We start from the raw sequence: 57,671 nt of genomic DNA, 5'->3' as shown, positions 1-57,671 counted from the left end.
GCCAAGCCGTAGGGAAGGCTGTTTGCCCGCTCGATGACATCGTCGACGGACGAGAATGGCATTATTGGCGCGAGCGGGCCGAACGGCTCTTCGCTTAAGATGCGAGCACTTGCAGGAACATCTGCAAGGACCGTGGGTTCGAAGAAGTAGCCGCAACCGCTGCTGCGCTTGCCGCCGGTCACGAGCCGAGCACCGGCGCTGACTGCATCCTGGACAAAGCCTTCCATCACCTCCAGGCGACGTTCGGCGATCATCGGTCCCATCTGGGTGGTCGGGTTCAGGCCATTGCCTAGAACCAGGGCGCTGGCGCGAGCGGCGAAAGCCTCAACGAATTCGTCATACAGGCTCTCGTGTATAAAGAAGCGCGTCGGCGACGTGCAAACCTGTCCGGCGTTGCGGAATTTGGCGGCGACGAGAGTTTTCAGCGTATGCTCGACGTTAGCATCGGCGTGTACAATCACGGGCGCATGTCCACCCAGTTCCAATGTGGATCGTTTCAACGTATCGGCCGCGCGTTTCTGGAGGAGTTTGCCCACGGGGGTTGAGCCGGTCAGGGTCAGCATCTTTGGAATTGGCGATGCCAGCAATTGGCTGGAAACGTCATCCGGCACACCGAACACGACATTAAGTACACCAGCCGGCAGCCCGGCTTCCTGAAAGCAGCGGGCCATGGCAACAGCAGTCCCCGGAGTTTCCTCTGCCGGCTTGACGATCACGGAACAGCCTGCGCCCATTGCGCCGGCGATCTTGCGGATCACGTTGCTCGCCGGGAAGTTCCAGGCCGCGAATGCTACCACTGGGCCAACCGGCTCCTTGAACACCATCTGACGTACGCCCGGCAAACGGGCGGGAACGATGCGGCCATACGCACGCTTGCCTTCCTCGGCATACCAGCGGGTTACATCAGCGGAAAAGCGGACTTCGGGAACAGACTCGGCCAGCGGTTTGCCGTTTTCCAGCGTGAGGATCCTGCCGATCTGCTGCTCGCGTTCCTGTATCAGGTCGGCAGCCTTCATCATGATCTGGTAGCGCTGCTGTGCCGTCATCGCCCGCCAGGACTTGAAGCCTGCGGCAGCGGCCGCGAGCGCATCTTCGATGTCAGCTTGGCTGGCCAAGGGTACTTTGGCCAGCACCTGCTCAGTTGCGGGGTTTATCAGATCCTGCTCTCGACCGTCGCTCGCAGGGCGCCAGACACCACCGATCAGCAGCTCGATTTTCTCATCATACATTTTGGTCTTCTTTCGGTGCTTCATTTCAGAGTGTCGCGGGAGCAATACGAGGAAGCGGGCACGGAACGTTAGACGTCATGCCTTTGAGCGTGCAGGGCGGATTTGACGCTTTTATTTTACGGAGGCGATGACGCCAGGCACGTCCGCTGAGGCCAATATTGAACGCACGATTTCCACCTGGGCCTCGGAATAGGGAAGCAAAGGCTCGCGCGGAGCTCCGACTGGCCGTCCCAAGAGTGCCATGACGGTCTTGATGCCAGCGTAGAAACTCCCCGCTTTGAAGCACCGATAGATCGCGAACAACGCGGGCTCGAGCCGATCGATTGTCAGTATGTCACCGGCAACGCACGCGTCATAGTAGCTGCGTACCAGCTTGCCTGATAGCTGGTGTGCCATGGCAACCACACCAACGCAGCCTACCGGCAGGGCCGCACGAATCATTGTTTCATACCCGACAAATACGGCCAGACGATCCTTCACCTTCGCGCACAACTCGGTCACCTGCTGGATGTCAGCGGAGGAGTCCTTGATGGCGACCACATTTTCGATATCGGCGAGCTTGCTGACCAGATCGGGGGTCATGTTCACCCCAACCCTCGCCGGGCTGTTGTACAGCATAACTGGCAATTTCGTTGCTGCTGCAACCCGCTTGTAGAAGAGCTCCGTCTCCCTCAAGTCTGGTTTTGCGTATATTGGGGGCAGAGCGAGAATACCGTCGCAGCCGGCAGCTTCGGCGGCTGCACACAATCCCATTACCACGTCGTTGCGAAGGTCCGACACACCGGCAATTACCGGAACCTTTCCTGCTGCGGCCTCAACGGTCGCTTTAAACAGAGCGACGCGTTCCTCGACGGTCATAGCGTAAAATTCGCCGGTACTTCCGCAAGCGATGAGGCCGTCGGCGCCGTTGGCCATATTTTCGAGTGTAAGTTCCTTAAAACGTTCGAAATCGATTCTTCCATCTGGCGTAAACGGCGTCACCAGGACGCTATGTATGCCTTTCCAGCTCGTCTTGCTCATTTGATTCATCTCATCTGAAGATTGAAATACTAAGATTTTTTGGCGCGCTGCGGAGAGCCGCAGAGGCGATTGTCCATACGGTTCCGCTATCAATGTTGCCGACTAGGGGGGCGCTTACACCTCTTGCGCCTCCAGCTCCGCTTCGTTCAGCTGATAGACATCGATGGCACGTTCCCTGCTCACCTTGCCGTCGAAGACGTCTTTGACGAGCAACTTTCGATCGCGTTGCTCCGGTTTTCCGAAGCCGCCCCCTCCCGCCGTCTGAAATACAAGTCGGTCACCCTTGTTCATCTTGGTGACTATTTTGGACTTGATGATTTCCTTCGACTGGTCAGCGCGGATTATATAGGCGAAGCTCTTCTCTCCCGGTAACCCTCCATCGGCACCTGCAGGCGCATGGAAGTGGCGTTCCCCGCGATAGGAGAGCGTCACCTCGCCTTCCAGAAGCTCAATATCTTCATAGCATCCGAGCCCGCCGCGTTGCTTGCCGGCACCACCACTGTCGGGCGCTATGCCTAGACGATGGATTCGGAGGGGTGACTCCATCTCCACCGATTCGACCGGGACATTGCCTGTGTTGGTGGCGTCAGTCTCGATCACGTCCACGCCATCGGCACCCATGCTTGCTCCCGAACCGCTGACGAGCACCTGCGTCATCACAAAACGACCATGGCTCGGCACTGAGCCGCCATAGTCAACATTGACGAGTTGGGCTGCCGAATCGGCCGGGATTTTCTTCGGAGCTGCCTGACGCACGGCCCCCAGAATCACTCCGGTCAGTCGCTTGATCGTTGCGGTGCGGCATCCGAGGGGTGCGGGTTCCAGCGGATTGACCAGCGAACCTGCCGGAAGCACCATCTGTATGGGACGGAAGCAACCGCCATTTGTAGGAATGTCGGATCCGCCGATGGCGCGGACTGCAAAACAGGCACCACACAGCGCGCCTGATGGCATACAGTTGAATGGACCGCGAACTTGTGCATTCGTGCCGGTGAAATCAAAGGTTATGCTGTCTCCCTTAATCACAGCCTTTACTTCGATACGGATCGGAACATCCAAGTCGATGCCGTCATTGTCCAGATAGTCGACGTACTTGTATTCTCCATCTGGGAGCGCGGAGATCGCTGCGCGTGTTAGGCGCTCGGAGCGGTCAAGAAGATCGGCGAAGATCGCCTTTGTCATCTTCGCGCCGAGCTTGTCGGCCAGTTCCTGAATTCGGCGCTGCCCAATTTTGCAAGCCGCCAGCTGGGCGTTCAGGTCTCCATTGAAGATATCTGGGAGACGTACATTGAGGCGAAGCGTACGAACTAGCCTGTGATCGTAGTTTCCAGCGTCAACAAGCTTCATGGGCGCGACGCGGATACCTTCCTGGTAAATCTCTGTTGCATTCGTTGGGGTCGATCCAGGCGTCATTCCGCCGACGTCCTGATGGTGCGCCAGCGCAGCCGCCAAAGCTATGACTTCGCCTTCGTGGAAAATAGGGGTCACCACCGCGAAGTCGGGCAGGTGCGTGCCCCCTGCCGTGTACGGGTCGTTCAATATGTAGGCGTCACCATCACGCATTTCCTCGCGCGGAAAGCTCTCCAGCACCGCCTTAACCATCGGTATCAGCGTGGTCAGATGAATTGGAATCGCAATCGCCTGCGCCAAGGTTTCGCCTTGAACCGTAAAGAGGCTCGCAGAGGCATCCCGCGCCTCCTTCACGATCGTCGAGAAGGCGCTGCGAAACAAAGTTGCCTCCATCTCATTGGCTATGCCATCCAATTTATGCCTCACGACCTCGACCGTGATCGGATCCAAGCTTTTTGATTCAGGCTGGTCCACGGATTGCCTCCATCAGTTCCTTGTAGCCCGCAACGTTAAGGCAAGCGTTCTCTCCATGCAAGAGGTTTGTAGCAGTACATTGTTTTCTTGCCTATGTTTTTCTAATCTATTGTTTTTGTTATGTTATTTATACGGCATGGATGATTTTGAAATGCTTTTGTTATTGATTATGGACAATCGGCCTAGTTCAATGTTAAGGATTGTTCATCCATGCCCTGGGCGCGCCATTGTGACGCGCGCCCTTGATCGAGCTAGGAGAATTCAGGAGTTATGGTGACCATGCCCCAGGCTACGGGATCGTCAGACGTTACAATCGGTGTCGACGTGGGCGGCACCTTCACTGATGTGGTCTGCTACGGACCGGGTAATGCAATCCGTGTGGTCAAAATTCCCACCACTAAGGCAGATCCTAGCCGAGCAATTCTCAGCGCCGTGGATTTCGCAAGGGAGAACTGGGATGTTCCCGCCGTGGCGATAAAGCGCTTCATGCACGGCACCACCACCGCCACCAACGCAGTTCTGGAACGCAAGGGCGCCCGCACAGGCCTACTGGTTACGAAGGGCTTCCGTGACATTCTTGAGATCGGTCGTCAGCTTCGAGAGGATATGTATAGCGTAATCCTCCACCCTGAGACGCCGGTCTTCCTTGCGAGCCGAGGCCTCCGCCTTGAGGTCGATGAGAGGCTTGATGCGGCAGGCAAAGTGGTTACCCCGCTCGACGGTCAGTCTGTGATTGATGCTGCCGAGCGCCTAGTGGCGGCGGGGGTCGAGGCCATCGGCATTTGCTTCCTTTTTTCCTTCCTAGATCCAGCTCACGAAATCGAGGCCCGTCGCATTATTGAAGAGCGTCATCCGCATATTGCAGTCTCGATTTCATCAGAGGTCGATCCGCTTTTCCGTGAATATGAGCGCACGGTGGTCACGGCTTTTGATGCCTACGTCAAGCCGGTCGTGAATACCTACCTCAAGCGATTGGAAGATAGCTTGAAGGCTGCCGGTGTTCCTGCGCCGTTGCAGATTATGCAGTCGCGGGGCGGCCTGGCCGCAGCGTCCGTCGTTCGTCAGCGGCCAGTACGTCTGTTTCTTTCCGGACCTGCGGCGGGAATGATCGGCGGTTGTGAGGTCGCCCGGGGGGCGGGCATCGGCAACATCATCACTGTGGACGTCGGCGGCACGAGCTGTGATATAGCCGTCGTCGAGAACGGGCAGCCTAAAATCCGGTCAGAAACCCAGATCGCCGGCTATCCTGTGCGCGTGTCCATGGTGGATGTGAGCACAATCGGCTCCGGCGGGGGTTCTGTAGCGTGGATCGATGGCGCTGGTACGCTGAAGATTGGCCCGGAGTCGGCGGGTTCCGAGCCTGGCCCAGCTTGTTATGGAAAGGGGGGCGATCGGCCCGCCGTAACGGACGCTTCGATAGTTCTGAATTACCTTGACCCCGAATATTTCGCGGGGGGGCGGTTGCGCTTGCATCCGTCACGGTCGCACGAAGCCATCGAGCGGCATCTTGCTGGTCCTCTAGGTGTCAGCGTAGAGGAAGCGGCGCTTGGAATGCACCGTGTAGTCAATGCTCAGATGGCCGAGGGAGTTCGTCGGGTTTCGACCCGTCAGGGCATTGACCCTCGAGGCTTCACCCTCGTACCTCTTGGCGGTGCGGGTGGTATCCACGCAACGGCCCTCGCCGAGGATCTCGGCATGACCAGGATATTGGTTCCGCGCTTCCCAGGCGTTCTGGCTGCTTCTGGTCTGCTGGCCGCCCCTGTCGAGCATGAAGCATCCAGCACCTTTATAACGAATATTTCTGGCGCAGACGCTTTCGCAATTCGCAATGTTCTCGATCGACTTGATGCTCAATGTCGGGCTCTTCTTGCGGCGGAACAAATTAGCGAAAGCAACGTCTCCGTCTCATACTACGCCGATGTGTGCTACGTGGGACAGTCGTTCTACGTCGAAATACCCTTCCATCTGAACGAGCAGGATCCCTCGGGCGACTTTATGACGACTTCGTGCGCGAACACGAGCGGTTGTACGGCTACAGCAATGACGGAGCTGCGCGCATCGTTAATCTGCGAAGCAGCCACAAGGCTGGCCAGCCTAAAGGCGCGTTGTCATTGGCCTATGAACCGTCTGGCGGGGATGTAGAGAGGCCGAAACGCACAGTGCGTTTTCCCGGCCATGAGCGTATGGAGGTGAGTATCTACCAGCGCGAGGCATTGCCCATCGGCTTTGCGTTCCGCGGTGGAGCGATCCTGGAGCAGGCCGATACGACCACGCTGCTAGGACCCGGCTGGACAGGTTCGGTGCTAGAAACTGGCGATATTCTGCTCGTCCGCACTGATACACGGTGAAAGTGCCGCAGCCGGATCGGCTGCTAACCCTCTCCCGGCCAATTCCGATCCTTTGGGGTCGCTATGTCCGCCGGCTGAAAGTGGGCCACACTGCTGAACGCGCGCGCAACTTTTCCAGAGTTTTCAGTTGGATGGATCTGCGCGATGGCCCAGCCGCACCATCGCCCGCAGAGCTATCAAAGCAGGGCTGCTGTCATCCAGTTGCGGATAAGTGCAGCGGTGACCGTGCCGTCCACGCGCACGACACTTGCGCTTTCCAGCTTTCTCATTCCTCGCGCATGAAAGCAGTACTTCGTTGATTTCTTCCCCGGCGCGCGCCCAGATCGTGCTGACCGTCTTGAGCCGGACTGATTTGTTTGGGCTCGTCTCATCGGAACCGGGCGAAAGCCCGGAACGAGGAGGATTTCTCTAGGCGACGCTGAGTTCAAGCATAAGGTTTACTTGGGCTCCTGCTTGGGTCAGCCCGCAGCTCTCCCGGCAGGCCCTCGCGGCCGGCTTCCTTAAGGCCCGCCTTGTTGGCGCATTCTCCACTCCAGCGGTGGCAGCGTCCATGGAGAGCCACCAGCTTGCGCTGTTAGGCGACCGAGAAGACGTTCAGAGGCGCCCGGGCGACGATATCCCGAAGAGTATACAGCGCGTTTGACAGCTCGCTAACCTCCTTGGGGCCGCCGAGGCAGACGCGGACTGCGCCAGGATCGGCGTCATCTACCATGGACGCGATGGGAGGGGTTACGAGTATGCCGTGACCGCGGGCGGCCGAGGCGAAGCCGACGGCCGACCATTCTGGGGGCAATGGCAGCCATCCAAAAAACGGGGGGAACTTCAGCCCCTCTGCCGCCGGAAAGATGGTGGTAAACATACGATAGCGCTCGAGCGCCTGCTGCCGGCGCTCGCGCAGCAGTTCGGCCATTTTGCCGCTCTCGATGAGCCGCACAGCGAGCGCGGAAAGCATGGGAGTTGCGAACCAAGAGGATGCGTGCAGAAGAAGTTCAGTCTGCTTGGTTAAGGCCGGCGGAACCGTAAGCGTGCCAAGGCGGAACCCGGGTGCGACGCATTTGGAATAGGAAGTGATGTAGAAGCTGCGTTCGGGGATTAACTCCGAGATGGGCGCCGGCTGCTCCGGTAGGAAGAAGCCATAAACGTCATCCTCAATGATCGTGAGGTCGAGATCTTCCGCCAGTTCGGCAATGCGTCGTCGGCGAGTAAGGCTCATGGTGCGAGCAGTAGGGCTCTGCAAGGTCGGCATGCAATAGAATACCTTAGCGCCTGATGTCCGGCTGGCTTTCTCTAAAGCGCCAGGATCGGCGCCTTCGTTGTCCATGGCTACCGGGATGAGGTTGAAATGGTTTGCCGCGGCGACAGCTTTGAACCCGGAATAAGTTAGGTTATCGACGAGGATGGCATCACCAGGTCGCGCCACTAGACGCACAGCGATATCAAGTGCATGCTGTGCTCCATTGCACAGAAACAGCCGCGCGGGATCGACATTGAATGAGCCACCGGAAACGGAGGCAGCAATGATTTCTCGATGCTGCCGGATACCGCCGTGGGGATGGTAGGCTAAAAGTGGCGCGAGCTCGCGGACGCGCGCTACCTCAGTGAGCAGTCCCGATAGAATCTCGGTTTCGCGGCCCTCGGCTGGCACGTTCAGCGCCATATTTACTGCGTCCTCGGAAGCGGACCCTTCAAGGGTCCGCCGGCGCACAAAGGTGCCTTGCCCTACATGCCCCGTGATGATGCCGCGCTGCTCGGCCTCCTGGTAAGCCTTGCTCACGGTACCGACGGATAGGCCCAGATGCTGGGCCAAATCCCGGTGAGGCGGCAGGCGAACACCATCAGCCAACAGCCCCTCGTTGACATCCTGTTCCAGCGCGTTCACCAGGGCTAGATAGCGCGGTCCTTCGGCTGACAACTGTCTTGGTAGCCATCCCGAAGGTTTCATCCTATCCAAACCCATCCGCAGACCCTACCTTTCCTACTCCGCTTCAATCCTGCAATCTAGCATAGGTCATTGCATTGGCTAGCGCGAGGGCTTGGTCCAAAACATCTAAAACTTGCACCAAGACAAGGCCGGACGGCTCGTAACTGGCAGCTCGCGCGCAAACATCAAACGTGAAAGCGAGCCAGCATAGGCAGTAAATTGGCATCGGTTCGCGGACTTCGGTCATCTTCCTTCGCCGGCGGTCTCATCAATGCATTCGCTGCCGATTGGGAGAAGAAACGTTTCGTACATGTTGTTCCGGTCGAATTACCCAATCTCATTCAGCATCAAGCATCTCACCTCAGCCGGTAAGGAGCGGACGGTACCCGGGGCTGTCGGTGCGCGATTAGATCGCTAACAAGGGCTGCAGTCATGGGCGCGCCGCTGATGCCCATGTGGCCATGCCCCGTGGCAAAAAAAACAGCTTCGTGACGCGGGTGGCGCGCGATGATCGGCAGACTGTCGGGCGTCGATGGCCGCACGCCCATCCAACGCTGAACTATGCCGACCGGCACATCCGGCAGCATCGTGCGTGCGCAGGCTAGCAGCTTTTCGCTTTGCCGCTGGTCGGGGGGCGCGTCGGGAGAATCAAATTCGGCGATACCCACGATGCGTAAACCCTCTGCCAAAGGTGTGGCAACGAAGGCCGATCCCGCGTCGGTTACAGGACGGCCGATTACGCCGGAAATGCCGGGCATGGTGACGTTGTACCCGCGTTCGCTGGCCAACGACAGGGAAATTCCGACCGTGCGCCCCAAGTCGCGACTGGCGATGCCGGCCGCAATGACAACCGCACTGAATGAACAGGAACCTGTGTTTGTATGCAACGTGACTGCATCATTACTGGGCTCAATAGCCTCGACTCGAGCCTCGCGCGCCACGACGCCCAATGCAATGGCTCTCTCCATCAAACCCTCCACCAGCGTCAGCGGTGAGGTCACGTAGCCGCTACCAGGGAAGAATATCCCGCGCCGATAACTATGGGACAAACGGGGCTCCAACTCTCGCAGCTGGTGCACACTGAGCCTTTCGAAAGCTACTCCATGACTAGCCCGCAGTCTGTCCACTATCTCATCCAAAGCGCCGGGCGACGCGTCACGCCAGACGTGCAGGGCACCGCTCGGCCGGAACACCCGGTTCCAGTCGACGTCGCCGAGCATATTGCGATAGAGAGCGGAGCACGGGGCGTTAAGAGCATGTAACGCCGTATAGGCTGCCTTCCACGGCTCTGGGCGCCCGGTTCGGAGGAAGCGGACGAGCCATGGAAGGATGCGGGGTAGCTCATGCGGGGCGAGGCGAACGGGACCGCTCGTGTCGGCGAGCCAGCGCAGCGCGCGCCATATGACACCGGGGTAAGCCATTGGGAAAGATGATCCCACGTTGTATTGAGCGCCGTTGCCCCAAGAGCAGCCATGGCCAATCTGGCCCTCCTCGATCAGGGTGACCCAGTGACCTTCCCGCGCGAGCACGAGGGCGCAACTCACGCCTATCAGTCCGCCGCCGATGATGGCAATGGTGCGGGGTTCAGTCACGGAAAACGATCTCCAGCCGATCAACTAGTGGGCGCCCTTGAGCCTCGCCAGCAATACCCCCACTTCCCAAGCACATCAAATCGGCCCTTTATCCAACAATGCAGTATGCCATTTGCGACTTATTGAACTATGGCAATATCGAAATGCACCATACCCATTTCAGGAGACCGCGCAAGCCACTTCCCTCCCAAGTTGGAGCTGGAAACCGATCGCCGCAGAGGACGTTCCCAAGCGGGCTTAAGTATGGTTTTGAACTGACTTGGGCGGCCTCGACGTTCGTTGCACTGTGGCGTCCAGAATTATCTGCCTCTCTCCGGAATTAAGCCGAGGTTAGAAGATCGTGTGCGGTATTGCGCGCGCCCGGTCAAACCGTGTCGATTTGCGGCGTGGCCGACGCGTCTCACGCTAGGCGGCGTCGCACGCTGGTCCCGATTGTCGCCCGGATATCTGCTTACTGGCGACAGTGAATGCCCAGAGCTGGACCTTCGTCGATAGGGCGGCTCCGGTTTACCAATCCTGTCGTCCTGGGTTTACCAATCCGTTGTCGACCGTGAGCGGGTTTACCAATAAGGGCGGCTATATTCTGCGCAAATCCAATCACTTAATGCCAATCCAGAATTAACTGTCATTAAGGCCATTGGTAAACTCGGTCTGAGGATCGGAAACCCCTACCCTCAGCCAGAAAACGCTCCTGTTTTCAATCGCATAGCCCGCCCGCCAGCAACCCACAATTCCGGACTGGTAAACCCCGTGAAATGCCCAATAATTCCGGACGTCACACCAGTGTGGCGTGCGGAATTATCTGTCGTTGTCCGGAATTAATCTGGACTCCGGGCCGGGCTCATTACGAAAACGATCAATGACCTAGGTGTCGAGCCGCCGCCGCGGCTGGGAATCTGCGGGCTTCAGCGTCCGCCGAGTGCGAGCGGTAGTCGTTCGTTGAGGGTTACCAAACCTGTCGCTGGTGGGTTACCAAAGCACGTGATGGGGTGACCTTGGGTTACCAATGGATGCCGCAATTATTTCAATGAATGCAGCGCGTTAGCACCACTTCGAAATTAATTGTCGTTGGGACACAATGGTAACCCTGTTGACCGAAGGGCATTGGTAACCCAATCGGGCGAAGTGGTGGGATATCAGCCACTTAGCAGTCCGGCTGACGACAAACAATTCTGGACGCCGACGACAGATAATTCTGGACGGCACACCACACTGCCATTTATGCGACTTGTTTAGCACAAATGGAGAACGTTTCCATTGGTTCTGAGGGGTGCTAAACCAGATACAGTAATGCGTCAGGATAACCGGAAGCCTGCGAAAAAATAGGACGCTGCCGCCCAGACGACGCTGCTGTCGATTTGCCCTCGACCGCGCGCGTCTGGATTGACGCATCCAGTTTTTTGATCTTGGCGCACTTCCGTCAAAACGCGAAAGGCAGCTGGAGATGGCGCCCTGCCGGTGGGGAGGCTACCGGCAGGGCGCGCCGCACATACGTCGCGGCCGTGTGGCAGCAGGACATCGGCGGCAAGCCGCGGGTGTGGGGTAGAGGGCCATTGCGAGGGCGTGGTGCTCAACTAGGCGACTTCGGACGTTACGCCTTGGGCGAGCGGGAGACTATGACCGTAATTGACCGTGCTGGCAGGGGGCCTCTGCCAGCTTCCTTTTCACCGCCAAACGCCCATTCGATTTCGGCCTCAGAGGGGCCGTTGGTTCTACTTCGCGATGCCGCAGTTTGGACCTCTCCGACAAAGAAGATGTCTCCGCCTCTCGCAGATTATTGGTGAAGATCGACGACGGCAGAGGCCATCGAGATCGGCATCCTACGTACGTCGTGGCGCAGGTTCTTATAGTCGAGAGTGTCATTCCGGCACCAATGCGCTCCAGGGGATTCCACCGTAAGAATCTCTTCGGCGATCGGTGCAAAGTCGGCACGGAAGTGAACTGCGCTTTTGACTGCCACAACAGACTGCTCGCTCGGCTCTATCCCAACCGCCCTCAACAGATCCTGATCGAGACACTGAAAGCGGACACTTGCTACGACGACCTGGACGCTCGATCCAGGGTCAAGGATGAGCAAGCGTGCCATGCGCCCAAGATCTACTTGCACACCGCCTAGGCATAGCCCATTAGCCGTGAACGCCCCCTCGGAAAGTGCTTCCACACGAACCCTGGCGAGATATGGTTCCGGATCATAGTCATAGCGCCCACCAAGTCGAACATTGAGTTCAGCGCCCAGACCTGCGGTATGGGCGTTCTCAGCCGTTTCTGAATCCCAAAGCAAGCCAAGCACACTATTTCGAAGGCCGCCCTCTACCATACCCTTTAGAAGCCCGATGGTATCGGACGTTCCTCCACAGCCAGGATTGTCCTGCACATCGGCAAGGACAATCGGTGAACCTTTGCGCCCTTTGCGAGCGGCTTGTTCGACAGCCTCCTTTACATCCAGAAGCGACATATGGAATCTTTCTTCAGCCTCTAGTAGATCGTTCAGTTGCATGTCTGCCGCCTTTGCGACCGCCGCCTCATCGACCCCATAAGCGACAACTGCCGGCCCGCACTCTCGAATATCAGCTAACGGAAAGCCCAGTGCGACGTCAACGTTGAGAACTGCTCCTCTGATCCGTTCCGGCAGCCCAGCATAGAGCGATAGGCATGGCTCTAAATCAGTACACTGGGCTGGCAGCGGGATCAGGAATGGCGTCTTCCGTAACGCTTTGATGATGGGCTTCCCGTGGCGAATGCGCTGCTCAAGTAGATTGAAGGCTCGCCTGCCAGTATCAGCCAGGTCTATGTGAGGATAGGTGCGGAAAATAGTAATGCCGTCGGATAGCTCGACCATGGCTTCGGTGACATTGGCATGAAAGTCCAGGCTGATCACAATTGGAATATTGTGGCCAACGATCTCTCGCACGCGCCTTAACAGTTCACCTTCCCCATCCTCATAAGATTCGACGACCATCGCCCCATGCAGGTCTAGATAGATGGCGTCGAGGTTACCGGCGCGGGCGATTCCATCACAAATCATTCCTGCAATACGGTCAAATGCGTCATCTGAAACGAAGTTGGCTGGTTCCGCCGCGGCCCAGACCAGCGGTATCAACTTATAAGTATCCCTCGCAGCGCCGATAAACCCCCCGATGGGAATTTCAATCGGAGGAAAGAGTTCGAGAATGGCCGCACCGATAGTCAGAGCCGGCCAGCCGCCGCCCCGAACGAAGTCGTCAAAGGGGGCACCGAACGGAGCAAACGTATTGGTTTCGTGTTGAAAACCAGCGATAGCTACACGTGGGCGGCTCGATTTGGAGCTGGCGAAGGCTGTCGGCGTTGAATGAACCATATCTTGACCTCTGAAACTCCAGTTGCTGTCTTCCGGACGAGCGGCCCTTGAGCGGACGTCATGATCCTCAAACTGTTGTGTTTTGGGTAGCGGCAGGCCGGACGAGACTTGCGCTCGTTTAACCACGGATGGCGGCTTGCTCGGCAACGCCCGCGAACACTATTTGCTGCGGACCCAGGCTCCCGAGAATCAATGCGCTGGTCTCGCGGACGGATAGTGTCACCCTAGGCGACTAGTTTCGTGGATCATTGCGAGGAACCGGTTTCTGCGATGCTAAATCAGGCAGCTTTCTTCACCCGCTTGGCCAAGGTCTCGATTGCTAGCTGAATCGTCGATATGACGAAGTCACGCTCTTCGCCGACGAGCGGCAAGCGCGGTGCACGGGTCCATTCCGGCGCGCCGTAGACCAAGCTCTCGGCGAGCTTGATGTACTGAACCAGCTTGACGTGAGTGTCGAGATGAAAGGACGGCGTCAGGATGCGGTAAAGCGCGCGCGCCTCCTCGTACTTGTTTTGCGCACAGAGGTTGAAGAGCTCGACACATTCTGACGGCCAGACGTTGGTCATGCCCGATACCCAGCCGGTGACGCCAAGCGCGGAACTTTCGACAATCAAATCATCGACACCGCAGAAGATGCTGAAGCGGTTGCCGAACTCGACATACATATCGGTGACGCGACGAATGTCACCGGTTTCCTCCTTGACGCATACGATTTCCGGAGTGTCGACAAGTTGCTTGAGAACGTTGATGGTGCAGTCTACGCCGTAGGCGATTGGATTGTTGTAAATCATTATCGGCAGCGACGAAGCGGTGGCGATAGCCTTGTACCACTCGACCGTCTCGCGATCGTCGGTTTTGTAGCCCAGGCTTGGGAACACCATCAGGCCTTGGGCGCCGAATGATTCGTAGAGCTTGGCGTTGGCCCTCGCACTTTCGAGTGTGATTTCAGCAAGCCCGGAGAGAACCGGAACACGACCGTCGACCACTTCGATCGCGCCGCGGATGATCTCCTCGCGATCCTTCAGCGACATCGAAGCGTTCTCACCAAGCATGGGAAGCACGATGACGCCGGAGACGCCTGCCTTGACGAGGCGGTCAAGACTGTTCTTGGTGGCACGAATGTCAACGTTGCCATCCCGCGTAAGCTTCGTCGTCACTGCGGGGAATACACCAGCCCAATTTGCCATGGTTCATAATCCATCTGCGATACAACTGGATCCAATCTACATGGCGACAACCAACATGTCTACCTTTGATGTCGCTCTTTTTTGGGGTACCTTCCTGGCAAGCTGGCCATTCCCCTTAAGCGAAAGGCGGCTTTCCAAATGGGTTTGGGATCCAAAAAACGATGGATAGTATGCTGGAACAGAAGAAGCAGCGCTCGAAATATCGCCTTCAGAGACAGAGCCTACCGGAGGCGCTCTCGGAGTCTTTGCGGGAACGCATCCTCAGTGGCGAGTTCAAGGAGGGCGACCCACTCATACAAGAAGCGATCGCAGCTGAATACGAATGCAGCCGAATGCCAGTGCGCGAGGCGTTTCGCCAGTTGGAAGCAGCCGGATTGATTGTTTCTCAGATTCACAAGGGTGCAATCGTTTCGACATTGCCATCCGAACAAATCATGGAATTGTTCGAACTTCGGGCAACGCTGGAGTGCGATATTCTGAGCCGATCTCTGGAGCATCTCTCGGACGAAGACTTGGCTCACTCCGCGCTAGTCCTCAAGCGACTCGAAGAGGCCTATCACAAGCGGGACATTGCCAGGGTAGGCGCATTAAACTGGGAGTTTCACCGCAGTCTCTATAACCCTGCGGGACGCGTTCAGACACTCGCCATCCTCCAAGGCATCAATGTCCAGATTGATCGATATATCAGGATTCAACTACTTTTGACTTCGGGCTTCGAAGAAGCAGAGCGCGAACATCGCCAAATTCTGAGCATGTGCAAAGAACGCGACCGTCAAGTCGTGGAGTTTATGCGAGAGCACATCATCCGCGCTGGTCATAACCTTCTGGAAGCGCTCAATAAACGCCGCGTCAGTGAAAGCGCTGCCTAGTCGACGTTCCCGGAAGAAGAATAAGCGCCAAGTGACAACTTGCTCCACAGACGCATGATTCAGCCCCGAAGCTCAATCAGGCAAGGCGAATCGCGGGTCGAGCATATCTCGTGCACCGTCGCCTATCAAATTGATCGCGAGCACGACAACCGCAATAAGTACGCTTGGATAGAGAATCATATGTGGGGCGATCAAGGCAAAGGACCGGCCCTCGGCAACGATGTTGCCCCAACTCGGGTGCTCGGGTGGAACGCCAACGCCTACAAAGCTGAGATAAGCCTCATAAAGGATCGCCACGCCGCAGATATAGGTGGCCTGCACTGCGATCGGCGCCAACGCGTTCGGCAGGATGTACTTGAACAGAATACGCAGCGGCCCAGCGCCGTAGGATCGAGCAGCCTCAACAAAAACCTGCTCACGCAGGGTCAGCGTCAGGCTTCGAGCCAGGCGCGCCACACCCGGCACTTCGGGGATCGCCAAAGCTACGATCACAGTCAAGATCCCGCCGCCAAAGATCGTCGCCAATGCAATCGCAAGCAGGATTCCGGGTATGGCCATCATGCCGTCCATGATCCGCATCAAGATCTTGTCCGAAAGTTGGCCGGCTCCGGCAACAAGACCCAGTATCGTCCCAATCGTTGTCGCTAGAGCCGCTGTAGCCACCCCGATGACAAGTGAAATCTGCCCGCCGTAAAGCATGCGCGCGAGAATGTCGCGACCGAACATGTCGGTGCCCAGCAAATGACTATAGCTAGGCGGCTTCAGCCTTGCATCTGGGCTCATGGACAAGGGGTTAACGCTCGTCAGGATTGGTGCTAAAAAAGAGACCAGCAAAATCACAAGCATGAAAATTAAAGCCGCCAGCAACGGTGTTGGCAGGCGCTTCTTCTGTCGCAACGAAAGAGACATCGCCATGGCCTAACCTCCTAGCTATATTTGATGCGTGGGTCGATAAAAAGGTACGACAGGTCTACCAGCAAATTTATCAGAACATACACAACAGAACTAATTAGCAAGACTCCCTGGATTAGGGGGACATCCTTGTGTTGAATGGCGTCAACCAGGAGACGTCCAACCCCTGGGATGGCAAATACTGTCTCGGTGATCACCACGCCACCAAGCATGTAGGCAAACGACATTCCAACTATGGTGACAAGAGGCACGGCGATGAGCCTAAGGCAATGCCGCATGATAATCGTAAGTTCATCCAGGCCTTTCGCTCGCGCGACCCGAATGAAGTCCTGGCCAAGGACCTCGATCGCACTCGCTCTCGTGATCCGAGTGATAAGTGCGGTCTGCGCGAATCCCAACATAGTCGCCGGCAGAAGCACATGCCTGAAGACTTCCCATGCTCCGCTTTCGAGCCCGGGAAACCCTGAGATGGGCATCGATCCGAAGTGCACCCCGAACGCAAATATCAGCAAATACCCAATCAGGAAGGCAGGTATTGCCGTTCCAGCGATACCAAAGAACGAAACCAGTTGATCAGCGACGCCGCCCCTCTTCCGGGCTGCCAGCAGTCCCAATGGCACAGCGATCATAACTGAGACCAGAGTTGCTGCGATTGCCAGAATGATTGTTGGTTCGACTCGCGAGAGAATGAGGCTCAATACCGGCTGTTGAGAAAAGATCGAATTTCCGAGATCACCCCGCAAAACGTTGCCCAGCCAATGAAAGTACTGCGACAAAATTGGGGCGTCCAAGTGAAGCCGCTCTCGAATAGCGTCGATCTGAGCGGGCGACGCGTAGTCGCCCGCCAGCACAACCGCGGCATCTCCAGGACTCAAATAAGTCAGCCCGAATACAACAGCGGTTACCACCCCCATCACCGGGATGATGGAAAGCATTCTGGTGATGAGATATCTGATCATAACAACCTCACGGCCACAGATCGACGCTCTACTTGCTCTTACGCCGGATGTTCCAGAAATACATTTCAGCCGTCTCAGGGTTAAACCCTTCGAGCTCGGCTCTGTAAACGACGGCGCCGGTATTCTCTCCTGTCATGATGAACGGCAGGTAGACCGATGCACGCGCCTGCAGTTCGCTGGCGATCTTCTTTTTTTCATTCTGGTCCGCTGCGCTGATGAATGCAGCCCGCAAGTCCTCGATCTGCTTGTCGCAAGGCCAACCAAACCAAGCCTTGTCGCAGTTAGAGGCGAGCATAAGATGTGTCAGCGGAGAGGAGGCTGGCTGGCCTTCCATGATGTTAGGGAAGAGATTCCAGCCGCCTTCCGAAGCCGGCGCCTTGGAGGTACGGCGCGACGTGAGCGTTGACCAGTCCATTGCCTGAAGGTCGACCTGAGCGCCGGCCTTTCTCAGTTGCTGCCCCAAATACAGCGCCCTTGCGTGGGCCTCGGACCAGTCAGTCGGGTCGAGAATGACGATCGGCTTTCCATCGTAACCGGCTTCTTTGAGGAGTTCTTTCGCCTTGTCTAAATCGGCTGCCCCTCGATGGCCCTTGTAAGCCGACTCGTCTCCATATGTCCCCTTGCAAGTCAAATAAGCATAGCAGGTCTGCCAGAATTCCTGGTCACCGACCGTCGCGCGGCTGATCTCGGTCTGGTCAATCAGATAGGTAAGCGCCTCACGTGCCTTATTGTTATCGAACGGAGGCACTACGTGATTAATCACGACCAGACCCTGGTTTAAAAACCCTTTCGCTACAACGAGATCGGAATTGCCCCGCAAAGCCAGAGCGTTATCCAGCGGAGGAGCTGCCCAGATATCTTGCTGTCCAGTCAGCATCTCCGCCATGGCGGTGTTGGCGTCCGGTACGTAAGCCATTTCAATTTTGTCAAACGTCGCCTCCTTCCTGCCGGCAAAGAAGCTCGGCGGATCGGTCCTGGGGATGTAATTGGGATTTTTGGTATAGGTGCGCGTCTGCCCTGGTTTCCATAAGGAAATATCAAACTCATAGGGCCCCGATCCCGTGGTATCGGTGAGTTGGTCTGTTGGCGGCAGGGAAGCAATTCGCTGCGGCATGATGAAAGCAGGGTTGCCCGTGATGCCGGCAAGCGCAGCTGGAACATCGAACGGCTGGCTCAGCTCAATGCGAAATGTCAGATCATCGACTTTCGTCATTTCCTTGAGCCTGGCAGCCAACAACTGCCCTGTCTGATCACGGGATGCCCAGCGCTTCAGCGACTGGGTAACGTCGTCGGTCGTAATTGGGCCACCGTCGGAAAATTTGAGGCCTTTCCGAAGAGTGATCGTATAGCTTTTTTTGTCGGCGCTGATATCAGCCTTGTCTGCCAACTGGGGACGCGCGATTCCGTCTTTATCGAACTCGAACAATTTGTCGTAGATCAGATAGGCATGAACCAAGGTCGTGCCCGACGTCGTCACTATGGGATCTATAGTTTTGAGATCTCCGTCGGCAATCACGCGGAGCGTATCCGCCATTGCGGCGCTGGCGAAAAACATCCCCGCAAACATTGACGAAAGCAATGCGTTCTTAGCCAGGCTCTTGCTGATGTTGGTGCTTGTTTTCATTTTTTAGTTCCCCTTTTTCTGGCCGTTGACAGCGATGTCAGGCAGCGACGGCCGGCGCTTCCTTCTTGTCCCATTCTGGGTTCCAGATCATGACGGTATGGCCGGGCGAGACCTCGCGATACTGGCGCACGGGCGGAGTATAATCCGCGGATCGTACTGGGCTTTTGATCTCGTCATCAGTGAGCGGACGCTTCTGCAGGCGCCGCGCCGGATCAGCGATCGGAACGGCCGCGAGCAGCCGTTTCGTGTACGGATGCTGCGGATGCTGGAAAATGGCTTCGCGCGGGCCGATCTCAACGATCTCGCCGAGATACATGACAGCGACGCGGTGGCTGACGCGCTCGACCACCGCCATATCATGCGAGATGAAGAGATAGGCGAGCCCCATGCTGGCCTGCAGATCCAGCATAAGGTTGACGACTTGCGCCTTAATCGAAACATCGAGCGCAGAGACAGCTTCGTCTGCCACGATGAGCCGTGGCTCGAGCGCCAGCGCACGCGCAATGCAGATGCGCTGGCGCTGGCCACCCGAAAACTCGTGCGGATAGCGGTTGATCATGTCGGGCGAAAGACCAACCCGCCGCAGGAGGTCGGCAACCTTGTCGCCTGCTTCCGAACGGTTGGCGAGATTATTGATCAGCAGCGGTTCGATGACCGCCGTGCCGACATTCATGCGCGGATTGAGTGATGCGAACGGATCCTGGAAGATCATCTGCATGCGATTACGCTGCTTGCGCAATTCGTGTTGGCTAAGCTTTAGAAGATCGAGGCCGTCGAGCAAAATCGAGCCCGAGAGCGGCTCGGTCAACCGCATCACCGTACGGCCCGTCGTCGACTTACCGCAGCCTGACTCGCCGACCAGCGCCAAGGTTTCGCCGCTCTTGATGCTAAAAGATACATTCTCAACCGCATAGACCCGCCCCTTGACGGAAGAAAACAGCCCCGAACGAATTTCGAAACGTTTGGTCAAGCCGGCGACCTCCAGCACTGGGCGCTCGGCCTCCTTGATGGTGTCGGGAACTTCGGCAGGAACGTCGGATTGACCAGTCGCGCGGTCGACGACCGGGAAGCGCATTGGCCGCCTTCGGCCCTTCATCGAGCCAAGTCTTGGAACGGCCGCAAGCAGCGATCGCGTATAGGGGTGCTCGGGGCTGTTGAATATGTCCTCGGTGGCCGCGGCCTCGACCACCTGGCCGTTATACATGACCACCGTGCGGTCAGCGATCTCGGCGACGACGCCCATGTCGTGCGTGATGAAGAGGACTGACATGCCCTCCTCCTCCTGCAACTCCTTGACCAGCTGGAGGATCTGCGCCTGAATGGTCACGTCAAGCGCCGTCGTCGGCTCGTCAGCGATAAGCAGCTTTGGCTGACAGGCTAGTGCCATCGCAATCATCACGCGTTGACGCATGCCGCCCGAGAAGCGGTCTGGATATTCGTGCAGGCGCGCCTTCGCGGCGGGGATACGCACTTTCTCCAAGAGTCGTATCGTCTCTGCCTCAGCCTCGGACCGTGATAGGCCACGATGCAGGATCAGCGCTTCGGCGATCTGAAAGCCAATGGTCAGCACCGGGTTCAGTGAAGTCATCGGTTCCTGGAAGATCATGGCAATTTCATTGCCGCGGATACGGCGCATCTCGGCGTCAGGCAGGGTGAGCAGTTCCTTCCCCTCGAGCTTGATTGACCCTTTGACCTCGCTCGCGCGCTCGGAGTTTAGCCGCATGATCGATAGCGCAGTCACGCTCTTGCCGGATCCGGATTCGCCAACGACCGCGACTGTCTCCCTTGCGCCGATATCGAACGACACGTCGTTAACAACCGGGTTCCACCCGCCTCCCGCTCGGAAGGAGGTTACCAAATGAGAAACTGAAAGGATGGGGAGAGTCATCTGCTGTTTAGGCACCGCAATAAGTTTAGGTTCAAGCCGCCGGGAGTGATCCAGATTGAAAGCCACGCGTCACTCTCCCCAGACATCTCGGAAGACACGCAGCCAATTCAATCCCAGTATCTTGCGAATATCGCCTTCGTTGTACCCGCGACGAATAAGCCCCTCCGTCAGACCGAAAAGCATCGCCGGCGTTTCGATCTCAGGAGGGTAGTAATGAGGAGGACGGGGATAGACCTCCGGGGTAAAAGCGCCTTTCAAAACGTATTTCTCCCAGTCCCGGATTGCTGTATCCAGGTCGCAGAACGGAAGATTTCCTGAAAAGTAATCGAGTCCTAAGCCAACATGATCGATGCCGATGAGTGAGACGAAATGATCGATATGTGCGATCAGATCATCAAGCGTCGGCCGCGTTGCCCCGTCTTTGACGGATACGAGGAAATGGGGAACAGTGTTGACGCCGACAAGACCTCCTGTGGCCGCTGCCGCCTTTGCTTGATCGTCATGGATGTTTCTCTTGCTGGGAAACACGGCGGCAGAATTGGAGTGAGAAAAAACCGCAGGCCTCGTCGTCAGCGACAAGGCATCCATAGTCGTCTTATAGCCAGTATGGGTGCAATCGACGATAACTCTGTTTTCGTTCAGCCTCTGGACCAGGGCCTTGCCAAACCTGCTTAGCCCACCGTCAATCTCTTCTTCGCATCCGTCTCCGACATAGTCCTTCCTGTTGTATGTGAGCTGTACCATCCGCACGCCAATGGCTTGGAAAGCCTCGACCAGGTCAAGATCTGTCTCGAACGGTCCGGTACCCTGAAAATGGAAGAGAATCCCGATCTGACCGTCGCGCTTCGCCGCTTCGACATCTGACGCCCTCTGCACCAACTTCAGGTCTTTCCTGGAGCGGATAGCGTACAGCCACCTCCCGATCTCCTTGAGGGCAACTGCGGGCGTGTCGGTCTCTCCCGCAACGGTCGGAGCAAAGCAGGTAACGCCTCCGGCCTTGTAGGACTCCACATACTTCTCATCAGGAAGGGCACTGACGGCATCGATAATGACCGCATCGCGGTGAATTCTTTCGGCGTCCAAGCCATCCTCCCAGAGGTCGATACCAGCAATACACCTGGTTCATTCAAACACTTGGATCCAGAACTGTCAAGCGCGTGTAGATTGGATACAATCGACGAGGTCCGAAGAGTACGAAAGCCCCAACCCCTCAGCGCGCCGCATTCTCTAGGCCGCTCATTCATAAAATTCGGCATTCGGACCAGGTAGTCCCCAGCTGGAGGCATTCCGAAGTGCCAAGTGCAGCAATGTCGCCGGCAGCCAGAGCGTTACGGCCTACCTCACGCTAAATAGCGGCTGACCCAGGTGCGCCAGATCAACATCAATCCCTAACCCTGGACCGGTTGGTGCAATCCCTCGACCATTGGCACTGCGCGGCGGATTTCGAGCGACATGTTCATTTGTCCACGTATTGAAGAAGCTCGTGCTCAACATGAGCTCCGGACGAGTACTTGCAGCCAGTTGGGCGGTAGCCGCCGTGGTGATATCGCCGCCCCAGGTATCCTCGATCGTCACGGACAAGCCCAAGCTTTGGGCGAGGTCACGCATCGTGGCGAGGGGTGTAATCCCACCGAGTCTGCTGAGTTTCAGGTTCACTGATCCTGCGCCAGCGCGATATTTCGCATGGTATAGATCGGCAACGTGGACTACCGACTCATCCACAACCATTGGGAGAGCAGTGGTGGCTTTCACTAGAGCGCAGTCCTCTTGATCACGGCAGGGTTGCTCGACATAGACATCGAGACCGTCCATAGCCTTAACCGCGATAAGCGCATTTTGAAGCGTCCATCCGCCGTTCGAGTCGGCGACAATGGTCGTCCCAGGTTCCGCTGCGGCAGCGACTTCCCTTACCCGCTCGGCGTCTTCATAGGGATTGTTGCCAACCTTAAGCTGGAAAGTGCGAATACCTGCAGCAGACCGCTTCGCGACGAAGTCGACCATTGCTGCAGGGCTGCCGAGAGGTACAGCTTCGTAGAGTGGAAAATTTTCCTGAAGTACGCCGCCAAGCAAAGCGGCCACGGGAAGATTCACAGACTTACCAAGCAGGTCCCAGCACGCGATGTCGATCGCGCTCTTCGCGCTCTGCTGACCTAATAATTGAGTGTCCATAACTTGCCACACCCGAGAAATGTTGCGCGGATCAAGCCCAATGATACCCCCAGCAAGTTCTTGGAGAGCGGCCCGGGTGCCACCCGTGAAGGTGGGCAGATACGTGCCTGCAAGCGTGGATACTTCCCCCCAGCCTTCCATCTCATTGTCTGTGACAAGACGCAATACGGTTGAGAGTTGCCTAGTCGCCGTTCTGCCCCCTGACATAATGTATTCGCCGTGGGCGTAGCTGAGGGTGTATCCATACACTTCGCACATTTTGATCTTCATTGCGTCCCCTCCTATACATCCAAAAAAGTATGGCACCGCAGGTTCGATGTGAAGGCGGCAATAAGGAAGCTCGGGCCGCTCAGTTCATTGAGCTATTCTTCCGTCGCAGAGTGTCGAACATTCGCTTGAACGGGCTTCAAGCGCCTTCCTACCGGGACGAGGGCGACAAGTTGCAAAACGGAAGGATGGCGAGATCATTCTCCCCAGACTTCTCGGAAGACACGCAGCCAGTTCAATCCGAGTATCTTGCGTACGTCCTCTTCCTTGTAACCTCGACGGAGCAGCCCCTCCGTCATCCCCAGGAACATTTCGGGCGTTTCAATCTCCGGGGGGTTGTAATGGGGCGGGCGTGGGTAGGCCTCCGCGTTCCAAGACCCGCCGCTGATAGCCTGTTCCCACTGGCTGATCACTGTGTCGAGGTCGGAGAATGGAAGAGTGCCCCACCAGTAATCGAGCCCCAGGCCAACATGATCTATGCCGATAAGCGAGACGAAATGATCGATATGCGCGATAAGGTCGCCAAGCGACGGGCGCGCTGCGGCGCCGTTGGCAGGCACAACGAACTGGGGGACAGCGGTGACGCCGACAAGCCCTCCCGTGGCCGCCGCCGCCTTGGCTTGATCGTCTTTGATGTTTCGCTTGCTGGGAAAGACTCCGGCAGAATTGGAGTGCGAGAATACCGCAGGTCTTGTCGTCAGCGACAGCGCATCCATTGTCGTCTTATAGTTGGTATGGGTGCAGTCGACGACGATCCTGTTCTCATTCAGTCTCCGAACCAAAGCCTTCCCAAATCTGCTAAGCCCGCCGTCGATCTCTTCTTCACATCCATCCCCGACGTAGTCTTTCCTGTTGTAGGTCAGCTGTACCATCCGCAAGCCCAGTGCTTGAAAGGCCTCGACCAGATTAAGCTCTGTCTCGAACGGCCCGGTGCCCTGAAAATGGAACAAGATTCCCACCTGACCATCGCGCTTCGCGGCCTCGATGTCGGATGCCTTTTTTACCAGCCTTAGGTCATTTCTGGAGCGTATAGAGTGCAGCCAAGTGCCGATCTCCTTTAAAGCCGCGCCAGGAGAACCTTCCCCAACATTGACGGTAGGAGCGACGCAGGTAACGCCGCCTTCTTTATAGGACTCCACATATTTCTTCTTCTCAAGAAGTGGGGCGACTGCATCGATTATGACCGCATCGCGGTGAATTCTTTCGGCGTCCAAGCCATCCCTCCCCAGAAAGTTCGCTAGCTGGCAACGAGGCAAAAAAACCACTTGAAGCCAGAATTGTCAAGGCGTTGTAGATTGGATACAGTTGCCAGCGTTTACAGACATTTCCCGGAAGAGTGCAAAATTGATGGCTGAAATGAGGGTGATTGTCGTCGGTGCCGGCATTATCGGGCTGAGTGTCGCCTACGAAGCGCTACAGAGCGGAGCCGCGGTCACAATCATCGATCGCGACCCCATTGGGGACAAGGCGTCATTCGGAAATGCTGGTGGAATCGCAGTAACGGAAGTGATGCCCCTGTCTGTCCCGGGATTATGGAAGAAGGTGCCCTTTTGGGTTCTGAATCCGCTCGGCCCACTAGCGATACGCGTTGGGCATGCGCCTAATCTATTCCCGTGGCTTTGGAGTTTCGCAAAAGTTGGCACTGCATCCGAGGTGCGACGGATTTCTGGCGCGCTCGCGTCCATCAACAGCCGCGTCTATGACGATCTCGTGCCGCTCTTCACCAAGGTCGGCCTTGCGAATGATCTGTTTCGTAACGGGGCGCTGACGGTATACGAAACTGAGAGCGGGCTGATACGCGACCAGCCAGAATGGGACGCAAAGCGTTCGCTCGGCATTGAGGCTCAAGACTTGTCGGGATCTCAAGTCAGAGACATGGAACCGGCGCTCGGTCCTATAGTGAAAAATGGGGTGTTCATGCCCCAATGGTCGCATGTCTCGGATCCGAAGAAGGTTGTGGATGTTTTGCGGAACTGGCTTGCCGCAAACGGCGTGCAAATCATGAGAGGCCAGGTTGACCGCGTAGATCCAACAAGCGAGGGTGCGGAAATCACGCTTAACGGCGGAATTACGCTGAGTGCGGCAAAGATCGTCATCGCGGCGGGCGCATGGTCGGCACAACTTGCCAATCGTTTGGGGGACCACGTACTTCTTGAGAGCGAGCGTGGGTACAACACGACGATCCCCTCTCCCGGCATTTCCCTTGAACGCGAAGTGATATTCGCGGACCGGAAATTTGTGGCGACGCCACTCTCAATCGGCTTGCGGATCGGCGGGGCGGCCGAATTCGGCGGATTACATGCTGCGCCGAACTTCAAGCGCTCGAAAGCTCTCGTGAAGCTTGCCAAGCTGTATCTACCGGGCCTCAATGAAGCTGCAAACGTGGAGTGGAGTGGCCACCGGCCCGCCACGCCGGATAGCCTCCCAGTCATTGGCCGGTCTGGTCCGAGCCAGCATATCGTTTATGCATTCGGTCATGGTCATCTTGGACTGACGCAGGGCCCAACGACCGGCAGGATCGTAGGCGACCTCCTGGCCGGACGACAGCCACCCCTTGATGTGGCTCCTTTCTCCGTCGCCCGCTTCTCTCAAAAAGGGAGGCGTCTATGACCAGCCGGCGTTGGACTCTGCCTCGCGTCCCCATGTGTAGAAAGCTCTGGGAGTCACATGGCTGAATCGGCCACCTGTACTGGTCGAAGACGAATGCCTGACCGGCATGCAATCCAACACAGCATAACGGTCGACCAAATTGACAGGCGGGAACTGAGCAAGATGTCGTGCATGAATGACGAACCACCTTCGCCCACGACGTTCTCAGGAACTCGACCTTTCGTTCGATCTGGTTCGCCCGCAGGTCTCCGGTCTTGGCTGGCTGGTGCAGACTGTCGCCATCGAGACCGTCTGGGGTCGAATACAGGTTGTTAGGCCCGCGTAGCCCATGAGCGTCACTTTGTTCGGAGGGAAAGCTATGGCGATGGAATGGACGATCACGATCGAGGCAGGAACGCGTTCGGTGACGTTTGCCGGAAGGCGGTCCGCATCGACAAGAGCTGGAAACGTCTGTTTGACGGCGACCTCGGCCTGTCGATCGAGGACGGCAAGACCATCATGACGGCGCTGCAGAGCACGGTGTGAACCATGAGGGCGGAGAAGTATCCCTTCTTTCGTCGTGTCTGATTGCCCACAGGTTTCGGCCGGTCAAGGACTACACGACGCGACGGATCCGGACTGTCTTTGGCATCGTGGAAGTGCGCATTCCTCGTTGGATGCTGTGTCGGGATTGTTACCCATGCATGGTCGTTGCCTTTGCGCCACTGCGGGAGAGCTGCCCGGATCGAGCGACATCCGAGCTGATGGAACTGACGGCGCGTCTGGGGAGCATGATGCCGTACCGGCAGGCTGCGAGAGTGCTTGCCGAATTCCTGCCCGTTGAGCCGATCGAGACGCATGCCACCGTGCGCAAGCGGACCATCAGGATTGGCGAACGGCTCCACGATCAGGTTGCTGAGGAAGAATTGCACGCAAAGGCGCAAACGGACGAACGATGCCAGCTTGAAATGCAGCTTCCCGGCGATCGCCGCAAAGAGTTCGTCATCAGCATCAATACCTGCGCATGTTCGCAGCGCCGATTCCAATTCAGCGCGCCACTTCGAGCTCGTTGTGGCCCGATGCGGCCGCGGCGGGCGGGGCGAAGGTGGCGACCGCTATTTCGTGACCGCCAGCACCGACCAACGGGCAATCCGGGATCGCGCCCTTCATGCCCTTCGGGAAGTAGGCTACCGCGACTTTGGCGATGTGACGGTGATTTCGGACGGCGCCGAAATCCTGAAGCGGCTACCCCGCGCGATGCCGAAGCCGACGGCCACATCATCGACTGGTTTCACATCGCCATGAATGCCGATGCAGCAGATCGCGATCATATGGGCTCGATCCCGATCGGGTCTCTCTGAAGTGCTTCCCGCAATCGACCCCAGCGTGGCAGTGGTTCTCAAGGAACAGGGTCGGTTCAAGGAGGGTATCAAGGCCCAACTAGCCACAGCACTCCCTCCAACCCACCGAGCGGCGGGTCGAGCGGCGGCAAGAAGAAGTAAACGTGAGTGCGGATTGGGGATCACGACGACCTTGCCAAGCTGCTGGCCCTCGAACATGCGTTCTGTGCGCTCGCCCTGATTTCGGCCAGCAACTTTGCACATCTCGCCGAAACCACTCCAAGGGCGGCCGTCAAGCAGTTTCGGGAAGCGATCGAAGGTTCGATGTATGATGCCGGGCAGGCCTCAAAAGAAACCAAGACCGCGATGAAACACCACCTGAAACGGATGTTCGACCACATCGCGGAAATGGCCAAGCATGCCGATTAGGGAACGCGGACAACATAACGGGTCGGCGCGCTGACCTTCCGCGAAATGGAGGGCAGGTCCTCAGATAGTCCCAACGACCCCAGGGATAGGCCCTTCTGGTCCCCTAATGGGACGATAAGCCTCAGGGTGACGAGAATGGCCTCTGCCGGCTCCAGAATTCTAGCTTAGTTAGCAATTCCGGAGGGAAGAACGGGAACTCTCGTTTTTCCTTTGCTGACGATATAATGGCTCAAGATGTAAATCCCCTGATCGTTGTGCTTGAGGATCCACAAGCGGACAGTCAGGGTTCCGCTGCTGAAGGTGTTCGACGGCGACGGGTTTCTAACTCGGGTCAGGCTAAAAGGTGACAGGAAACCCTGGCCCACGAATGACAGCCCTGAGTTTTACGCTGCCAGCAGCCGCCGGATCTCCTCCTCGAAATCGAAGCAAAGCTGCTTTGCTTCGTCTTCGGGCAGCCACAGCACCATCTGCGGCACGATCTTGCGGTACAGCCGCACGCTGTCGTTGTCCCACGGCAGCGTGTCGGCCGCCCGCGCCTCGGCGATCAGCCTGTGCAGCCGCGCGCGCACGCGGTCGGGATCGCCGTGGTAGTAGACGGGCGGCGCGTCCTCGTCGAAAAGCGGCTGGTCGGCGCCGAAAAGGTCGAGCTGATTCCTGGCCATGATCCTGCCGATACGATTCTAGACTGGCATTATGCCCCAGCCAATCGGGCCATGCGATGGCAGTAGGTTAGCTTATCCACGGTTTCCTGACAGAAGCCTGTCAGTTGTTTCCGGCCCCAACACCGCCTTCAAATGATGGGCCTTGATGAGCTCGCCCTTGAGGAGGCGCGTCAGCAGGTTAACCTGCGCTGGTTCTAGCGCGATTACCCGCCCCAATACGTTGAGGATGTCGATCAGGTCGCTGGTGTATTCGGCGAGCCAATTGTCGGGCTGTATCTTGTCGAGTGGAGACGAAGGGCGCTTGTCGCCGATCTGCGGCCGGCTGCGGTCAAGCCGGCGGTAGCTGAACCAGTGCCAAACCACCTGTTTGCCCGAAACTTCATAGGCCCACATTTCCGGCGACACGTTGTCGACGAATCCGGCCCCAACATACAATCGGCGCATGGCCGGATCATATCTCATGGCGTCGGGCAGCGGCTCCGGCGCGCCAGAAATGCCGCCGCCTTCCGGAATAAACGGCCGCATACCTTCGGCCATGCGCGGGGGCGCCTTCGGCCGTCCGGCTGCGGGGTCGGCGAAGCGCTCGCCATAGGTGTGAAGCCAGATGATTTCGCGGCCAATCGCGACGGCTTCCGCGAACAGCGCCGAGTCGGCGGTCAACGGCACGCGAAGACCGGGTTGAACGAGGTCTTCCTGGAACCGCACGGTAAAGGCGGGGTGCGCCATCACCGCCGCCAGATAGGACATGACATCCTCGGCCGACACCGCATGGCCGTAGACATCGGCCAGCACACCGAGCAGTTGCGTCGGTATGTTGGGAACCTTTGCCGCCGCGTCGCGCCAGAGCGGATGGCCGCGGCCGCCTCGACCGTTGAAGTGGTCAAGATCGGGAATGAGGCTGGTGAAGGTAACGGCCGGCCCAGACCTCGGCGAAACTCGCTCCAGAGCTGTCAGGAAGACCTGCCGGGGCGAGTAGCCGCTCCACAGCGTAGGGTTTGGCTGGTTGATAAGGCGAGCGTCCGGAATGATCCATTGGCGGTCGAACGAGCGAAATCCGTAGCGGACAGGGTGAACAACGTTGTTGCTATCATCGATGACTGCGCCCAGCCGCGGCTCGTGGCCTGCCAGCCGGGCGGCGACTGTCTTGCGGACATGCTTGTCTCCCGGCTTTCCGAGCCGGAGATGGGGGTGGAACAGTTCCTCTTTCTTCTCGGCGTTTTTCTCGGAAATCAGCCGTTTCCAGCGCGCCTCAAGCGATTGTCTGTCGGGCGCGATGATCCATGTCCGCCCCGGCATTACGCCAGAGCCGTCATAGGTGAAAAAGGAACTGAGCAACGGAAAGGTGGCCCAGTCGCCACTCGCTGCCGGGAAGAACGGCGCGCGCCAAGCGGATGGGCAGTCCTGCCACTCCGGAGCGTCGAGGGTCAGCAACTCCAGCGCATCGAACTTATCCCCACGCGGCCCTTTGGGGAGCGCGCGGAAACGCACTCTGGCCGACGTGTTCCGATCTTTGCCCAGCGGCTTCGCCGCCAGTATGATGCAGACGGGCTGTTGCACTCCCTGGAAGATGCGGGTCCGCACCTCCGGTTGGTGTCCGTCCGGCGAGCAGTCGATCACCCAGATGTCGGAACAGGTTCGCCTGAGATCGTCGCGCATCTTCTGAAAACCGGGGCCGTTCAGGAAGCCGGCGACGGTGATGAAGCAGACGATGCCTTCCTCATCTCGGTCGGGATTTCCGGTCGCGGCACGGTTACCGGTGCCGAACACCTTCCACGTCGCCCAGCGCCAGAAATAGACATAGAGGTTCTTCAGGTGCTTGGTGTGCGCGCCAACCTTCCATTCCGGCGGCGGCGCCCACCAATCCATCGGTGCGACCAGATCCTTCTCGCCGCTACCCTGTTCGATCCAGGCGCCCATCCCGCGCGCCTTTTCCTTGTAGGGCGGATTGCCGAGCACCACGGTGATGTCACGTTGCTGCTTGATCCTGTTGGCCTCCCGTCGCGACTGGGCAATCGGCCCGCTCTGCACCAGCGTGTCCTCCTCGACATACGGGTTGCCGAGCGTGTCAGTGATGAAAAGCTGCAAGTCGGGTAGTTTCGGCGGGGCCTTGGCGTCCGGCTTTGTCAGAGCCTGCAATTCGGCGATCAGGCGAAGCTGAGCGACGGCGAAGGGGCCGAACTGGAGCTCGAAACCGATCAGGCGACCCATCGCCGCCTCGACCGCGCCGCGCACTGCACCCTTGCCTTGGTCGGCCTCGACCGTATCGGCAATCCTGCGCATCACGCCGAGCAGGAAGGTGCCGGTACCCATGGCCGGATCGGCCAACGTTACGTCGGTGGAAGCAAGACCGCTCGGGCGCGAGAACAGCGGCCCGCGCAGCGTCTCGTCCACCAGCCGCGTCATCGCCGACACCACCTCCGGCGGCGTATAGTAGGAGCCGGTCAGCTTCCGGAGGTCGTTGTCGTACACCTCAAGAAAGTCCTCGTAGAAGTAGAGCCAGGCTTCCGGCCTGTCCTTGCTGATGGTGTGCCAGTTCACCTCGTTCAACACGCGGGTCAGCGTGGCGAGCGACGTCTCCAGCGCCTTCTGGTTTTCCGGATCGTCGGTCAGCAGGCCGAGCGCGGTGCCAATCAGCGAACTGGAGCCGCGCAACTGGTGGGCGGCCTGGTGGATGCCGCTGGCAAGCGGGATGTCAATGGCGCGGGCAACAAGCAGGCCAAAGGTCACGGCCTGGGCGTAGCCGTCGGCGAAACGGTAGTCGCTGGCTTCCGGAAACAGCAGCCTGCGCCAATCTCTTGCAAGGTCCGTCAGTCCTTGGCTCTTGCGCTCCAGTTGCTCGATCACCTCGTCACGCAACAGGCGGCAGAGACGCGCCGATATGCGCGCGAGCTGCTTGGCATTGGTGGGCGGGATGGGCTTCCATGTGAGGAAGTTGAAGATCAGCGGCAGCAGTGCATCCGGGGCGGCGAGTTTCGCTCCGTCGCTCTCGACGCTGCCTTCAAGCGCCACTACCTTGCCGACGATCTCGCCGTCCTGCCACAGGCTGAAGGACTGGCCATCCGTGTATAGTAGATTGGGCAACGACTTCAGCTTACCCCATTGCCCCTTATCATGCGGATCGGTGAAGCGGCGCGGATCGGCGCCCTTGCCCGGTGCTTTGACCTCAATAAATCCGACCAGCACCATGTTGGCCGTGACCGCGAATCCGGCCGAGTCTTGATGTCAGCAAGGCTGGTCTCGCCGACCAAGTGGACAGCGCCGGCCGCGAAACCGCCGACCTCGGCGAGCGACTTGATCAGCACCTCAAGCGGCCCGCGAAGCTGGTCCTCCGGTTGGCCGCCGATCGCCGGGTTTGCAAGCTTTGGCTTCAGCGATGCGCCATAGGCCGACACCGCCTCCTGAATTGACTTTGCCAATATTCCACTCCGCACTGTCGTTCCCGATGAGAAAGAATCGGGCCGATCTACTTCCTTGGTCGAACTTATTCAAAGCATCCGGGATTTGCATGGGTTTTGCGGTCGTAACTTACCTACCAGGCGACCAACACCTAATTGAGCTCGTAGATCGTTACGGCAGGCACAACAGCCTTGGCAATTTCACATAAGTGCTGATGATGCGTGAGGTAGATCACCTGGCCGGCACTCGCCATCTCGCCAAACAACCTGAAAACCTCCTCGGAGCGGACATGGTCGAAGGTTTCCATGATGTCGTCCGCGATAAACGGCACGGAAGGCCGGAACTGCGCGAATTCATGGTATCCGGCAAGCCTCAGCGCCAAATAGAGCTGGAAGCGAGCGCCCTTTGACAGCGCGTCGGCGACCTTCGACTGGCCGTCGCGCTGCAACGCGATGAGCACTTCGCCGCCCTTCACCGGTTGGGTGGTCAGACCCGAGTTCTGGCCGCGCGTCATCAGCGCGAACGCGTCGGATGCCCGTGCCATCATTCCGGAGCGGTGGCGCTCGCGGTAGATGCGCAGGGCGTTGCCGGCGGACATTATTCCCAGTTTCAGCTCGATGTAGCGGACGGCCTTCTCCTCGATGTCCAGCAGGACAGTGCGCCGCTCGGCATCGATGCGGGCAACCGTGCTGTCGCCACCAATGGCGTCCAGCTTGTCGGCCGCGCGCGTTTGCCGAATGAGCTGTTGCCTTATCGCTTCATCAAGATCGAGCAGTCGTTGCTCACCTTCGGCCTTCTCGATGGCGAGGCCGTCGAAATCGAGAGCATTCAGGATCGAACGCGCCTTGTCGAACCCGTCCACCGCAAGCTCGGCCGCCACCTGCTCCTCGAGTTCGGCGATCGCGGAACGCAGGCGATCCCTGTCTCGCAGCAGCTCGTCGCGTTCCACCACTTCGGGCAAGGTGGCGACACCGAAGACATCCAGAACGTCGTTCCTGCGACGCTCATGTGCCGACATTTCAGCATCGAGAACCTCGCGGGTGTCACGCAGGCGCTGCAGGTCGTTGACAAGGCCTGCCTTCATCTCGCGCGTACGCTCGGCACGCTCCAGGCGCTCGGCAAGCCGGATCGCCAACTGTTCCGGTTCTTCACTGTCAACCGGCTCGTTCGCTTCGGCGGCAACGGCGGTGAGCTCGACAATAAAGTTGTTCCTGTCCGCCTGCATCTTCTCGATGCGGAGCTGCATGGCGTCCCGCTCCTGGAGGCTTCTGGACAATTCGACCAATTGGTCGAGGACCATGCCGACGCCAGGCGCGGAAAGCCCGTTCTCGAGCCAGGTGCCCTTGAGGGCTTCGGCAATGCCGGCCAGCCATTCTTCCTCGCGCCGCTCCGCCACGTCCACGGCTCGCCGCCTTGTGGCCAATTCCTCCTCCTTGGCGCCCACTGTTTTGAGCGCCTCGGCATGCTGGGCGTCCACCTTGCGCTGTCGGTCGAGGAACAGCTCGGCGACGGCCATGATCGTCTCCAGGCTGTCGCCGAGATCCGCGCCGATCCCGACGCTCTCCAGCGCGCCGCTCAGCTCCAGTCGTATTCGCTTGCCCTCATCGGCCGCCCGCCCGGCCTTCTTGCGGGCAAGCTCCATCTCGTCCCAGGCCGCGAGCGCATCGGTGCGTCCAGAAATGCGATCCTCGATGCGTTCGATCAGGCGCTCCAGGGACGGTTCCTGATCTTCTCCGAGCAGATCCCTTGCCGCCGCGCGCAGGTCCGACAGGGCGACGTCCCTGTCCGTGTCGACCCGTGAAAATTGCTCGCGCACGCGCGCGATGTCGGCCGCGGCTTCGGCGAGGCCGCGCGTTGCCGCCCGGATTTCGGCAAGCTCCGACGCGCCGGCCAATCGGCCGGCGCCGGCACCGTCGTCGCGCGCCAACGCCACTGCGAAATCGTCAGCGGTTTCACCGGTAAGCGCACCGCGATGCCGTGCCCAGGCGTCATCCCGCGATCGCCGGATCGCGGCCGCCGCTTCATCATCGGCGACGTCAACCGAGGCGCGAAGCGCGCCGAGACGCGCCGCGAGCAATTCACGGTTGCCCTCATATTCGCAAAGGCGTTCGGACAGGACGGCTCTCTTCCTGCCGAGTTCCGCCGACAGCGTCTTCCAGGCGCTGATCTGCCCGGCGCCCGGAACGGAAATCCGGCCTAACGCCTGCGCGTCGCCAGACCATGGGTGCAAGCGGCCGAGTGCCGCCTCCCATCGCACCGCCCCGGCGTCTTCCGCCTCACGTGCCGCCCTGATCTCGCTGGTGTGCCCGCTCGCCCTCGCCCTCGACAAGGTCGCACCGAGCCTTGCCCTGGCAGGCTCGGGCACGGCCCGTTCCTCGCCGACCCGTTCCCGCGCCGTCTGGAGCGCATCAAGCGCCGCCGAGGCCTCGTCGCGGGCGACGCGCAGGCTGGTCGCTATCCCTGATCGCTGGTCGACCATGGTGCGGACAGTGCCAACAGTCGCTGCAGGCAAAAGCAGTGCTGCGGGATCGCGCTCGGATGATCGTCCGAGCGCGGCAAGGCAGGTCGCCACGGTGTTGTTGAGGATTTGCTCCTCCATCTTGCGATTGGGCAAGTCGAGGCCAGCAGAGACATGGCGCACTTTGCTCTCCGCCAGGCCACGAACGCGCTCGGAAATCGCAAGGATCACTTCGTCCATATCGACGGAAGCGATTTTCGTCGCCAGGCGCTCGACCTCGTCGATGTTGCCGGCCAGCCGCGTTCTCAGGCTGGCGTCGTCATCGATCAATCCGGCGACGTTGCCGGTCCAGGTGCGAGATGGTGAAGCGATGTCCGGCAGCTCCGCCAGCTGGGCTGCCTTGCGCCGGATGTCCGCCAGGATCGGGCGCGCACGAAAGTATTTGGCAATGGCATCCAGCCGGGCCGACAGCACGGAACGTTCGGTGATGTTGCGGTCGTATTTTTCCGCCGCGTCCAGGCGTTCAGCTTCAAGGCTCTCATAGGTCGATGCCAAGGTATCGATCTGGTCGCGGCGCGACTTGAGGTCCGCCAGACGCTTCTTGAGCAGCGCAAGCTCGGTTCCGTGCGCCTGCTTGCGATACAGCCCATCCGCTTCGGCCTCGAGCGCGCTCAACGTATCACTCGCATGCCCAAGACCGGCGCTGGCCGTGAACAGCAGCTTGCCCAGGTCGCCACGCGACTCCAGGATCGACTTGCCGCCCGCTTCCAGCGTCTCGTCGTCCAGCGAGAACATGGTCGCGTATGCGTCTCGGGACAGACCCGCAAGATGGGCGGTTACAGCCACCTCGCTCACCGGTTGGCCCGTCGCGTTCAGCAGCGAGTTATTCCGTTGCTTGGTGCGCGTGAACACATGTTCCGCTTCGTCGAATTCGAGCACCCCGCCGATGCGCATGGCGCTGTACTCGTGCAGGAAATTGTAGCGGCTGCGCTCCTCGATGCCGAACAGAAGGTCGAGGTAGCCGGATAGCGCTGTCGACTTGCCGGCCTCGTTCAGGCCGAACACGATGTGCAGGTCGGGTCCTGACTCCGGTTTGGGCCCGAAGTCGATCGTCCTGTCGGTGAACTTTCCGTAGCGGATGAGGTCAAGGCGCCGGAGCCTCATGGCGCGCCACCTGCCTTGAGGCGGGCCGTGACGAGGTCGGCGCCGCTGGCAAGCACCCTGTCGAGGAACAGGTCCAGCCCAGCCTCGTCCCTTCCGGCAAAGTCGCGGCCGTCGGCGGGAAGATCCGCGATCATCTTCTGGACAAGCGCCCTCGCCTCGGCACGAAAGGCCTCCGAGCTGGCGTCGGCGCGCATGGATTGAGCGAGTTCAAGGATCGGATCCGCGACGCCCTCGGCTGCTTCCGTCCTGGGCGGCGCGAGGTCAAGTTCGAGCTTCTCCACCCATGTATCGCCGACCTGTTCCGCGGCCTGCTCTGCTTCGGCCAGCAGCAGGTCCCGGTCGCGGATCAGTGCCCAAGACAGAGGCGACGCTCCGGTCAGGCCAAGACGCACCACGGCATGGCGCGACGTGACGGAAGCCCGGACATCTTCGAGAGCGACGCGGACGCGCCCGACGACTTCGGACCATTCCACTGTCCCGGTCAGGTCGACGCTCGCCCGCTCGAATTGCGCGACGCTGGTCAGCCTCTCCTCGATCTCGACGGAGCGGTCGTCTGTTATCGTCACCAAAGTGACTGATTTCTCGCCGGCCTCGTTGATGTCCCTGCCCTGCGGGATTCCCGGCATCACCACCGTGCTTGCTCCAGGATGGACCTGGCGAACATGGACGTGCCCGAGCGCCCAGTAGTCAAAACCATGACCGTGCAGGTCGGCGACGCCGCAGGGCGCATAGACATCATGACCCGGCGATCCCGCCAGGCTGGTATGCATGATGCCGACATTCACAGCTCCTTCGCGGGCAGCCGGATATTTGGGCAGCAGGCTGTCCGGCGCCTTGGGGCTGGCGAAGCTCAGGCCATGGAACATGACGTCGAGACCGCCGGCGGTCTGGAGCACTGACTGGGGACGGCCGCCGAAGATGGTGACCGTGTCGGGAAACACCAGCTGTTTCGATATCCGCGACAGGGCGTCATGATTACCGCGAATCTTGAAAACCCTGATGCCGGCCTGGTGCAGGCGCGTCATCTGCGCGGCCAGGAATCGCGCCGTCTTCATCGACGTCTGGTCGCCATCGTAGAGGTCGCCGGCAATGACCAGCGCATCGACATGCTCCGCCAGGCAGAGATCGACGATCGCGACGAATGCCTGGCGGCTGGCGTCACCAACGAGCTCGGCAAGGTCGCGGTTTCGCAACGCCAGGGAACGCAGCGGCGAGTCAAGATGGATGTCGGCAGTATGTAGAAATCGAAACGCCATTCGGCGGTCTCCGCCTCTGAACACAAGGGCGCCTATGCCGGCGTGGTTTTCGCCAGCGCCTTATCACGTTGGATGATGCCATCGTCAAAGTTCATCCGGCAATTGGCATCTGCCCCACTGATCAGCTCTGCACCCCATATGCACTCTTCCCATCCGGCAGACATCGTGCTCGGAATTCAGTTCTCAATGGTACTTCTGTCCTCTGTTATCGAATGCAATCTTTGTTCCCTCCAGGACGTCAACGACGGCTCTATTCATGATCCCGTCTTCGATCGAGCCTGACTGATAGGAAATTCGCGCGCCGTTCTTCCTGTCGAATGTTGCGTGTATAATCTGCTCGGCATCGCACACCACCGCCAAGTTTGGATTGTGCGTGACCATGATGATCTGTCGGGCTTTCTTTGCTTCATTGAGGACCGGCACGAGCAGGCTTACGACCGTCTCATTGTCTAGATTTTCCTCGGGCTGATCGAGCACTATTGGGTTTCGTCCCTTGTCAACCAGCAGATAGAAAATCAACAGCAAGGCACCTCGCTGCCCGGGCGACAGCTGTTCAATCTGCGTGTCTTGAAAGAGCAGAGTGTACTTCGGTTCCAGATACTGAAGACCGAAAAGGTAATTGTAGACCTCTGCCGGCTCCTTGTCCTTGCGCATAAGAATCCTGATCCCTGGTACATTGCTCGCCGCTTTCTCAGCGCTCTCCGTCAGGAGGGTAGCCATATCCTCGCCAAAGCCCGTCGCATCGGCCGCACCCTCGAAACGATATTTCTCGAACCTGCTTCGGACCGCGATGAAGCTCTCGTCTTCGCCACGAAGCTCGCCGATATTCTGCTTGATGGCACTGAATAGGTTGGTTGCAATGGCGTCAGGTGAGCCTAGGAGCTTGGCTTGGAATTGAAGCTTGTATTCGTCTCGAATTAGAGAATTGCTCTGTATCAAATTTTGCAGCGGCGTGAACAACTCCTCCCGAGCAGCTCGCTGTTCTTCCAGTACCGAAAAGATCTGAGCGGTTACCTCCCGGCGCGATGCCCGCTTTTCCGCAAGCTTCGTTGGCAGCTGGTTTATCTGAGCCACCCTTAGCTTTAGTCCTTTGAGGCTTTCAGGCTCGGTTTCCGAACCTTCAATCGCTTCCAGTGCGGTTTGCCATTCCTTGAAGGCTTGTTGGTTCGCTTGGTACTCCTGCTGCGGCTCGTTCAATTTTTCAGAAAGCCGCTTCTGCTCCGCAACCAGCGCGGTCTCGGTCGTAGCCGCGCTTTCAACGTTTTTTGTGATCGTTTCGTCGCTGTTGGCCAGCGTCTGCTGGTGCTCTGTCAGGACGTTACGATTGACGGTCAGCGTGATCAGCTCTTCTGCTTTCAAACCCATGGTGGCAAGGTCGTCGGCGATCTCGGACACGAAGGCGGCGAGTTGCTTCTCAAAAAGCGCGATGCGCTCGCCGATATTACGGATTGATCGCTGCTTTTTGCCGATAATCTGCCTGTCATCTGCAGCCTTTTTGGCGTCATTCTTCAATTGCTCCAGCGCCGCGCCGATCTCGGCAAGTCTGGTGCTTGCCTGCTGCTGATCAGCCGTGAGTTGGTCCGTGGGCTGCTCGACTAAAGATGGTTTAATTGCGCTGTGTTCCTCAATCTGCTTCCCCTTAAGCCGGATCTGCTCCTCGATGTGTTTTTGCACATTGGGGTGAAGCTGATCTTCGATCTCCACAATATGCTCGTTGAGCGCCCGCAGCGATTTGCGAAGTTCATTCGCCCGAGCTCGGAAGACGTTTTCTTGCTTGTCGATGAGCTGGTCGAAGCTCAGGGCCTCAAGGCGCACGTTGTTGGGTACGTGTGAAAAGATGACCTCTCGGAGTTCCTTTTCGAACTCGTCAGTCTTGCCTGACACATGATCATTGCACAGAGCTTCGAATCGGCCTTGGGGTATGTAACGAACGAGTTCGACCCGTTCGGCCGACGGATCGTCGGCAAGGCTCATGACACATGGATCGCCAGCAAGCCAAGAGAGTTCGCCAACGAACTGGCGAGCCGGCTCGCCTGCTTTCCCGCGGAATCGATCGCGCTTCAGAAACGAGAAGTGCGCGCTTTGCTGGGAGTTGCCCAGCAAAGCTAGGATATCGGCGAGCGCGCTCTTGCCGCTTCCCTTATTGCCGATGATCGCAACGAGGTCGGGGTTCAGAGGGATCTCTGTTCCATGCAGCCAGGTGTCGGCAAGTGTGCTATCAGGTGTCTTATCTACGCGGATTCGATCTATGTAGAACGTTTTGTGCTGGTTGATGCGCTCCAGCTTCGGTGGCCGCTCACCTAGAAACGAGCGCTTCGCGGGTTCTCTCAGCGCCTGCAATAAGCCCTTCCACGTCGGATCAGTCTTGATCCAAGTACGCTTGCCAGACGGAAAGTCGCCGTACCCGCGCTTATCGTTGGTCCCGTTTCCCCGGAAGCAATGAGCGTCGCTACCCGACACGGCAAGTCGGGGGATGCCCTTGAGTGCGGCCTGGAAGTTGCCAAGCCATTTCTTGTTGATCTCTGTCTCAACACCACAAAACGCTGCCCAGAGATCGGGCCTTCTCGTCTCAAAGATTGGAGACGATTCGAACAAGCCCAGCGCATAGGCGTAATGGTCCGTCCAGTTGACGGTGTCGAGACCATCGTTTGTTGAGAAGGGCATAAAGCCAACTGCCCGAGCTCCGGGCACAAGACGGATTGCCTCCTTATAAGAGTCGACATTCACTTCTGCGATTTTGCAGCCCGCGATGAATGCCTCCGCGTCGTTCGACGCAACTTTGTTTTTCTCAAATCCATGTTTGGCCAGTTTGTCTGCGCCAGCATATCGTGCATACTCGATGAGCGCATCGTGAGACAGGGGCTGATTGATCAGTTCGAGCTTCAACCGGGAGAGAAAGTCTCTGAGATGCTGATCACTGATCTCATTGGAGAAAAGAACGTGGGCATTTAGTCGTCCCTCCATCGGCGCCGCCAAACGGAGTTCGATCCCAGGGAAAACAGTTTTCATTAACACTGGCGCAGCGGAATGAACTTGCCGCGCTTTGAGTGCGAACCAACCGTCGAATGTCCAGTAATCCATGAGCCCAAACGCTATCGGATTAACGTCATTCAGGGCGCGGATCATCTCATCAATGAGCTGATCGTTTCGAGCTTTATCCGGCCCGAACCCCTCGCCGTCCCAATGGAATGACGCGGGGGAATGTACGTGCAAGTCCCACTCACGCCATTCAGACCCTCTGGAGTACATCTTCAATAGCCCTCCGGATAAAGGCGTTAACTCGCCCTAATCCCCCATTCTCTTTCAAAACTATTTACACGCGTGTCGCCCTATTTCTTCTATGAGGGCGGACTAGATTCGGCAAGCAGGACACTCTAGCAATTCTCCACGCCCTCTCGTCGCCACGGCAAGACGAGTCGCTTTTCTGTCGCGCTTCGACATCTCAACTGCGAGATCGATGAAGCCTTTGCTCGACCCGAGCGCTCGCACGACGTCCGCGACGACTTGGGGCTGGCCACGCACAAGTTTGATTTCGCGGTCGTTCCGGCTCATCGATTTGACCGGTGTTCCGGCAGATCGCGGATCCCATAGTTCACGTCCTACCGGCCACGAGTGCGGCCTCATACCAGTCGAGCCTAGATCAGGTCCGGCCGCCCGTCCAAAAGTTGAGCGCCCGCGGGCGCGTGGGCGCCGCTGAGCATCTTCGCTAGCGTGGCAGTAAAGCATCGATCTCGGCAAACTTTTTAGCCAGCAGATCGTCGTGAGCATCATCCCGGACATCGGCTTCATCGATAGTTTCCACAACGCCCCCTCCAATGTCCGAAAGATGCCTGCAAATTTCGGACTAGGTCTACACAACGGTCGCCCGACGCGCTGTCTCGCGGCATCCTGTTCTCGTCGGTGCGTCACGCCGGCGGCACCAATCTAGTGGTCTTTCCGGCCAATCTTGTCGATGGCGATCATGTCGCGGTTCACGATCCCGATAACCGGCTCCCGCACGACCAGTCGTCCTGGTCCTGAGTCATCGACTGTCTCTGGGATCGCAACGCGACAACGCCCGCTCACGACACCTGGTCCTCAACGACATCGTCCTCGCCGTCGCCCCTCGCGCTCGCCAGCCCGGCTGGAATATCGCCGGCCAGCAGCTTTTCCTTTGACAGGAGGCCGGCGTCCTCGAGCGCCTCGAAATCCGGCAGCTGGCGCAGCGTGTCGAGCCCGAACTGCGACAGGAAGTTTTTTGTCGTCACATAGGTGTAGGGGGCGCCCGGCTGCGGGCTGCGCGGCCCGGAGGCGATAAGATCCTGCGCGCGCAGAACGCCGATCAGATCGCGCGACACCTCCTTGCCGAAGAAGGTCGACAGCTCTGCGCGGGTGATCGGCTGGAAATAGGCAATGCACATCAACACCAGCGCCTCGGATTGCGACAATTCTTTCGCACCCTGCCCCGCAGGTGTACCGAATGCGGCGTGGATGATGTCTCCGAAGGCTTTCTTGGTCCGGTGCTGCCAGCCGCCCGCGACCGCGACCAGCTCGTAGGGGCGGCCGGCGAGCTCGGCGCGGATGTCGTCGATGATCAGCTCGAGATTGCAGTTCTTCCCCACCACCCGCGCGAGGACACTACGTGTCACCGGTTCGCTGGCGGAAAAAATCACCGCTTCGACCCGGCCCATCCATTCGCGCCAGCGCAGTTCCGCCGGCAGATGTTCCAGTTCGGTGTCGAGTAGCGCCGGCTGATCGTTTGGATTGCGGCGGGCGGACGCTTCGCTCATCGCTACAGCCCGAACAGCCGGAATGTGGGGCGGCCGGAGAGCTCGCGCACGGCCTCCAGTTGCTGCAGCCGTTCGAACAGCCGCCGCGATGCAAAGCGCGACAGATTTTTCGTCGTCAGCGATCCGGAGACGGCGTCTTCACTGAGCAGCAGAAAGATTACGTCGCCGGCGCCTTTGGCGCGCAGTTTCGGCGCCACCGCCAGGAGTTTTTCGGCCCGGCGCGACAGCTCGGCGGCCAACCGACAAGCGTCCGCGGCGGCCGCAACGAGCGCGATGCAAACCGCCCGCTCAAAATTCTTGTCCCCGGGCCGGATGCGCCGGCCACCACCGGCCTCGGTGCGGAAGGATGGTCCAAAAACCTGCGCCATTAGGAGCGGCAGGGGCTGCGGCCAGCCCAGGCGTTGCGCCAGTACCAGGTCGGCGAGCCACCAGCCAAAGAGCTCGGCATCGGGACGCATGGCGACGACCTCAGCGGCGATCGCCGCGGCGTCGAATGGCGCCGACCGCTGGGATACCGCGAGTTTTTCGATCTGCGTGCAAAGGTCGGCGAGCGCGTCGCCGTCCCAATGGAGGCCAAGCTGGTCGAGTATCTTCCCGAGCCGGCCGGGCGTAGCGGCGGGCGGCTGCCTGGCCAACTGCCGCCAGGCGCCAAAGACGGCGCCGGCGGGACCGGGATCAGCACCTGGGGGACGCAAATGCCAGGCATCGCGCAAGGCGGCCGCATCCTCGGCGCGGCCGGCGAGCCGCATGCTGGCGGCGGCGCAGCGAAGCGCCAGCCGCTGCCGCCAAGCGCCGGCCCAGGCAGGCTGCGCGCGGGCGAGCGTGTCGAGGGCACCCAGGGCGGCGCCGGCCCGGAAGGCGGCGTCGCCGTCGCTCGGCGCGCCAGCGCTTGTGATCGCCCAAGCCGGAACGGAGGGCGGCGCAGAGGATCTGGCGGTCGCGGGATCGAGGCGAATCATGATTTGGAGGGTAAAGCGTCGGTGCGCTTTGCGCTACGCTTGTTGCGCCAAAACGCACAGCCTGTCGAGCGGCCAAAACGAACGATAATGTTGCATTATCGTTCGTTATTGCGCTACAAGGACAAATGGCCGTTTTCGAAGAGCAGAAGCCCGAAAAACACGTCGACCCGACCTCCGGACCGTCCCACAGCACGGCCGCCGTCATCGATCATTCCCCAGCAGAGGCGATCGTCGACGATCTCCCCGATATCATCGATGACGTGCTCGTGCTCGCCATGGGACTGCAGGCGGACGATCTTCCGCGGGAGAACACGGCACCGGCCGTGCAGCCAATTTCTGGCCTTCCGGCTCATCTGGAAGGGCTCGCCGAGCGCGCTCGCGATTACGTTGAGGCAGCAAGCTCGGCCAACACCCGGCGCGCCTACGCCGCCGACTGGAAGCATTTTTGCGCCTGGGCGCGCCGCCAGCATCTCGATGTGTTGCCGCCCGATCCGCAGGTCGTCGGCCTCTACATCACCGCCTGCGCGTCCGGCAAGGTAACGGGCGACAAGAAGCCGAAGGCGGTCTCGACGATCGAGCGACGTCTCTCTTCGCTGACCTGGAATTTTTCTCAGCGTGGCCAGCCGCTGGACAGAAAGGACCGGCATATCGCCACCGTCATGGCCGGCATTCGCAACAGCCACGCCTCCCCTCCCCGGCAGAAGGAGGCGGTGCTGCCCGAGGATTTGTTCGCTATGCTGGAAACGCTCGACCGCGGCACGCTGCGCGGCCTGCGCGACCGCGCCATGCTGCTGCTTGGCTTCGCCGGCGGCTTGCGCCGCTCCGAGATCGTGGCTTTGGATGTCGGCCGCGACCAGACCGAGGACGGCCGAGGCTGGATCGAGATCCTCGACAAGGGCATGCTCGTTTCTCTTCGCGGCAAGACCGGCTGGCGGGAGGTCGAAGTCGGGCGCGGCTCGTCCGATGCCACCTGCCCGGTTGTCGCCGTGCAGACCTGGCTCAAGCTCGCCCGTATCGCGCACGGTCCCCTCTTCCGCCGCGTCACCGGCCAAGGCAAGGCGGTCGGCGCCGATCGGCTCAACGACCAGGAGGTCGCGCGCCTGGTCAAGCGCGCCGCTCTCGCCGCCGGTGTCCGCGGCGACCTCTCCGAAGGGGATCGTGCAATAAAATTCTCGGGCCATTCGTTGCGCGCCGGTCTTGCCTCATCGGCCGAGGTCGACGAACGCTATGTGCAAAAACAACTCGGACACGCCTCGGCGGAAATGACTCGCCGCTATCAGCGCAGACGCGATCGCTTCCGTATCAATCTCACCAAGGCGAGCGGACTATAGGCCGGCCACGCCCCTCCCCTTCGGATGCGGAGAAGTGCGTTATCGCCAGGATAGCTGGTCCGTCGGCAGCCGACCACTCGGGTCGAATACAGTTAGCTTGTGCGGCAGATTTGGACCCCAGTCCCAAAGCACCAGGTTGCGATCCTCCATCTCGGCGCTCGGCGCGAAACTTGGGACCACAATGCCGGCAATGTTTCGAGACCGCAGCCGGTCGTAGATGGACCAGGACGCCGGGCGCTCTCCGTCGCTAAGCGCCGTCGCCCAGGCGCAGGCCATGTCTTCGAGCGCGATGGAAAATTCTCCCCTCGCCTCGTCCGTTGTGAGATCCACGATGTCATCGCAGTCGATCTCATAGGAACACAGCACGCAGGGATCGATGCGGTGCGCGAACCCCTGGTTGGCTTCCTTGACCGCTGTCATGATGGTCAGCGCCAAATAGAGCGCCGGCACGCCTTTGGGATTATATCGCGCACCTCTGATCGCCGCTCCTTCACCGGAAGTCGGCTTGAATGCCCAACGTGGATCGTGTGCGCGGTAGCAGGTACCAACGAACCTCAAGCGAAACCACCAACGGCCATGTGATCGAGATAATCACGGACCGCAGCTGCCTTGCCATCCTTCACCAGCGCTTCAGCAGTGCGTCCGCCAAAAGCTGGAAGCGGCTGAGCCCGGTACCAAGCCATCGCCTGCTCCTTGCCGCCCGCCCAATCCGTCACGCGACTGATGATCTCGAGCATTTCCCGCAGACGCCCCTGTGTCTTAACCGTAGCGCTGCGCTCTGAGCGATAAAGGGTCTCGCGAGCAAGACCGGCGGTCTGGGCCAACTGGCCCTTGGACATGCCAAAACCGTCCGCGACCTGCTCGATCGCAATCTTCCCGTTCCGGTCCATATAGGACAAGATGAGAGGTCCATTCTGCTCGGGGATCTTGAGTGCATGGGCCACAGAATTCATCCTACCATATTGAGAGTCATATTTCTTGTGCAAAATATATGGCAGTTCTGGGCAGCTTTCAAGCTCGGCACCGAACCAATTCGAGGTGCTCCCTAGCACGGAGCGGATTGAGCCGACCGTGCGCGCGACTATGTCGAGGCAGCAAGTTCGGCAAACACCCGATGCGCCTATGCCGCTGACTGGAAGCATTTTTTGAGCCCGGTGCGGCATCAGCCGTGTGATCCGCAGCCGCCAGACCCACAGTTCGTCGGCCTCAACATCACGGCCCAGGTCTCGGGATCGGCAAGGGACACAAGTCGGCGTCGACCATCGAGTGCTGCCTGTCGTCGCTGACTTGGCACTATACGCAACGCGGTCGACCGTTCGACCGAAAGGACCGGCATATCGCCACGGTGCTCGCCGGCATCCGCAACAGACGCCTCCCCTCCCGTCAAAAGGAAGCCATCCTGCGCGACGTTCTTCTCGCATGCTGGAACCGCTTGACCGCGGCACCTGCGCGGTCTGCGCGACCGCGTCATGTTGCTTTTGGGCTTCGCCGGCGCCTTCCGCCGATTCGAAATCGTCGGCCTTGATATTGCGCGCGATCAAAAGGACGGTGTCGCGGCTAAAAGTTTTCTGGCGATTGGCTGCGCGCCGGCCTCGCCTCCTCCGCCGAGGTCGACGAGAACTATGTGCAGAAGCAGCTCGGCCATGCCTCGGCGGAGATGACACGCAGGTATCAGCGGCGGCGTGGCCGCTTCCGGGTCAATCTCACCAAGGCGTCCGGACTTTTGAAACACCCCTCCCTTTCCCCGTTTGAGGCGGCTGCGCGAAGGTAGCTTAGAAACGACAGGTCTTCGCTAGAGTGGGCCTTTTTCGTCCAAGCCGTATCAAGAAGATGCGACCAGGCATCTGTTCGGGGACCATCTTCGACGGGCGACGAGCGCTGTTCACATTTTCGTCTGGTGAGCGAACTCGACACCATTATTCCGTCCTGACACTTAGCGTTTATCGTGATCTCGACGGGCTGATGAGCACTGCRCCCTCTCCTCAGAGGAGCTATCAGCTGGAATGCTTGGCTTAGCTTATTCAAGGGAGGCGAAAGATGACATGACCACCATGCAGTCGGGTCATCACGTGGTGGCGTTCGATCGGCAGATATTCGTTAGAAGCTTAATTTAATATTGTGATCACTTGCCAGCTCTGGCACCGGTGCGAATCGCCATGGAGCCGATAAGAACTTGTGCGACGCCTGGGTAAGCAGGATTTGTCCGCAGACAAAATCGTCGAATTGTGTAGCGTATTCAGTTGCATGAATCATATCCTGTGATCCTATCCGTGATCATTAAGCTTTTGTTAACTTTAAATTTCTTGCCCGGGCGAACGAATCGGACATAATGACGGTTGCTTGGCGCTTTCACGTCAAAAATCGTTTTTAGAGAGTCTCGATCGAATGAACGTCAGTTCGCCCGTTCCGACGAAAATCCCGCTGCTGTTCGAGAAAAGCATCCTCGATCAGGGCGACCAGATATCGAAAAAGTTGCACCTGCTTTCGATGCAGCGCTTCCCTCCCCACGCAAAGAAGAATCTTCGTTCGTTCTCGCTGGCTGAGGTTGCCACGTATCTGGGGGTTTCCCAAAGTCATCTGAAGAAATTGCATCTGGAAGGAAAGGGACCGGTGCCTGAAACCTCGACGTCGGGCAGGCGCTCATACACTGCTGAACAGATGCTTGAGCTGCGCCGGTATCTCGACCAGTACGGTCGATCAGATGCCCGCATGTATGTTCCTCATCGGCGGCCGAGCGAGAAGCTTCAGATTTTAGCTGTGGTTAATTTCAAGGGGGGCAGCGGGAAGACCACTACCGCTGCCCACCTCGCCCAATATCTTGCGCTTACCGGGCACCGTGTCCTAGCTGTCGATCTCGATCCGCAGGCGTCGCTTTCTTCGTTGCATGGGTTCCAACCTGAACTCGACCAGACAAAATCGCTTTACGACGCAATCCGCTATGACGACGAGAAAGTGCCTCTCTCGGAAATCATCAAGCCGACGAATTTCCCGGGCTTGGATATCGTCCCTGCGAACCTAGAGCTGCAGGAATTCGAATACGACACGCCTCTGGCAATGACGGACAAATCTTCGAATGTGGGCAGGGCGTTTTTCACGCGCATCTCAAAGGCATTGATGGAGGTCGACGATTGCTACGATGTCATAGTTATTGATTGTCCGCCGCAGCTTGGCTACCTGACGATCACCGCGCTGACCGCGGCGACTTCAGTGTTGATAACGATCCATCCGCAGATGCTCGATGTTATGAGCATGGGCCAGTTTCTGCTGATGCTCGGGAACATCCTGGAGCCGATCAGGGCGGCCGGTGCCGAGGTGAATCTGGAGTGGTATCGCTATCTTGTTACTCGATTCGAACCCACGGATCAGCCGCAGGCGCAGATGGTGGCGTTCCTGCATACGCTGTTCGGCGAATTCATTCTCAAGAACCAGATGCTGAAATCAACGGCGATCTCCGATGCGGGGATTACCAAGCAGACCCTCTACGAAGTCGAAAAGAATGCAATGACCCGTTCCACGTACGAGCGGGCAATGGAAGCCTTGGACGTCGTAAATGGCGAAATCGTCGCTTTGATTCATGACGCATGGGGGCGTTGAAGTTGTCTGCTGACAAAAGTGGATCTTTTCCAAATGTATTCAATGGACTACGCGCTATCTGGAGGTAAATATGGCACGTAAGAATCTTCTTGCAGGCCTCGTAGAAGCGGAGACCGTCGACCGGACCTCATCTGCCTCCGCTGCGGCATATCCGATCCGCGGCGCGTCTAAATCCATGATCCGCTCGGTCAACGAGTTGGCAAAGCAAGCGGATGCGTATCTTGAGGGCGAGCATGTCGTCGAACTCGACCCAAGCGCAGTCGACGGCTCTTTCGTTTCCGACCGCATGGGCGACGACGAGGAGCAGTACCAACGGCTGCTGGAAGCAATTCGGGAGAGGGGGCAGGATTCTCCCATACTTGTCCGTCCGCATCCGGGCTCCGACGGCCGCTACATGATCGTCTTCGGTCATCGCAGAGTCCGAGTTGCCCGCGAACTAGGACGGAAGGTGAGGGCGGTCGTAAAGGAGATCGACGACAAGACCCATGTAATTGCTCAGGGGCAGGAGAATTCCGCTCGGGCAAATCTCAGTTTCATCGAGAAGGCGATGTTCGCAAAGCGCCTTGAGGATTTGGGGTACGACAGAGATGTGATCTCGTCAGCACTGGCCTCGAACGCCGCTGCGGTCTCGAAGATGGTATCAGTTGTCACAAGAATTCCGGCATCTGTGATCGGCAAGATTGGATCGGCTACGTCTGTAGGCCGCGAGCGGTGGGTTGAGCTGTCTCTGCTCGCCGGCAAGAAATCCGAAATGGTTAATGCGATGTTGTCCGACCCAGAATTCGGCGAGTTGGAAAGCAACGAACGCTTCGAAAGGTTGCTAGCAGGCCTGAATGCGAAGGGGAAGCCAGTTCGCAAGGTAGCTGTGAGGTCCCAAGCACAATCCTGGGTCCCCGAGGACAAATTAGTTAGCGTCAGCGTCAAGAAGGCAGGCAAGGCCATCACAATCGCCGTGAAGGAGATAGACGGCAGCCGCTTCGGGACATGGATTTCCGACAATCTGGGCAACCTTTATGAGGCGTTCAGAAAGTCGGACAAGACATCAACAGGAGACTGAAACCGCAAAAGAAAAAGGCCCCCGAACGTCACCGTCGCGGAAGCCCTTCTCGTCTGTCGCAAGCTGAGAATCGCATTTCCCCGAATCACTGTCAAGAGTCATTGGCGTCGTTTTGGCGAGCAGGTTTCTTTTGCCTGATAGAGGGTGAAAGAAAATGGAGACGGGTATTGCAACGACGCCCTTTGGGCGGCGGCCGATGTCGCTTGCCATGCTGGCAGCGCAAAACGATTCACGTGAAATCCCCAAGGGCAGGGTCGTCGACAAATGGCAGATCTACCGCAACCTGTGCGAGGGCAAGAGCGTCGTCGGCATTGGCGATCGCGCTTTGGCCGTGCTGAATGCGTTGATATCATTCTATCCTGACAGCGAATTGAGTGAGGAAAACGACCTCATCGTCTTTCCCTCGAACGCACAGCTGTCGCTCAGGGCGCACGGAATGCCTGAGCCCACCGTCAGGCGGCATCTGGCCGCTCTTGTTGACTGCGGGCTGATCATCCGTCGGGATAGCCCGAACGGCAAACGTTACGCCCGCAAGGGCCGGGGAGGGGAGATCGAGGAAGCATTCGGCTTCTCCCTGGCGCCCCTGCTGGCCCGTGCATACGAGTTCGAGGCGGCGGCCGAGCGTATTCGCGCCGACAAAAGGGCGCTCAGGCTTATGCGCGAGCGGATCACCTTGCACCGCCGTGACATCCACAAGCTGATAGAGGCGGCCCTTGACGAGGATGTCCCGGGAGACTGGGGAGGCCTGTGGAAGCGTTTCCGCGGCGTTGTGGAGGCAATTCCGCGCCGAGCTTGTATTGCCGAGCTCGAGCCCATCGTTGCCGGTCTGGCCGCCTTGCGTGATGATGTGGATAAGCTGCTGGAAATCCATATGAAATCCACGAATCCGATTGGCAATGACTCTCAAAACGAGCGGCAACAATCTGATTCAAATACCGACTCTATCTTTGAATTTGAACCTGCTTTAGAGAAACGCGGGGCGACGGCCGAGCCCAGGACGATGACCGCAGAGGCGCCGAAAACATACCCGCTGGGGATGGTGCTGAAGGCCTGCCCCGAAATTGCGGATTATGCCGTCGACGGCATCGGCAATTGGCGCGATCTCATGATAACCGCCGCCCAAGTGCGGGGATATCTGGGTGTTTCGCCGTCAGCGTATGCGGAGGCTTGCCACGTGATGGGCCAGGAGATCGCGGCGATCGTGATTGCCTGCATTCTGCAAAGGGCGCACCACATCAACTCGGCCGGCGGCTATTTGCGGGTACTGACCGAAAAAGCGACGGCAGGGCAGTTCTCAGTCGGGCCGATGCTGATGGCGGCACTGAAGGCGAATGGCGTTACGGCGAGGATGGCAGGATGAGAAATGCGAGCGCCGCACACTTGATAACCGTGCCAGGTCGTATTTGTCGACGCGCCGAGGATGGTAGATCCGCACGGGACGTTCCGCACAGCGACGACAACTCCGACTGTCAGGCTGCTGGCGTTTTCTGCCAGGACAGGGGAGGGGACTGCCACGACGGCCTCCGCCAGAAAATTGCCGATGAGTCCAGCTAACAGCGAGATAGCTTGACTAACGCGAATCAGCGATCATGAAAACAATGGCTTACGACATCGGTCTTCTGTCCCTCGACACCGTCATAGTGCCTGTCGCGAAGGCGACCGAAGCTTTGGCGCGTCTCGACGAACGCCTGGCCCGTTCCCCGGTCCGAGCCGGCTTTGTCGAACGCCAGCATTTTGCCGATGCGGCCGCCGCGCTCTGGCTTGAAGGCGAGCTCGTCCACCTCGAGGATTTTGTCCTCCATGACGCCCATATGGACATCCGCACCCCAACCCACGAGCTCACCCGGGCACATACAGTCCTACGAACCCGCCGGCGCATTTTTGCGCAGAAGGCGGACTGGGCGCTCACACGCGACGGTTTTTTGGCCCTGACCGGCCGGGGCGGCGCGATGCCGGCACCGGGACAAAAAAGCGGGGAAGGGGACGGGGCCGACACCAGCTCTGTTGAAACCGATGGTCGGGATGAGGCTGAGGACGACTTGCTGGCTGAAGAATTTGCAGAGATCGATGCTGTTCTGGCACGCTCCTCGAAGATTCTAAGAGGCGCCGAAGTGCCTCGAAACGGGGAAACGTCGCTTCATGACCGGTTAGCCTTGATCTACGATCTCGACTGGAATGAAGAAGAACGGCTTGCTGAATGGCAGGCCGTTGTCTCCGGAACCCGCGATCTGCCGGTCGTGCTCCGCGGCGCGATCCTCCTCGAAGCCTGGTACGAAATCGAGGTGCTGCAACATGGCGCCTGGCTCGGCCCACTCCTCGTGGCTGCGCTGCTACGGCAGGAAGGTCTTGCCGCCAACCATCTCGCCAGCCTGCATCTCGGCGCCAAGAACATTCCACGGGAGCGGAGGCGTGCGCGCAATCGCTCTGATCGGTTGTTGGCTTTTGTGGACGCCATCCACGACGCAGCGCTCGCCGGTTTGAAGGAGCACGATCGGCTGGCGATGGCCAGAAACCAGATGGAGCGACGGCTCAAGCAGCGCCGTGCCAACTCGAAACTTTCCCAACTGATTGAGCTTGTGATGTCGCGGCCGCTTGTCTCCACCGGCCTGATCCAGGACGGGCTAAAGGTGACAAAACAGGGGGCGCTCAACCTGGTCGGCGAACTCGGCCTGCGCGAGATGACGGGGAGGGGAAGGTTTCGCGCGTGGGGGATTATTTAGAAGGGACTCACTGCGACCGCATTTCTCCGGCACGGCGACGACCGCCCCTGTCGGGAACCGGCAGTAGAGATGGCGAATTACACGTGGACCGTTCGTCACTGGGTTTCGAAATGCTGGTCTATTAAGGAGTTTTGGCTATAGAGTGTCTCAGGCGTTGACTTGCCATGGTCGCGCTGGTGGGGGCTCGGGAAGGTCATTACAATGGCGTCGGCACAACAACTGATCGGGCTCGTGAAGAGCCACGCCGAAGGTGATGAAGGGCGGTTCTTCGACCTTGCGATGCAGCTTGCTGCAGCCGAGGAACAGAAGGGTCATGCCCGGCTGGCCGAGCAGTTGCGCCAATGGGCTGAGGCTGGTCAGCACCCTCCGAAGTCTGCGCCGGTCACGCCGACGCCAATCGCGGCTCCGCGTGGCGACTTAGCGGCGTTCCTCAGCGCAAGCTATCCCACAACCCGGTTGAACGATCTGATACTGCCAGTGCATCTGGGAGATGAGCTCTCCCACATCGTCATCGAGACCCGAATGGCGCAAAAGCTGGAAGAAAAAGGTCTGCGTCCGCGCCGCCGTTTGCTTTTGGCTGGTCCGCCAGGCACAGGAAAGACGCTGACGGCGGAAGCACTCGCTGGCGAGTTGAAGTTTCCGCTCTTCACCGTGCTCCTTCACGGTCTGATTACGAAATTTATGGGCGAAACCGCACAGAAGCTGCGGATGATTTTCGACGCGGTGCGGACAAACCGCGGCATCTACCTGTTCGACGAGATTGACGCGCTCGCGGCGTCGCGAGGCGCGGACAACGACATTGGCGAGGCGCGTCGAATCCTGAATTCGTTCCTGCAGTTTCTCGATGAGGACACAGGCCCGTCGATTGTGGTTGCGACTACGAATCTCCCGGAAATTCTTGACCGTGCCGTTCTGCGCCGCTTCGACCTGGTGCTGCCTTATCAATTGCCTGACGCCGAGGCGATCGAAAAGGCAATGCGCCGCCGGCTGCGAGGCTTTGAAGACGGCGCTGTCGATTGGAGCGATGTGGTGCAACACGCCGAAGGTCTGTCTACGGCCGATGTTGTCGCTGCAGGGGAAGATGCCGCGAGACGGGCGGTCTTGGGCAACTCGAGCGAGATTAGGACTTCTGCCGTGGTCGCATCGCTCGAACGCCGCCGGTCGCTGCATAGCATAGGGGCGGGAACGTATGCCGAGGGACCGACGACACTTCATTCTCAACGCCCTGTCAAAATCCGAAAAGTTCAAGCCAAAAGGCCAGCCAACAACAAAGCATCCAAGTGATGGTTGCCGATCGCCCTGCTCATGCTCAGGCGCTTTTGCAGGCGCTAGATCATCTTCCAGATGTAAAGGCCGAGGGCCTAGCTGGCGTTTACCTTGATGTTGCCGGTCGAGCCGGCGAAGTCATGGTCACCAAAGGTCTCAACGCCAGTGATCTGACGCTTCTTCGTGTCGAACCGGCCCAACCGGCCGCCAATCAACCTCAGCGCGCAACTGTTTTTGCAACCGGCGATGGTTTGGCCAAGCTGCGTCAAAAGATCGAGGATTTCGCACAGAAGAACCGTCCAAAGAAGGATGGCACGGAGGGGCGTCCGCACAATGCCGATCTCGTGCAAAGTATTGGCGCCATCGTCGAAGCAGGGCTTCGCGCTTTATGGCGGAGCCCGGCTACGAAGTTCCCGGCAGGCGATGCCGCTGTTCCATGGGAGTTGTGGCTGGATAAGACGCAGGCCGCGGGATTTATCGGAAACGCTGCTGAGTATGGCGTCGCGGTGGGTGCGGATCGGCTAGAATTCCCCGAAGACATCGTAGTCATAGCGACAGCCACACGAGAAGCGCTTGCGTTGGCCGTGAGGCGGCTCGGCGGCGTTCGGGCTCTTGCAACCCCCACGATCACTGCGGATTATTTCGATGCGATGCCGATTGAGGAACAAGCGGATTGGCTCGACAATTTGTCGGCATGGACGACATTCCAGGCAGTCGATGATCCGAGCTATGTCACGCTCCTAGACAGAGGCGTCAGCCGCGCCCACCCGCTCATCGGACCGGCTCTCCACGCCGACGATAGGCATGCTGCAGATCCCGCATGGGATGTGACCGACTTCGTCGGCCATGGTACGCAACTTGCCGGCTTGGCGCTCTATGGCGATCTGACCGTGGCGTTACAAACAATGCTGCCCATAGAAATTCGACATCGACTGGAGTCGGCAAAGATCATACCAGACGCCGGCCACAATCCTTATCACCTCCTCGGATCATTGACTCGCGCAGGTATCAATGCCGCGGAAGTGATCGGCGATCGACGCCGGACCTTCGCGATGGCAAGCACAACGGAAGAGGATACACCTCATGACGGCGCCCCTACTTCATGGTCCAGCGAAATTGATCAGCTGACGGCGGGCGTCTCGGGAATCAAGAAAACCCAGAGGCTGATGGTGATCTCGGCCGGGAACACGGTCCAAAACATGTTCGGCAACGGGGACTACATCGCTGTGTGCGATCATCCGGACAATGAAATCGAGTCGCCAGCTCAGGCCTGGAACGCCATTTGTGTGGGCGCATACACGGAAAAGAATGTGTTGCCAGCCGGCGAGGCGGGCGTTGCACTCGCGCCAGTCGGGGATCTTGCACCGTCGTCTCGAACCGCAAGCTGGTCCTCGCATTGGCCGCTCAAGCCAGATGTCGTTTTCGAGGGCGGCAACTGGGTGGTCAATGGGCCTCCGCCACCGATGCAGCACTCTGCATTGTCTCTTCTCACCACGGATCATACTTTCCCGAATCGAGCTTTCACCACATGCGGGGAAACCAGTGGCGCCACCGCCCTCGCTGCTCGGGCTATTGCAGACCTATGGTCGGACTACCCGGCGCTGTGGCCGGAAACGATCCGGGCGATCTTCGTATCGTCTGCGCGTTGGACGCCGCAGATGCTTAGCCATCTTCCCGCAAATCCGGCAAAGGGACATTTCAGCCCGCTGTTCAAACGCTATGGTTTTGGGGTCCCCGACATGGAACGGGCTCGCCGAAGCGCTTCGAATGCGCTGACGCTGATCGTACAGGATGTGATTACGCCATATCGCTTGAGCGAGAGCGGTGGCGCTGATCATGTCCACAACGAGATGAGATTGTTCGAACTGCCGTGGCCCGTGGAGGCGTTGCGTAAGCTCGTCAACAGCCCTGTCACTCTTAGGGTCGCACTGAGCACTTTCATCGCGCCCAATCCATCGGAGCCGGCGCGCGGCTCAAAGTTCCGGTATGCCTCGCACAATCTGCGCTTCAAGCTTAATCGGCCAAACGAGAGCCGAGCGGCTTTCATAGCACGTATCAGCAAGGTCGCTGAGCAGACCGAGGAGGAGGCTGTCGACGAGGACGATGGCTGGAGATTCGGGCGCAATCGTCGCGACGTCGGATCTTTGCAAATTGATCAACTCACCTGTCTCGCATCGGATCTCGCTCGCCGCAACATTCTTGCCGTCCACCCCGTTGCCGGCTGGTGGAAGACCAGGGCAATCGCGAATCCACAGGAGCGATCCGTCCGGTTTGCCTTGGTGGTTGAAATCGATGCGAGCGAGGTTGAGGCAAATCTTTACGCGGAGGTTCAAGCGGCGATCGCAGCGCTCAATGTGGCGCAAGCCGTCGTTTAACAGGATCTGAAGCGGCAAGGTTGCTTTTGCTTGAACGCATTGCCGGGTTGCGCGATTGTCGCAGCTGCCCAAATGACGCGAGCACCCCAATGAATCGGACGGGAAAGGCACCTTTCGTGCCGAACGAAATTCATGTCCGGACGGTCACCGATGAGAAGAAGGGCGTTCTAGGCATCCTCTCAATCCAGACGACGGAAGGCCGCTTGGATCTTGCGCTCGATAGGCAAACTGCGGACGCTATCGTGAAAGCTATCAACGCAATCCGGTCAAAATTGAATTCGAACCGCTAAATGGGCCTCATCAGGCCAGACCTGCCTGTCGCCAAGCATCACACGGTAACCATTGCCCAAATGGCTCATAACGATGCTTGCCTCTCCCGCCGAATAGAAGATTGCTATTGCTATGGCGTGATCATCTACGACACGCTCAAGGCGGTAGGCGTCACGGCGCGGATTGTCTTCGTCCACCAACGATAAGGCTCCCCAAGGGAGCATATTAGCCGTCGTTCATGAAGGTTTCGTGAGGTGCCGGTTAGTCAAATATCCTGAGAGTGGCATAGAGCCGCCCTCTCAGCCCATTATTCTGCCACCAACTGCCCCGGTCTCAAGCGATTTGCAAATCCGGTCCGGAAATTGTTGGGTCCCGCTCATCTCGAATCAACCCTGTAAGCGGTCGATTCCTTGGCGATGTAGCTGCCTTACCTCAATCACGACTAAAGCCCCGTCGCCAGCGTTTAGCCATCGGGTCGTGGTGTTACGGTTATGCTGGGAACTCGGTCCGGATCCGCCCAAGAAAAGGGCGGCATTGCTGCCGCCCTTCGGGAATGTTGAGATGCGTGGACCTTAAAAACCCATGCCGCCCATGCCGCCGCCGCCCATGCCGCCAGGCATGCCGCCGCCAGCCGACTCCTTCTTGGGAGCCTCCGCGATCATGGCCTCGGTGGTGACCAGCAGGCCGGCGACCGAAGCCGCGTCCTGGAGAGCCGTGCGAACGACCTTGACCGGATCGACGATACCCATGGCGATCATGTCGCCATATTCGCCGGTCTGGGCGTTGTAGCCGTAGGTCGCGCCCTTGTTGTCGAGGATCTTGCCGGCAACGATCGAAGCTTCCGCACCGGCGTTGGCCGCGATCTGGCGGGCCGGAGCCTGCAGAGCGCGACGCACGATGTTGATGCCGGCGGTCTGGTCGGAGTTGGCGCCGACAGCCTTGATGTTCAGCGAAGCGCGCAGCAGAGCGACGCCGCCGCCGGGAACGATGCCTTCTTCGACAGCCGCACGGGTCGCGTTGAGGGCGTCATCGACGCGGTCCTTCTTTTCCTTGACTTCGACTTCCGTCGCACCACCGACGCGGATCACGGCAACGCCGCCGGCCAACTTGGCCAGACGTTCCTGCAGCTTCTCCTTGTCGTAGTCCGAGGTGGTCTCCTCGATCTGCTGCTTGATCTGGGCAACGCGGCCCTGGATCTCGGCCTTCTTGCCGGCGCCGTCGACGATGGTGGTGTTCTCCTTGGAGATCGACACCTTCTTGGCGCGGCCGAGCATGTTCAGGCCGACGTTCTCGAGCTTGATGCCGAGGTCTTCCGAAATGACCTGACCACCGGTGAGGATGGCGATGTCTTCCAGCATGGCCTTGCGGCGATCACCGAAGCCCGGCGCCTTGACGGCGGCGATCTTCAGGCCGCCACGCAGCTTGTTGACGACCAGCGTGGCCAGAGCCTCGCCTTCGACGTCTTCCGAGATGATGACCAGCGGCTTCGAGGTCTGCACGACAGCCTCGAGGATCGGCAGCATGGCCTGCAGGTTCGAGAGCTTCTTCTCGTGGAGGAGAATGTAGGCGTCTTCCAGATCCGCAACCATCTTGTCGGCGTTGGTGACGAAGTAGGGGCTGAGGTAGCCGCGGTCGAACTGCATGCCTTCGACGACTTCGAGTTCGGTCTCGGCGGTCTTGGCTTCCTCGACGGTGATGACGCCTTCATTGCCGACCTTCTGCATCGCTTCCGCGATCATCGAGCCGACCGAGGAGTCGCCATTGCCGGCGATGGTGCCGACCTGGGCAACCTCTTCCGAGGTCTTGATCTTCTTGGCGTTCTTGATCAGCGTCGCGACGACGTCGGCAACCGCGAGATCGATGCCGCGCTTCAGGTCCATCGGGTTCATGCCGGCGGCAACCGCCTTGTGGCCTTCCTGGACGATCGACTGCGCCAGAACGGTCGCGGTCGTGGTGCCGTCGCCGGCGATGTCGTTGGTCTTCGAAGCAACTTCGCGGACCATCTGCGCGCCCATGTTTTCGAACTTATCTTCAAGCTCGATTTCCTTGGCGACGGTGACGCCGTCCTTGGTGATGCGCGGGGCGCCGAACGACTTGTCGATGACGACGTTGCGGCCCTTGGGGCCGAGCGTGACCTTCACCGCGTCGGCGAGGATGTTGACGCCGCGCAGCATGCGCTCGCGGGCGTCGCGGGAGAATTTTACGTCTTTGGCAGCCATGTTTTAGCTCCTGGCAGGGGCTTGGGATCAAGCCCGAAATTCAGTTGACGGTGAGGCCGATGATCAGCCGATGATGCCCATGATGTCGGATTCCTTCATGATCAGAAGGTCTTCGCCATTGAGCTTGACTTCGGTGCCCGACCACTTGCCGAACAGGATGCGGTCGCCAGCCTTGACGTCCAGCGGGACCAGCTTGCCGGCTTCGTCGCGGGCGCCGGAACCAACGGCGATGATCTCGCCTTCCTGCGGCTTTTCCTTCGCCGTATCCGGGATGATGATCCCGCCGGCGGTCTTGGATTCGGATTCGACCCGGCGAACGACCACGCGGTCATGAAGCGGGCGGAACTTCGACTTTGCCATTTTTTGGATATCCCTGGTACGGAGGTTGAGCGGTTCTCCGTTGCCGGAGAGCGGTTAGCACTCGGCAGAGGAGAGTGCTAACGTGGCGGTGAGATAGGCCACAGGCTGGTGCTAGTCAAGACGGAAGAGGGGACGTGCAAAGGGCATAAGATTTGCAATCGGCGCGCGGAAGCATACGACAGAGGGGCCCCGGGGATAACCAAATCTGCGGGTCACTTGCAAAGCGTTTCGTGATTGCGGTAGCGCGACATCAGAGCCGTTTCGGCATCCAGGCGATGCAGTGTTCGAGGCGTTCCAACCGAGCCTTCTGC

At 58.9% G+C, this 57,671-nt stretch carries 40 protein-coding genes and 1 pseudogene (1 of these 41 cut by a window edge); 14 read left to right on the top strand and 27 right to left on the bottom strand.

All coding sequences use genetic code 11. From position 1 onward, the window contains the following. The 3 genes from AC1D10_RS32775 to AC1D10_RS32765 form a co-directional block, all read right to left on the bottom strand. Nucleotides 1-1,229, bottom strand: partial view of an NAD-dependent succinate-semialdehyde dehydrogenase gene (locus AC1D10_RS32775; RefSeq protein ID WP_477279021.1) — the 5' portion only. Its footprint begins 211 nt before the window's first position; 1,229 of the gene's 1,440 nt are visible here — the first part of the coding sequence; it begins with the start codon at nt 1,227-1,229; its stop codon lies off the left edge, out of view. Between the two features lie 111 nt (nt 1,230-1,340). After that, complete coding sequence (dapA, locus tag AC1D10_RS32770; protein ID WP_477279019.1) at nt 1,341-2,249, bottom strand: 4-hydroxy-tetrahydrodipicolinate synthase; 909 nt, start codon at nt 2,247-2,249, stop codon at nt 1,341-1,343. A gap of 114 nt (nt 2,250-2,363) precedes the next feature. Continuing rightward, entirely contained in the window at nt 2,364-4,073 is a 1,710-nt protein-coding gene (locus tag AC1D10_RS32765; RefSeq protein ID WP_477279017.1) for a hydantoinase B/oxoprolinase family protein, read from the bottom strand. Nucleotides 4,074-4,343: 270 nt separating this feature from the next. Here AC1D10_RS32765 and AC1D10_RS32760 point away from each other — a divergent pair, with 270 nt between their 5' ends. Beyond that, on the top strand, nt 4,344-6,215 hold the full coding sequence (locus tag AC1D10_RS32760) for a hydantoinase/oxoprolinase family protein (RefSeq protein WP_477279015.1): 1,872 nt from the start codon (nt 4,344-4,346) through the stop codon (nt 6,213-6,215). Between the two features lie 780 nt (nt 6,216-6,995). On the opposite strand, the gene AC1D10_RS32755 is transcribed toward AC1D10_RS32760, so the two are convergent. The 4 genes from AC1D10_RS32755 to AC1D10_RS32740 all read right to left on the bottom strand — a co-directional run bounded on the left by AC1D10_RS32755 (nt 6,996) and on the right by AC1D10_RS32740 (nt 14,458). Beyond that, nucleotides 6,996-8,378 carry an aminotransferase-like domain-containing protein gene (locus AC1D10_RS32755; RefSeq protein WP_477279013.1) on the bottom strand — a complete coding sequence of 461 codons (1,383 nt, stop codon included), beginning with the start codon at nt 8,376-8,378 and terminating at the stop codon, nt 6,996-6,998. A gap of 320 nt (nt 8,379-8,698) precedes the next feature. Continuing rightward, a complete protein-coding gene (locus tag AC1D10_RS32750) occupies nt 8,699-9,958 on the bottom strand; it encodes an NAD(P)/FAD-dependent oxidoreductase (RefSeq protein WP_477279011.1) in 1,260 nt (419 codons plus the stop codon). A 1,750-nt stretch (nt 9,959-11,708) separates the two neighbouring features. Then, nucleotides 11,709-13,271: a M81 family metallopeptidase gene (locus AC1D10_RS32745; RefSeq protein WP_477279009.1), complete on the bottom strand. Its 1,563-nt coding sequence runs from the start codon at nt 13,269-13,271 to the stop codon at nt 11,709-11,711. A gap of 278 nt (nt 13,272-13,549) precedes the next feature. Then, nucleotides 13,550-14,458, bottom strand: coding sequence for a dihydrodipicolinate synthase family protein (locus AC1D10_RS32740; protein ID WP_477279007.1), 909 nt, complete (start codon nt 14,456-14,458; stop codon nt 13,550-13,552). A gap of 170 nt (nt 14,459-14,628) precedes the next feature. Between AC1D10_RS32740 and AC1D10_RS32735 the strand changes: the two genes are divergently transcribed. Beyond that, nucleotides 14,629-15,327 (top strand): GntR family transcriptional regulator, encoded by a 699-nt coding sequence (locus AC1D10_RS32735; protein WP_477279005.1) that lies wholly within the window; start codon nt 14,629-14,631, stop codon nt 15,325-15,327. 72 nt (nt 15,328-15,399) lie between these two features. Here AC1D10_RS32735 and AC1D10_RS32730 read toward each other — a convergent pair whose 3' ends face one another. From AC1D10_RS32730 to AC1D10_RS32700, 7 genes are all read right to left on the bottom strand, one after another. Then, nucleotides 15,400-16,242: an ABC transporter permease gene (locus AC1D10_RS32730; RefSeq protein WP_477279003.1), complete on the bottom strand. Its 843-nt coding sequence runs from the start codon at nt 16,240-16,242 to the stop codon at nt 15,400-15,402. Between the two features lie 11 nt (nt 16,243-16,253). Beyond that, on the bottom strand, nt 16,254-17,198 hold the full coding sequence (locus AC1D10_RS32725) for an ABC transporter permease (RefSeq protein ID WP_477279001.1): 945 nt from the start codon (nt 17,196-17,198) through the stop codon (nt 16,254-16,256). 28 nt (nt 17,199-17,226) lie between these two features. Continuing rightward, a complete protein-coding gene (locus AC1D10_RS32720) occupies nt 17,227-18,822 on the bottom strand; it encodes an ABC transporter substrate-binding protein (protein ID WP_477278999.1) in 1,596 nt (531 codons plus the stop codon). Nucleotides 18,823-18,859: 37 nt separating this feature from the next. After that, on the bottom strand, nt 18,860-20,710 hold the full coding sequence (locus AC1D10_RS32715; protein WP_477279081.1) for an ABC transporter ATP-binding protein: 1,851 nt from the start codon (nt 20,708-20,710) through the stop codon (nt 18,860-18,862). A gap of 69 nt (nt 20,711-20,779) precedes the next feature. Continuing rightward, nucleotides 20,780-21,793: a dipeptidase gene (locus tag AC1D10_RS32710; protein ID WP_477278997.1), complete on the bottom strand. Its 1,014-nt coding sequence runs from the start codon at nt 21,791-21,793 to the stop codon at nt 20,780-20,782. A 252-nt stretch (nt 21,794-22,045) separates the two neighbouring features. Next, nucleotides 22,046-23,149 (bottom strand): mandelate racemase/muconate lactonizing enzyme family protein, encoded by a 1,104-nt coding sequence (locus AC1D10_RS32705; protein WP_477278995.1) that lies wholly within the window; start codon nt 23,147-23,149, stop codon nt 22,046-22,048. A 194-nt stretch (nt 23,150-23,343) separates the two neighbouring features. Then, nucleotides 23,344-24,360 (bottom strand): dipeptidase, encoded by a 1,017-nt coding sequence (locus AC1D10_RS32700; protein ID WP_477278993.1) that lies wholly within the window; start codon nt 24,358-24,360, stop codon nt 23,344-23,346. Nucleotides 24,361-24,493: 133 nt separating this feature from the next. Here AC1D10_RS32700 and AC1D10_RS32695 point away from each other — a divergent pair, with 133 nt between their 5' ends. From AC1D10_RS32695 to AC1D10_RS32680, 4 genes are all read left to right on the top strand, one after another. After that, a complete protein-coding gene (locus tag AC1D10_RS32695; RefSeq protein ID WP_477278991.1) occupies nt 24,494-25,756 on the top strand; it encodes an NAD(P)/FAD-dependent oxidoreductase in 1,263 nt (420 codons plus the stop codon). A gap of 369 nt (nt 25,757-26,125) precedes the next feature. After that, nucleotides 26,126-26,281, top strand: a complete 156-nt coding sequence (locus AC1D10_RS32690) for a hypothetical protein (RefSeq protein WP_477278989.1) — start codon at nt 26,126-26,128, stop codon at nt 26,279-26,281. 158 nt (nt 26,282-26,439) lie between these two features. Further along, nucleotides 26,440-27,096, top strand: coding sequence for a hypothetical protein (locus AC1D10_RS32685; RefSeq protein ID WP_477278987.1), 657 nt, complete (start codon nt 26,440-26,442; stop codon nt 27,094-27,096). 147 nt (nt 27,097-27,243) lie between these two features. Further along, on the top strand, nt 27,244-27,504 hold the full coding sequence (locus AC1D10_RS32680; protein WP_477278985.1) for a hypothetical protein: 261 nt from the start codon (nt 27,244-27,246) through the stop codon (nt 27,502-27,504). Nucleotides 27,505-27,887: 383 nt separating this feature from the next. Here the strand turns inward: AC1D10_RS32680 and AC1D10_RS32675 are convergent, their stop codons facing one another. The 8 genes from AC1D10_RS32675 to AC1D10_RS32640 form a co-directional block, all read right to left on the bottom strand. Then, nucleotides 27,888-28,166: a hypothetical protein gene (locus AC1D10_RS32675; RefSeq protein WP_441940260.1), complete on the bottom strand. Its 279-nt coding sequence runs from the start codon at nt 28,164-28,166 to the stop codon at nt 27,888-27,890. 72 nt (nt 28,167-28,238) lie between these two features. Beyond that, nucleotides 28,239-31,247 carry a type ISP restriction/modification enzyme gene (locus AC1D10_RS32670; protein WP_477278982.1) on the bottom strand — a complete coding sequence of 1,003 codons (3,009 nt, stop codon included), beginning with the start codon at nt 31,245-31,247 and terminating at the stop codon, nt 28,239-28,241. 5 nt (nt 31,248-31,252) lie between these two features. Next, complete coding sequence (locus tag AC1D10_RS32665; RefSeq protein WP_477278980.1) at nt 31,253-31,582, bottom strand: hypothetical protein; 330 nt, start codon at nt 31,580-31,582, stop codon at nt 31,253-31,255. A 131-nt stretch (nt 31,583-31,713) separates the two neighbouring features. Then, on the bottom strand, nt 31,714-35,184 hold the full coding sequence (locus AC1D10_RS32660; protein ID WP_477278978.1) for an ATP-binding protein: 3,471 nt from the start codon (nt 35,182-35,184) through the stop codon (nt 31,714-31,716). Next, the gene (locus AC1D10_RS32655; protein ID WP_477278976.1) at nt 35,181-36,440 is read right to left on the bottom strand and encodes a metallophosphoesterase family protein; all 1,260 of its coding nucleotides are present in this window, start codon (nt 36,438-36,440) and stop codon (nt 35,181-35,183) included. Before AC1D10_RS32655 ends, AC1D10_RS32660 begins: the two co-directional genes overlap by 4 nt. A gap of 183 nt (nt 36,441-36,623) precedes the next feature. Continuing rightward, a complete protein-coding gene (locus AC1D10_RS32650; RefSeq protein ID WP_477279079.1) occupies nt 36,624-39,689 on the bottom strand; it encodes a TrlF family AAA-like ATPase in 3,066 nt (1,021 codons plus the stop codon). An 812-nt stretch (nt 39,690-40,501) separates the two neighbouring features. Further along, nucleotides 40,502-41,209, bottom strand: coding sequence for an SMC-Scp complex subunit ScpB (gene scpB / locus AC1D10_RS32645; RefSeq protein WP_477278974.1), 708 nt, complete (start codon nt 41,207-41,209; stop codon nt 40,502-40,504). A 2-nt stretch (nt 41,210-41,211) separates the two neighbouring features. Beyond that, complete coding sequence (locus tag AC1D10_RS32640; RefSeq protein WP_140662135.1) at nt 41,212-42,168, bottom strand: DUF1403 family protein; 957 nt, start codon at nt 42,166-42,168, stop codon at nt 41,212-41,214. A 125-nt stretch (nt 42,169-42,293) separates the two neighbouring features. Here AC1D10_RS32640 and AC1D10_RS32635 point away from each other — a divergent pair, with 125 nt between their 5' ends. Continuing rightward, nucleotides 42,294-43,499, top strand: a complete 1,206-nt coding sequence (locus AC1D10_RS32635) for a site-specific integrase (RefSeq protein ID WP_477278971.1) — start codon at nt 42,294-42,296, stop codon at nt 43,497-43,499. A gap of 39 nt (nt 43,500-43,538) precedes the next feature. On the opposite strand, the gene AC1D10_RS32630 is transcribed toward AC1D10_RS32635, so the two are convergent. Continuing rightward, on the bottom strand, nt 43,539-44,057 hold the full coding sequence (locus AC1D10_RS32630) for an RES family NAD+ phosphorylase (protein ID WP_477278969.1): 519 nt from the start codon (nt 44,055-44,057) through the stop codon (nt 43,539-43,541). Then, nucleotides 44,054-44,443: an MbcA/ParS/Xre antitoxin family protein gene (locus AC1D10_RS32625; protein WP_006339603.1), complete on the bottom strand. Its 390-nt coding sequence runs from the start codon at nt 44,441-44,443 to the stop codon at nt 44,054-44,056. Before AC1D10_RS32625 ends, AC1D10_RS32630 begins: the two co-directional genes overlap by 4 nt. A gap of 120 nt (nt 44,444-44,563) precedes the next feature. Between AC1D10_RS32625 and AC1D10_RS32620 the strand changes: the two are divergent. The 7 genes and pseudogenes from AC1D10_RS32620 to AC1D10_RS32590 all read left to right on the top strand — a co-directional run. Continuing rightward, a pseudogene (locus AC1D10_RS32620) lies at nt 44,564-45,270 on the top strand (hypothetical protein); the annotation flags it as partial. 614 nt (nt 45,271-45,884) lie between these two features. Beyond that, complete coding sequence (repA, locus tag AC1D10_RS32615) at nt 45,885-47,093, top strand: plasmid partitioning protein RepA (RefSeq protein ID WP_477278967.1); 1,209 nt, start codon at nt 45,885-45,887, stop codon at nt 47,091-47,093. Nucleotides 47,094-47,163: 70 nt separating this feature from the next. Beyond that, on the top strand, nt 47,164-48,150 hold the full coding sequence (gene repB, locus AC1D10_RS32610; protein ID WP_477278965.1) for a plasmid partitioning protein RepB: 987 nt from the start codon (nt 47,164-47,166) through the stop codon (nt 48,148-48,150). 154 nt (nt 48,151-48,304) lie between these two features. Next, nucleotides 48,305-49,510 (top strand): plasmid replication protein RepC, encoded by a 1,206-nt coding sequence (gene repC, locus AC1D10_RS32605; RefSeq protein ID WP_477278963.1) that lies wholly within the window; start codon nt 48,305-48,307, stop codon nt 49,508-49,510. A 238-nt stretch (nt 49,511-49,748) separates the two neighbouring features. Then, nucleotides 49,749-50,870 carry an RHE_PE00001 family protein gene (locus tag AC1D10_RS32600; protein WP_477278961.1) on the top strand — a complete coding sequence of 374 codons (1,122 nt, stop codon included), beginning with the start codon at nt 49,749-49,751 and terminating at the stop codon, nt 50,868-50,870. 201 nt (nt 50,871-51,071) lie between these two features. Then, entirely contained in the window at nt 51,072-52,154 is a 1,083-nt protein-coding gene (locus AC1D10_RS32595; RefSeq protein WP_477278959.1) for an AAA family ATPase, read from the top strand. Then, entirely contained in the window at nt 52,154-54,511 is a 2,358-nt protein-coding gene (locus tag AC1D10_RS32590) for a S8 family peptidase (RefSeq protein ID WP_477278957.1), read from the top strand. The genes AC1D10_RS32595 and AC1D10_RS32590 overlap by 1 nt, the downstream gene beginning before the upstream one ends. Before the next feature lie 266 nt (nt 54,512-54,777). On the opposite strand, the gene AC1D10_RS32585 is transcribed toward AC1D10_RS32590, so the two are convergent. The 3 genes from AC1D10_RS32585 to groES all read right to left on the bottom strand — a co-directional run bounded on the left by AC1D10_RS32585 (nt 54,778) and on the right by groES (nt 57,360). Next, nucleotides 54,778-54,981 carry a hypothetical protein gene (locus AC1D10_RS32585; RefSeq protein ID WP_477278955.1) on the bottom strand — a complete coding sequence of 68 codons (204 nt, stop codon included), beginning with the start codon at nt 54,979-54,981 and terminating at the stop codon, nt 54,778-54,780. 372 nt (nt 54,982-55,353) lie between these two features. Then, complete coding sequence (gene groL, locus AC1D10_RS32580) at nt 55,354-57,000, bottom strand: chaperonin GroEL (RefSeq protein WP_477278953.1); 1,647 nt, start codon at nt 56,998-57,000, stop codon at nt 55,354-55,356. A gap of 63 nt (nt 57,001-57,063) precedes the next feature. Continuing rightward, entirely contained in the window at nt 57,064-57,360 is a 297-nt protein-coding gene (gene groES / locus AC1D10_RS32575; RefSeq protein WP_006203049.1) for a co-chaperone GroES, read from the bottom strand. Nucleotides 57,361-57,671: the final 311 nt, after the last annotated feature.

The organism is Mesorhizobium sp. P2_A8 (genome assembly GCF_056404935.1).
The sequence above is the reverse complement of the archived record's forward strand: the minus strand, read 5'-3'. Positions and strand labels throughout refer to the sequence as shown.

Excerpts from the sequence above, each read along its gene's own strand:
- AC1D10_RS32745 (WP_477279009.1), bottom strand. The coding sequence starts at position 13,271 with ATGGTTCATTCAACGCCGACAGCCTTCGCCAGCTCCAAATCGAGCCGC.
- AC1D10_RS32755 (WP_477279013.1), bottom strand. The coding sequence starts at position 8,378 with ATGGGTTTGGATAGGATGAAACCTTCGGGATGGCTACCAAGACAGTTG.
- AC1D10_RS32720 (WP_477278999.1), bottom strand. The coding sequence starts at position 18,822 with ATGAAAACAAGCACCAACATCAGCAAGAGCCTGGCTAAGAACGCATTG.
- AC1D10_RS32660 (WP_477278978.1), bottom strand. The coding sequence starts at position 35,184 with ATGAGGCTCCGGCGCCTTGACCTCATCCGCTACGGAAAGTTCACCGAC.
- AC1D10_RS32655 (WP_477278976.1), bottom strand. The coding sequence starts at position 36,440 with ATGGCGTTTCGATTTCTACATACTGCCGACATCCATCTTGACTCGCCG.
- AC1D10_RS32735 (WP_477279005.1), top strand. The coding sequence starts at position 14,629 with ATGCTGGAACAGAAGAAGCAGCGCTCGAAATATCGCCTTCAGAGACAG.
- AC1D10_RS32740 (WP_477279007.1), bottom strand. The coding sequence starts at position 14,458 with ATGGCAAATTGGGCTGGTGTATTCCCCGCAGTGACGACGAAGCTTACG.
- AC1D10_RS32760 (WP_477279015.1), top strand. The coding sequence starts at position 4,344 with ATGGTGACCATGCCCCAGGCTACGGGATCGTCAGACGTTACAATCGGT.
- AC1D10_RS32675 (WP_441940260.1), bottom strand. The coding sequence starts at position 28,166 with ATGGCCAGGAATCAGCTCGACCTTTTCGGCGCCGACCAGCCGCTTTTC.
- repA (WP_477278967.1), top strand. The coding sequence starts at position 45,885 with ATGAACGTCAGTTCGCCCGTTCCGACGAAAATCCCGCTGCTGTTCGAG.
- AC1D10_RS32595 (WP_477278959.1), top strand. The coding sequence starts at position 51,072 with ATGGCGTCGGCACAACAACTGATCGGGCTCGTGAAGAGCCACGCCGAA.
- AC1D10_RS32590 (WP_477278957.1), top strand. The coding sequence starts at position 52,154 with ATGGTTGCCGATCGCCCTGCTCATGCTCAGGCGCTTTTGCAGGCGCTA.
- AC1D10_RS32650 (WP_477279079.1), bottom strand. The coding sequence starts at position 39,689 with ATGTACTCCAGAGGGTCTGAATGGCGTGAGTGGGACTTGCACGTACAT.
- dapA (WP_477279019.1), bottom strand. The coding sequence starts at position 2,249 with ATGAGCAAGACGAGCTGGAAAGGCATACATAGCGTCCTGGTGACGCCG.
- groES (WP_006203049.1), bottom strand. The coding sequence starts at position 57,360 with ATGGCAAAGTCGAAGTTCCGCCCGCTTCATGACCGCGTGGTCGTTCGC.
- AC1D10_RS32600 (WP_477278961.1), top strand. The coding sequence starts at position 49,749 with ATGGCTTACGACATCGGTCTTCTGTCCCTCGACACCGTCATAGTGCCT.
- AC1D10_RS32725 (WP_477279001.1), bottom strand. The coding sequence starts at position 17,198 with ATGATCAGATATCTCATCACCAGAATGCTTTCCATCATCCCGGTGATG.
- groL (WP_477278953.1), bottom strand. The coding sequence starts at position 57,000 with ATGGCTGCCAAAGACGTAAAATTCTCCCGCGACGCCCGCGAGCGCATG.
- AC1D10_RS32715 (WP_477279081.1), bottom strand. The coding sequence starts at position 20,710 with ATGACTCTCCCCATCCTTTCAGTTTCTCATTTGGTAACCTCCTTCCGA.
- AC1D10_RS32640 (WP_140662135.1), bottom strand. The coding sequence starts at position 42,168 with ATGATTCGCCTCGATCCCGCGACCGCCAGATCCTCTGCGCCGCCCTCC.
- AC1D10_RS32705 (WP_477278995.1), bottom strand. The coding sequence starts at position 23,149 with ATGAAGATCAAAATGTGCGAAGTGTATGGATACACCCTCAGCTACGCC.
- AC1D10_RS32635 (WP_477278971.1), top strand. The coding sequence starts at position 42,294 with ATGGCCGTTTTCGAAGAGCAGAAGCCCGAAAAACACGTCGACCCGACC.
- AC1D10_RS32730 (WP_477279003.1), bottom strand. The coding sequence starts at position 16,242 with ATGGCGATGTCTCTTTCGTTGCGACAGAAGAAGCGCCTGCCAACACCG.
- repC (WP_477278963.1), top strand. The coding sequence starts at position 48,305 with ATGGAGACGGGTATTGCAACGACGCCCTTTGGGCGGCGGCCGATGTCG.
- AC1D10_RS32685 (WP_477278987.1), top strand. The coding sequence starts at position 26,440 with ATGGTCGTTGCCTTTGCGCCACTGCGGGAGAGCTGCCCGGATCGAGCG.
- AC1D10_RS32690 (WP_477278989.1), top strand. The coding sequence starts at position 26,126 with ATGGACGATCACGATCGAGGCAGGAACGCGTTCGGTGACGTTTGCCGG.
- scpB (WP_477278974.1), bottom strand. The coding sequence starts at position 41,209 with ATGAGCGAAGCGTCCGCCCGCCGCAATCCAAACGATCAGCCGGCGCTA.
- repB (WP_477278965.1), top strand. The coding sequence starts at position 47,164 with ATGGCACGTAAGAATCTTCTTGCAGGCCTCGTAGAAGCGGAGACCGTC.
- AC1D10_RS32695 (WP_477278991.1), top strand. The coding sequence starts at position 24,494 with ATGGCTGAAATGAGGGTGATTGTCGTCGGTGCCGGCATTATCGGGCTG.